This window comes from Luteimonas sp. TWI662, from assembly GCF_039673825.1.
In the GTDB taxonomy this organism is placed as follows: Bacteria; Pseudomonadota; Gammaproteobacteria; order Xanthomonadales; family Xanthomonadaceae; genus Luteimonas.
Genome location: NZ_JBDJMI010000010.1, coordinates 57,672 through 110,750, shown reverse-complemented (window position 1 = coordinate 110,750; position 53,079 = coordinate 57,672). Strand labels below are relative to the sequence as shown.

The window sequence follows — 53,079 nt, the reverse complement described above, 5'->3', positions numbered from 1 at the left end:
GGAGGTCTGCCCCGATTGCAGCGCCGCCTGCAGCCCTGTCACTCGCTCGGCCACTGCGCTGTTCGCCGCGGCGGCCGTATTCTCTGCGACGATGACCCTTGCCTCGTTGGCGAGTTTGTCACTGCCGGTGGGCATGCGCCCCTCGATCACGCTGGTGCGATTCGCCAGTGCGCTATTTGCGGTCGCAGCGGCCTGCTCGACAGAGACCACGCGCGCCTCAGACGCCGCCCGCCCGCCGTCGATCGGGGCCTTGGCTTCCAGCGCCGAGGTGCGGCTCACGAGCGACGTGATGTCGGCCCCCTGCTGGGTGACCTTGGCATCCGTGGCGGTCAGCGATTGAGCCAGCGTGTTGCTCTGCACCTGCAGATCGGAGATCGAGGTCAGCTGCGTGAGCCGGATCTCTTTGATCCAGATCCCAGCATCCGTGCCGGTCATGCCAGCATTTGCGATACGCATGTAGCCCTGCGCGGGTGCCGTTGCCGGGACAACCACTGTCCGGCTGATCGTCCGGTACTCAGCGGATGGCGTGAACTGGCTGGGAAGAATGGTGCCGCCCTGCCAATTCGTGCCGCTCAACGCAGTGACGATGCCTGCGCCACCCTGATTCCAGCCCGTGTAGCCCGGCGTGGTTTTGTAGGTGACGTCGATGCGCATGGTCTTCTCGCGCACCAGCGTGATCGGCACCGTGTTGCCCTTGCGGAGTGCACCGGCTGCGTAGAGCGCCTGCTCGGCGCTATCGAACACGCCCGTATCGGCCTGGCTCGACGGGGACGTCACCCAGTTGGTGAGCCCGTCGGCGAAATTCCCGTTCACCACCAGGTTGACGCTCGGGCCTTCGATGCCGGCCCGCACCTCCTCGATACGCTGCGCGTTCGCGGCGTTGGCGTCTGCCGCCGCCTGCGAGGCGTCGGTGACGCTGGCCGCGGTCGCGAGAGACCCGCTGCCGGAGGGCATGCGTGCCTCGATGACCGAGGCACGCTGAGCCAGGGCGTTGTCCCGCGACACACTCGCGGCCTCGTTTGCGGTCACGACCGCCTGCGTCGCAAGCGCGCCGGTACCTGCCGGCATCCGTGCCTCGATCACCGTGGCTCGCTGCCCCAGTGCATTGTCCCGGGTGACGCTGGCCGACTCGTTCGCCGCGACCGTGGCCTGCGTGGCCAGGGCGCCGGTGCCGGCAGGCATGCGGGTCTCGATGACTGTCGTGCGCTGGCCGAGCGCGTTGTCGCGAGACACGGACGCCGCCTCGTTCGCCGCCACGGTCGCCTGAGCCGCCAGCGCGCCGTTGCCGCTGGGCAGGCGGGCCACGACGGCATCCAGGCGGGTCACCTCGGCGCTCAGGTCGGTGGCGAGCTGCGTGGTCGCCGCCAGCGCCGCGGCCAGTGCCTCGCCGACGCTGTCGTAGTCGCCCAATTTCTCCCAGGCAGCCGGTGACGTCGCCGGGTTCTGACCGGTCGTCTGCACGCGGGCGCGGTACAGGCCGCCGTCGTAGCGGACGAGCCAGCCGGCGTTATACGTTGCGCCGGCCTCCCATTCGGGTGCGCCGACGATCTCTGCGATCTCGGCGGCCAGGGCCTCGGCCTGGGCCATGGCCGCATCCGCACGGGCGACAGCCTCGTCGCGCGCCGCGTTCGCCTTGGTTGTTGCGTCCGCGGCCGCAGTCGCGATCGCCGCGGTGCGCGCGTTGTTGGCCTTCGTGGTGGCGTCGCTGGATGCGGCCGCGATCGCCGCTTGACGGGCATCCGTCGCCTGTCGCGCCGCGTCGGCGGCGGCATCGGCCGCGACCTTTGCGTCTGCCTCGAACCGGTCGGAGATTTCCTGCGCGACCTTGTCGCCGATCGCGCCGAGGTCGTCGCCGATGCCGCCGATCTGCTCGCCGAGGTTGGCGCCGAGGGTCTTGGCGACCACGCGCATGCCCGTGGACAGGGTGCCGCTCGTGTTGCGCGAGCGCGCCGCGAACGTCCAGTCGCCGGACGCCGGCACAACGGCCTCAAACGGGGCCGTGTGGTAGCCGTCGGCGTTGCCGACCGGCTCCATGGCATCCCAGTCGGGCGTGGCGACCTTGCCGGCGGTCACGCGGATCTCGACGCCGGCGAAATCGGCCGAACGCGTGGTGCCCTCGAGCCAGCCCCATGTGTAGAGCCTCACCCCGCCGGACCGCTCCTGTACGTCGAACAGGTCAATCAGCACCGGCGGCGCGTCGGCGCCGATCGTGCTGTAGATCGTGCCGGTCGCGATGCCCGGCCGGCCGTCGGGCGCAAAGGGGCGCACGGCGATCTGGTACGTGCCGGCGCCCGGGATGCGCCACGCGGCGCTGCGCGTGGTGGTGCGCGCCACTTCCTGCAGCTGGCCATTGCCGTCGGCCATCTGCACCACCGTATCGCCGACCGGCCCGCTCACCTCCCACTGCGCGACCAGCTCGGTATAGACGGTGTCGCCCTGGACGACCTGCCGCTCCGACACCTGCAGGTCCGACGCGACCGGGCGCGTCTGCAGCAGCGACTGGTTCGGCGGCCGGATGTAGCGCCCGGTGCGCACGTACTCCCAGAACTCCGGCCCTTCAGGCACGACGGACACCCGCGCGCCGCTCAGGCCGCTTTCGGGCTCGAGCTTCACGACACGCACGCGGTAGCCGGGTGTCGGCTTGAAGTCGTAGCACCACAGGGTGTCGGCCGCCGGATTCGCCGCTGTGTTTCCCGGCAGCGCTGCGTCGCTGGGCCACGCGCCGACCAGTTGTAGACGTGCGGACTCGCCGTCGAACGGGCGCACCTCGAACACGCGATATGTGCGCTCACCGGGGATGCGCAGGCCCACGTACGCCTTGCCTGCGTCAGGCGCCCGTACCGGCTCATCCAGGTCGATCGAGACGATCCCGCCCTCGATGCGCGCGGCGACCACGCGGCCGCTGATGCCCCACTGCGTCAGGTCATGAGACAGCGACAGCATCGACAGGCGGCGGTACGAGAGATGCTCGAGGTCCGTCGCGTACGAGATGTCCTTGTACTGATACAGCGACTGGGCCAGGTGCCAGCGCGCCAGCATCGCCGCATGCGCCTCGCTCGTGATCCCCTCGCCCGTCACCTGGGTGGGGTTGAGCATCGTGGTCACGCCCGGCGCCGGGATGCGCAGCGTGCGGGTGGTCCAGTCCTCGGCGTCGTAATAGGTGAACTCGATGCCGTCGGCGGCGCTGGCCAGCGTGTAGTCCACCTGGAACTGGCCGCGTTTGATGGTGCCCATGCCGACCACGCCGCTCAGCGGCTGCTCGTCGGCGGCCCACACGGGTGAAAGACGACCCGGCGCCCAGCTCACTTGGCCGAAGCCAGCGAGAGCCAAGCTGTTAACCATGTCGTCGTGATTGCGGGGGTCCTTGACGACGTAGTCATAGCCGAAACCCTCGGCAGCGCAGTGCAGCATGAACGCCTGCAGGCCCGGCACATCAATCATGTCCTCGGGCAGGCCGATGCCGGCGATCCGGTCGCCGTTCTCGTCGTTGATGCCACGCGCGTAGGCCAGCAGGTGCGCACCCGGGTTGCTGGTCTCCTGCACCACCCATTCGGTGCCGGTCCACACAGGGACCGGCCTGCTGACGCACACGCAGCGGATCTCGTCGGGCGCGTTCTGCAGCTGGCCCGAGGCTTTCATGCGAATGCCGATGCGGGGAATGCCGGCGTAGTCGGCGGGGTCGGCCTGGACAGCGACCATCGTCTCCCACTGCCACTTCGACTGGCCGTTGGAGCCGCCGCCGTCTATGGCCCGGCCCTGGATCCGAACACGCACGTCGTACTGACCCTCGGGCACGTCGCGCGCGAGCGTCGCGCGATGGGGGTTGTAGTCGCTGTTGGCGAAGTTCCGCGAGACCAACGGCGTCCACGAGCCGGAGCCGACCGGGCGGTACTGGACATCGACCGTCTCGATGTTGGTATAGGGCCGGCCCTTTCTGTCCGCGTCGCCGAGGACGTACCCCAGGTTGATCAGGATGCGCACGGTTCGTGCCGGCGTCGTGCGCTGTACCCAGGTGCGGTCCTTGTTGAGTTCGCCGCCGTTGATCGTGTCCGCGTCGGTGTACACCGGGATCTGCTGCTCGGGCATGCCCGGGAAGCCGGCGTAGTAGACCTGCACGCCCTCGAACGACGACAGCAGCGCGTCACCGAGGTAGAGCTCCTCGACGCGCTGCACGTTGACGCCAGGCGTGAGGACCATCCCGACGTACTGGTCGTCGCCCTCGAACCAGGTGTACGGCAGGCTGAGGATGTCGGGCGCGTACTTCACTCGACCGAACGGCAGCCCGAGCGGCTGATAGGGCCGCGCCTGATTGCGTCCGGCCCCGATCGTGTAAACGGTGTTCTGGTCTGCCTGGCTGGCGCTGATGGGCTTAGGGCCCAGCACCTTGTTGATGAGCACCGACCCGGCAACGAACACCACAGAGGCGAATAGCGCGCCAGCCACGCCTCCGCCGAACGCGGTTGCAGCGGCGCCGGCGCCCCATGCACCAGCCGTGGCAGAGCCGAGACCGAACGTGAAATACGTCAAGGCGACCATCGCGACGATGTAGAGCGCCGTCTTCTTCGCCAGTCCGCGCGCCTCGATCAGCGTGCGATCCTTTGGGCGCACGCGCTCCATAACATCGACTGGAACCAGCACGCCGTTGATGCGGACTTCCCACGCGTCACCGGTCCAGTCCGGCACAGTGCGCCGGAGGAAGGCGCCCAGCGTCTCGCCGGGCAGCAACTGCGCGACGAGCTCCTTCTGCCCGTCTACCGTGACCGGGTGCGGCGTGGAAACCAACCGGCTGTGCCCAGGTGGGCACTCGAGCAGTCCCATCAGGCAATTCCCCCATGCCGAACAACGCAAGAAAAACGCCCCGTTTCCGGGGCGTGTGGGTCAAGCAGCTTCAGGGCGTGCCGGGTCAATCCCGCCATCGATAAAACCCCTCGATCGGTGCGCCCCAGTCGGGGAGCTCGCGCACGCGGTGGAAGATGGACACCCCGACCTTCTCGCAGCTGTGCAGGACCCAGCCCTCGTGGGCCAGGAAAAAATAGACGCCGACGTGGCCCAGCACGCCATCCTCGAACATCAGCACCAGGTCGCCGTCCTGTGGCTCGTCGGTGCGCGTTGCGTAGGCGCGGGACAGCTCGCCAAGCGCCAGTTGGCCGCGGAGACCGCGCGGGCGGCCGTTGGGCACGACCACGTCGCGACCGAACAGCTCCCGCTGGACGAGCATGACGAAGTCAGCGCAGTCCAGGGTGTCGGCGCAGTACGGCACGCCGACGAGACGCTCGACGTCAGCCAGCTGCATCGACCTCATCCGCGTGTGGGGCAATCTCGGGCTCTGGCTCGCCCTCGCCCGTCGGCGCATCCAATTCCGGCGCATCGTCAAGCGGTACAAGTTGCTTGCCGGTCAGATGCAGCGACTGAATCAGGCCGTCCTTGCTGTAGAAGGCCACCACGCCTTGCGGTGCACCTCCGGTGACGTGCACGATCAGCACGGGGTTCTGCGGATCGACCTCGAGCGCCGCAGCCAGACCGGGCTCGAAGCGCATGAACTCGCCGGCCGCATAGGGGAACGGTTCGCCGATCAGGCCGTCGCGGTTCCGGTCCGCCCAGGCGGATAGCTGCTCGCGGATCAGCTGCGGGGTCGCTTCGACCTCGATCATCACCAGGTTGGGTTTCGCATTCGACATCTCGGATCTCTCAAGAAAGGCCAGGGGCCGTGAATGGGTTGAACAGCAGGCGCACGGCCCGCTGTCGCATGAGGAAGTCCACGCCCAGCTGCGCCGTGACCTGCCCACCACCGGCAGAGACGTGCGTCATCGGGAGGTTCCAGATGCGCGCGTAGACGTTCGGGTTTGCGCGATCGCTGAGCATCAGGCGGGCGAGCATCACCTCGCCCGGTGGGAGCGCCTCGAGGTCCTGGGTGACACTGGAGCCGCCGGTGGCCATCACCAGCTGGCCCCGCGATGTCTGGCCTGCGACGTCGTCCGGCGCCTTGAATCCGAACGGCACGCCGATGAACTCGAGACCGTTGCTCGTCCAGTTCTGCGTGTCGTTGACGACGCGCAGCACTTCCGGCATCGACGTGGAACGGATCTCGAGGAACTCCAGCGCGCTTTGGCGATCCCGCGTCCGCTGGCGGCGTTCGAGGAATGTGCTCACCGGAGATACTCCACCGTGACCGCGCGCCGGCAGTCGTAACCGAGCTCGTCGATCAGCTCGGCGCGCCCGATGGCGCCCCCCACAAAGCTGACGCGCAGCGGGCGCCCGCTGATCGGGTGACGCATGTCGAACTCGCCGATGCGCCCGATCTCGTTGAGGTACCAGCCGAAGAAGTCCTCCTGCAGGTCCCACGTCTCGAAGTAGAGGCTGAAGCTCAGGCGGACCTTTATCTGAGAGTTGAGGACCTCGAGCTTGTCGGGACCTCGCTCCATCGCGGTGGTCCGAACAGCGGGGTCTTCCTCTTCGCCGAAGCCGGCGAGCATCACGTGCGCGTAGCCGGGGAGTTCGCTCATACCTGGTCCTTCCATCCAAACCGACCGCGCCCGGCTGCCGCGATGACGCCGCCGTTGGCCACGTCGTCCGCGACTGCGTGCAGTACGAGGCGGATCAGCTGCGTGCCGTCGGGCTGCTCGCTGACCGTCGTTTCTCCCGCCTTCACCGGCTGCGCGGTGTTGATCACCTCAATGCGGTAGCTGTCGGCACGCCCTCCACCCAGTCCGCCGTTCGCACGGTGGCGGCGATCGCTGCGGGTGAGGACCTCCTCATCGCGGCGAAGGATTGCTGGCACCTCGTCCGGCGCCAGACCAGCAATGCCGCCGTTGTGGTATCGAGGCGCGGCGCCGAACAGCAAAGGGCTGACCGAGCGCCGCACCGCGCCTTGGCCGACCACGCCACCGCTGTGGCGAACCTCTGTGCCTATCGCAACCGGGCCGTTCGGGGTCTGCTGGCCCGGGGAGCCGAAGAGGGAGCCGAACAGGCCACGTACGGCGCGCAGCGCAACCTCTTGCGCGATCATCCGCGCCACGCCGGCCACGAAGGACCGGACCATGTCTGAGAAGGCCTCTTTGAAGCCTTTGGCCCCAGTGATCAAGTCAGCGAGCGCGTCGCCCAGCGAGTTGGCCGCGAGGTCTTCGGTCTTCTGTCGCCACGTGTCCTGTGACGCGACGACGTTCGCGATTTCGGTGTCCAGTTCGCGCAGCCCAGCCAATGCCGCGGTGTGCTCCGGCGATCCTGGTGCATGTGCGCTCAGCGCGCTGACGGCAGCTGCGCGTAGCGCGCGATAGTCGGCCAGCGCCTTGGCGCGCGCGGCCTCCAGCTGGCGCTCGCCTTCACCCATGCCCATCGTGCCGGCGCCCACCTGAGCGCCCACGGCCGTCTCGATCGAGCGCAGGGCGGTACCGATCTTCGTGGCTGCCTCGCTCAGGGCGTCCTGCTGTGCACGCGCGACGAGGCGCGCCACGAGCGCCTGGCCCATCTGCTCGCCGGCGGCGCCGGATTCGGCCTCCAGGCGGCGGAAGAGCACCTCGTACTCGCGCAGCACGCGTGCGCGCTCGGCCTCGCCGACAGCGGCGATGTCGGACACGTCACCCAGCTGGCGCTTGAGATCGGCGACCTGGGCGGCGAGATCCTGCTCGGCCTTGGCCTGCTCGCGCGCCGACCGTACCCCGACCTCGGCCCGGTCCCGCTGCAGGCTGGCGATCTCCTCCTCGAGCTTGCGCCGAGGGCCGAGCTTGTCCGCCACGGCGAGCTCGGCACGGGCCTGCTCGATCGCGAGGTCGATGGCCCGAAGCTGCAAGCGTTCGCGCTCGGCGAAGTATTCCTTGATGCTGAGCCGGCCCTCGCCGTAGAGCCGCTCCAGTTCCTTCAGCGCGCGCTCGTTTGCATCGCGCAGCAGCGCGTTGGAGGCAGCCACACGGGCCCCGCCTGTTACCGCCGCATCGGCCGTATCTTCGATCAGGTCGGCGAGCACGCCACCTCGAAGATCGACGACGCGCTTGTTCCAGTCGTCGAGCATCGACTGCAGGTTCTCGACCGCCTGATCGGCCTCGAGAACAGCGGTGCCGGCGGCGGCAACGACCCCGCCGCGCATGTAGCTGCCTCGCCCTCCTCTGTAGCCGACTCGTCCTCCTCCTGCGCGCGCTTGCGCTTCCTTGGCCTGCTGCAGGCGTTGCTGCCTCTCGGCGGCAACCGCCTGCGCGGCGCGCAAGGTCTCAATGGCCTGCGCCCGCTTGGCTTGGGCATCCTCAAGAGCCGCTCGGCGGCTGTCGCGCGCCAGACGTGCGTTCTCGGACAGCGTTTCGTTGTGCAGTTCCTGGGCGCGGGTGGCTTGCGTCGACCGCTGGTACAGCAGATAGATGCCAGCCGTGAGCGCGGCAATCGCCAGGGTGACCGGTCCGCCGACCGTTGCAAGGGCGGCGCGCAGCCTCACCGTCGCCGCTGTGGCGAGATTCGTGGCCCCCGCGAGGAGCCCCATACCCGCCGTGGCCGACCTGATGGAGGCCACCAGGGCGCCGGCCGCGAGCGTCGCCACCGCAACCGTCAGGGCGCCGAGGCTGCGCACCAGCACGCCGACGGCCTGAGCCATCGCGCGGATGTAGGTGATGCCGTCCTGGGCAAGCCACTTTGCGAACGACGCGACCAAGCTCAGCACGTCGTTGGCCAGCCCCAGAAATGCCTCTTTGGTCTCAGGGCGGCGTAGTGCGTCGACCACTCCATTGATCGCACGCGTTACTGCGGGCGCTCCGCTGCCTCCGTTGCCATCCAGAAGCTCAACGAAGGCGTTGCGAAGTGCAGCCAGGGCGCCGGGCAGCGTGTTGCGGGCGGCCTCAGCCGCACCGCGGTAGGACTCCTCCATGACGCCCATCACGATGGCTTGCGCCTCGGCCAGGCGGCCGGTCTTCTCCAACTCCTTCAGGAGCTTCTTTTGCTCCTCGGTGAAGCGGAATCCCTGCTTCGTCAGTGCAGAGACACCCTCCGCTGGATACTCCAGGGCCTTGCCCACGGTCTCGGCGGACTGAGTCAGGCTCTCGCCCAATCGGATCGACTGGTCGATCGCCAGCTGCAGAGCGCGCGGAAACTCGTTGGCCGCGATGCCGCTATAGCTGAGCAGACGGGTCTGCGCGTCGATGATCTCGCCGGTACTGTGCGTCGTGGCGCTGGCGAGCCTGTCGGCCATGCCCACCAGCGCACCTTCGGTCAGGCCAGCTGCCTCGCCGGTCGATTTGAGGGCCGCGCGCAGCTGGGCAAGCTCGCCTTGGGCCTGCCCGGTTTCCTGAATCACGCCCTTGAACAGCGCGCCGGCGGTCACCCCTGCGAACAGTCCACCGATCAAGGTCTTGATGCGCCCCAGGCCGGCCTCGAAAGGCCGTGTATCTGGCAGCGTCTTCGCGGCGTCGCTCTTGACCTTGGCCAGCTCGCCGCGCAGCAACCCCAATCCCTGCTTGATGTCGGCCAGGTCAGCCGAGATCCTCACGCGGAGGTTTGCGGGCGTGTTCAAGGGTCAGGAATCCAGGTGGTGGAGGTACGTCTTCCACTCCTGCGCGTCGCAGTTCGCGGCGGCACGCAGGTTGAAGGCGTGATCACGGAGATCGCGGCGACGGGCGCGCTCGGCAGCCTCGGAGAAGGCCCTGAGTTGGCCGAACGTGTAGCCGCGGATCTCGGTCAGCGAGTGGCCGCGCTCGGCGAGGAGCTGGAGGGTGTCGGCCCAGTTCCATTCGGCCCGGCGGCCGGCTTTGCCTGGGCTCGTGCCCTCTGCTGCAGCAGGGGCGCCAGGCGGCGGACGAAAAAATCGCGGTTGACCTCGTAGAGCGCGCGGCACAGATCCACGAACTCGGCGATGTCGCCACCCTCGATCCATGCCGGCTCGCGCCCCACCGCCAGCGCGACCGCCTGGAAGACGGCTTCGCCGTGCTGGTCGATCAGATCGAGCGCCAAATCGATCAAGGCGCCCTCGTTGTCGTCCGGCAAAGCCTCGAGGTCCATCAGGGAGTTGATCACCGGTCGAGCCAGGCGGACGATCCGTGGTGTGGCGCCGACGGTCAGTGGCCGCAGTTCGAGCGTCGCGTCGCGGTAGGTCGCCGTCCTGACGGACGGCTCAATCACGTCCAGAGCGTTGTCGTCCATGGCGATCAGCGCTCCTGCTGCCAGTAGAAGTAGGCGCTGTGATTCGTCGAGATCCGCTTCGACGGATCGGCCAGGATCGAGCCCTGCACCTCACCGACGCCGTACTCCTCGCCCAGAAGGCCCAGTTGCTGGATCACGCCGCCGCTGACGCGGTGCGCGACGAGCTTGACCTTGCGACCACTGAGCGCTTCGTTCTCACCGTGGAATTGCATCTCGTACTGGCGAGCCGCGACCACTGCGGCCTCCACGTGGCCGAGAGCGCCGTGCGCGTACGTGACCCGGATGTTCGGCGCGCCGTTCACGCTGGCGGGGATATCGCTGTCGTCCGGGATGTAGAGCATCCCGCGATCGAAGATGTAGTCCTCGCCCGCGACGTAGGCCGGGCCGGTGCCCACCGGCTGGACCGAGGTGATGGACGAGGCGATCCGCGACAGCGGGACGTACACGCCGCGCGCCGCGGCGACTTCCTCGTTTGCGACGCTTCCTGCCGCGATGGTGCTGGCCAGGCCTCGCGTCGCCCGCGCGAAGTTCTCCGGGCTGAAGTCGTGGAACGAATAGCTCAGCTGCCAGTCGCTGATGCGGTCGACCCGGTTGCGGACGCCGCCGCCCGGACGGGTGTGGTCGGCCAGCGTGAGCTGGTTGGTCTGCGGCGCGACGCTGAAGGCGGAGCAGTTACCGACCTCGACGAGCGGGAGCGTGCTGCCCCACTCGCGGACCAGGATGATGCCGCTGCCCAGGTAGCTGTAATCGGGTGCGTGGGACATTGCGTGTTCCTCGTGCTGGAAATGAAAAAGCCCCGCGGATGCGGGGCTTCGGTGGACGGCGCGCCGGGTTAGCCGGCGGCGGGATGGATGGGGATGTGGCTGGAGTAGGCGACGACGACGCCTGTCCACCCCGTGCCGGGCTGCACCGGCGCTGGCTCCATGCTCTGGAACTCGGGGAATTGGTAGCCGCGGGGGAAGCGGAACTTCTGCGCCGGGTCGAGCGCACGGTCCAGATCGCTGAGGACGCGGTCCTGTTGCTCAACCGCGTCGTCGATGTCGGCGTGCAGCTTGAGGATGACGCCGACCGTGGTCAGGCGATGCGTCCTCGAGACGGCCCGATCGGTCGCGCGCTCCTGCTTGCCGATCACCAGTGCGACGACGAATCCCTGCGAGTCGGGCACCATGCCAGCCTCGGTGGTGACCCAATCACCGGCGTCCGTGTGGTAGCCGTCGGCTCGCCGGATCCTCTGGAGGCACTGGACGAACGACGCCAGCAGGATCGACCGCGGGCTCTCACTTGGCATGGATCACCACCCATCGGCTGCGGGACGCGTCATCGCGGATCAGCTTCTGCAGGCGGAACCGCTCACCGCTGGGCAGCAACTCGACGATGGCGCCCTTTGCCGGCGACACATCTCGAAGCTCGAACGAGATCAGCGTGTAGGCAGCCGGCACCGGTGCGAACTGCTCGCTATCGTCGAAATCGCGGACATCCCGGTCGACAAGCACGGTGCACGGGCGGCCCACAGCCGTGTCGGCGGTGTCGTAGTACAGGGCACTGTCGGCGAGGCCGGCGGCCTGAAAGGCTTGCCCGGCCGCTGCGTCGAAAGCCCGCATGAAGTCTCGCTGGTTCATCCTTTGCCCCTGAATTTCGAGGTCGCGACCGCCTTGTCCAGCTCCCGCGTGAAGTGAAACGGCAGTTGCTTGTCGAAGATCGCCTGTGCGGCGCCGAATACGTCGTACCGCGGCCGGTAGGTGACCGAGGTCACGAAGAACAGGACGCTGCGCACGCCGCTCCCGAACCCGGTATCGATGCGCTCGTACACGCCGGGCCTGAGATTCCCGCGCTGCCGGCCCAGGGCGAAATACTCCCCGCCGCGCCGCTTCTTCTTCGCCCGACGCCGACCGCGGCTTGCATCGGTGGCGTTCTGGTACTGATCGCTCTGGGCGCGAACGGCCGAGAGGATCGCGGTGATCTGTTTGCCGGGGACGTTCCCGAAGGCGTCCAGCTGCGCCCCGCGCCCAGGCACGGTGAACATGCCGGCCGGCAGCACGCCGGCAGCGCGCAGCGCGGCTTCGGAGCGCTTCATCCGCCGCCCGCCGCCGCCCACTTGGGCCAGCAGGTACTTCGCCGGCGGCGTGCCCTTGTGCGCCTCGTCTCGCAGGAAGACCTCGGCGTAGGGCCGTTGCTTGGTCGCCTTACGGTAGAGCGGCGCACGCAGGGTGAGCGCCGTCGGCCGGTCGAAGACGCGCGGCATCAGTTCCGCCCACCGCTCGCGGGTGGCGAAGGCGGTCGCGTTGACCGCCTGCACCGTCGCGAACAGCAAATTCTTCTGCTCGAGCTCTGTAAAGGCCCGTCCGAACACGTCGCCGGGATCGACTTCGGTCTTGATCATGTTGGCCTCGTAGGGGCCGGCGCGCGGCCGGCCCCCATCCGAGTCAGAACGTCAGCTTGATGACGACGTCGGGGCGCGTGTTGAGGTTGAGCACGTTCGACTGCGATTCGATGTCGATGCCTTTCCCGAAGGGCTGGACCTCCGACTTGGAGTAGTACGGCAGGCCCACCGTGTTGACGGTCTCGATGTAGTCCGCCGGCGCGAAGCGCGTAATGAACATGTCGGGCACGCCCAGGGGGAACGCGATCGCCTCGCCCTCGGGGATATACCGGTCCTCGCCGACGGCGGAGCTGACTTCCTCGAACGTGACGCCGCCGAACGAGAAGCCGCGACGCAGATCGTCACGCAGCGCTGCGCCCTCCTGCCAGCGGTCGAACGCCTTCTCGACCTTGTCGTGGCCGGTCAGCTTGTCGAAGAACTCCGGGCTGCAGAACACGTGGATGCCGCGGTGCGGCACGCCACCCAGCGCCTTCTCGACCAGGCGTTTGATCTCCACCACCTTGTTGCGCACGTTCGTGGTGGCAGTGTTCAGGCCCAGCGACGCGGTCTTCTGCGTGATGCCGAACTCGCGGTAGATATCGATCAGCACCGAGCCGTCGGCGTCGAGCACTTGGCCGCGGATGGCGCCCATGCGGTGATACTCGATGGTGTAGTCGTTGTCCCGCTTGTGCACCGCCTGCAGCGCGGTGACCTTCTGCGTGACCGCGGTGATGGCGCTGTTGAGCTGCAGACTCTCGCCCGATTCCGGCGGCGCAGCGAGCGAGAACGCCCGGGCGTTCTGAACCTCGTCTGCCTTCACCGTCGAACGCTGAGGCAGGTGCGGGACCATGAACGGCTTGGCCTTGCTGCCGTGCAGTGCCTTGGGCTGAGACGGTGCACCGCGTGGGACGGACGGCACCAGCGACAGCTTGTAATCCTTGATGCCCACCAGCACGAAGGTGGTCGAGACCCCGTCCTCGGTGAACAGACCCATTTCACCGATGCGGCTAGGAGTGTCGGGAAGGTTGTTGATGGTGGCGGTCAGCGACTGCGTGCTGAGCGCGGCGGAATCGACCAACTGCTGGAGATCCATGGTTCTGCGTCCTCTGAAAAGCAAAAGCCCCGCTTTCGCGGGGCTTGGGGGTGGATGGAGCGGTGGCGCGCGGGCGCAGCGGGTTTAGCCGCCGCCACCCCCGGACGGGGGTTCGTCCTCGACCTCGACCTGGTCGGTCTCCAGGCCAGCAGGGCGCTGGGTCCAGCGGACGCGGATACCGATATCACCGAGCGATGCCGCGAACGCGGTCTTCATGGCGTCGGTGTCGGTCTCGGCCCACTGCAGCAGCTCGCCGTGCACCTCGGCATCGCGGTCGATCACGGTCGCCTTGACCGCTGGCGCCGAGGTATCGCTGCCCGTGTCCACACCGCCATACAGCAGGCCGGCGACATCGGTGTTGGTGGTGGCGACCACGCCGGCGGCCGTCAGAAACGTGCCGGGACGCAGGTACCCCTGGCCGGCGGCCAGGGTGAACAGCGCGCGCGAACGCTCGCCGTGGGCCTCGCTCAGGAGGAATTCGGCAGTGTTGCCGGTGGCAGTGATCATTTCTTTGCTCCTCGGGGATTGTTGCGGCGTGCGTAGACGCGGTTGGGGTCGAGAGACTCGGCTTGCTTTGCCGCGGCAGCGATCACGGCGGTACTCTGGGTCGGCTGCGCGGTCACCAGCTCGTCGCCCACGCTGGCGGTGGCTCCGTCCAGTTGTGCGCGCGCTTGCTCGAGCGAGGCGCCGGATTTGATGAGGTCGGCCGCCAAGCTGCGCAGGTTGGCGGCACGGCACAGGTCGGCGATGCCGTGCGCCCGCTCGACCTCACGCGCGACGTGGGCCACGTCCTGGACGTGCTCCAGCAGAGCGACGGCGAGGTCGGGCGCCAGGCCGGCGGCGGTGACCGCCCTGGCGATCGCGCCGGTGGCCGCCAGCTTTGCGGCCTCGTCGGGCACGGGGGCGTCGACGTCCGTGTTGCTGGGGTCGAGCGGCGCGTCGGCGGCGTCGGCTACTTCCTCCACGTCGCTCTCGGATTCCGCACCAACGGCCATCGGCGTGGCGCCCAGTTCGCTGTCAGCCCCACCATCGTCGTCACCCGCCTGCCCGGGCGCATCGACTCCTGGCGCACCCAGATGGGAAACGAGGTCGTCCCACGTGCCCAGGCGCGTGGCGAGGCCAGCTGCCACGGCGCGGTCGCCGTAGTAGACGTCCGCCTGCGTGCTACGCACGATCGCCTCGTCGATGCCGCGGTACTTGGCCACCGACTTGACGAACAAGCCGTAGGTCGCGTCCACGCTTTCCAGGGCGCGCGCGTGGGCTTCCTCGGACAGCGGGAAGTGCGGGTTGAAGTCAATCTTGCGGTCGCCTGCGTAGATCGGCGTCACCTTGAGCCCGATCTGGGCATCGTTGCCGCTCCAGTCGTAGTGGAAGGCGCACACGCCCACAGATCCGGCGCCACCGGTGCGGCTGACCCAGATCTCGTCGCAGGCGGCCGCCAGGCCATAGGCAGCGCTGTAGGCGTAGTCGTCCACAAGCGCGTGAATCGGCTTCTGGCCACGGCTGGCGTAGATGTGGTCGGTCAGGTCGAACAGGCCGGATGCCATACCGCCAGGCGACTCGATGCGCAGCACGATCGCGCTGATGCCGTCGTCGTGAAGCAGCTCGTCGAACGCGTCGCGCAGCGCGGTGTAGCTCACCGGCCCGCCGCCGCTCGGCCCCGGCATCGGGCGGTTGACCAATCCACCGCTGATGTTGATCACGCCGATCATCCCGGCGGTATCTGCCTCCGGCGCAGGCGCGGCGCCTGGCACGCGCTCGGTGCTGAGCTGGGTGTCGAGGCTGGTCACCTCCCCGCTGAGGTAGGCGTTGACCAGTTGCTCGGCCATGGCACGGTCTGCCAGCAGTGGCCGGTTGAGCACGGCCGTGGCCAGCGACGAGACGACCGGCGCAGGCTTGGCGCGGCCGAACAGGCGTGCGAGCACGCCGGGCGAGTTTTTCATGGGGTGGCTCCGGTATCGGATTCGGTGTCCTCGCCGCCGGTGCTGCCGGCGGGCTTGGACTGGGCGCTGCCCGTGCGCGCTACGCGGCGCGGGTCGGTGTCGAGAATCAGGCCGCGCGCATCGGCGTCGGCGTTGTCCAGTTGCTGCTGCTCGGCGACCTCCTCCGGATCCTCGCCCTTCCGGAGGATCGTCGCGCTGCGCGAGTCGAGCCCACCGCGGATCGCCTTGATGTCCGCGTCGACATCCTGCACCGGGTGGCTGTACGGCCAGCCCTGCGGCACCCAGAGGGTTTCGGCCACATCTTCGCGCAGCTCGTCATAGCCCGGCACTGCCAAAGCACCGGCCAGCACCGCGCGGTCCAGGTACGCCTCGCGGATCGGCTGCAGGCAACGCGGGATCAGCATGAGCCACTGCCGCATTTCGATGAAGCGGCGGAACTCGTTGAGGATCAGGCGCAGCGCGCGGTCGCTGACGTTGCGCAGGTCGCCGGTGAGCACCTCGTACGGAACGCCCCAGCGCGCGGCGATGGCCAGCAGGCCGGTTCGCAGGTAGTCGGGGTAGTTGCTTCCGGCGTCCGGCGGCTTCGTTTGATTGAACTTGCGGCCTGTGCCACCGAGGTCGATCGTAGAACCCGGCTCCATGGAGACATCGAGCGCTCCCTCATCCTCTGGCCTCACCGCGCCAGGGGCTGTGCCGTCGCCGGTGAACTGGTCCGCGAGCGGGTCTCGCGGTTCATTGCTGTTGTCAGCATCTTCGAAGATGCCAACCAGCAGATTGCCGATCTTCTGCCGCTCGAGGACGGCATCGTCCATCGTGTCAAGGTTGAACATGCGCACCAGCACCGACGCCGAGCGCGGAATGCCGCGTAGTTGCCCGGCGCGCAATGGCTCGTAGACGTGGATCACCTCATCTGCCGGCACGCGCCGGAGTGTGGTGGCGTCGATGTCGGTGCCGGCGTGATAGTCGCCAGGGTGGCGCGGGTACATCCAGTAGGCGACGCGGCGGCCGATCAGATCGAACTCGATACCGGCCCGAATCTGGTTGCCGTTGCTGGCCGTGCCGTAGAAGTGCGGCGGGCACTGCTCGGCCTCGATCACCTGCAGTTGCAGCGGCACCGGCAGGCCGTCGCTGAGGCGGCGGTTTCGCAGGCGCACAAAGCACTCGCCGGCCTCCTCGCACTCGCGCCAGATCAGGGCCTGGATTCCGTCGAAGTTGAGCACGCCGTCGGCGTCGCAGTGCTTACTGAAGCGCTTCCACAGCCTGCGTTCGCGCGCCTGCCAGTCCTTTGTACCCCACAGTGGCTTGGCCTGGATGCCGGTGCCGATGCCGTTGGCGACGCTCTTGTCGGCCGCGGCGCCGGCCCACGGATCGTTGCGGGCAGCATTGCGTGCTCGCGCGACGATCTCGCCCAAGCTGTAGAGCGTGACGACGTTAGGGCCGAGGCTGGCCGCCCGCATCATCTGCAACCGCCGGCCGCTCCCGCCCGCCTTGTAGCCGCCCCCGTGTGTCGTCTCGTTAGGTGCGGTGTAGCCGGACATCAGAAGTACCCCTGACCGGTCTGCGTCATGCGGATGACCCGCCGCGTGCGGCGGGGCCGCTCGGCACGCTCGACCTCGGCGAGGATCTCGCGGCGCGCGGCGCGCAGCTCGCCGAGGCTCTGATACTGGACGCGGCGATCCGCGTACTGGACCGACAGCGTGCCGCTCTTAATCGCGGCCTCCAGCTGCTCGAGGTCCGTGCGGGTGTATGCCATGTCATCGCCTCAGGTACTTGCTCTGCACCACGCGCGGTCGGCGCGTGCGCGGGGGAGTGGGTGGCGGTGGGGGCGGCTCGTCGCCCTTCACCACGTCGGGGTTCGTGTCCCAGCCGGCCGCCCAAGCGGGCGGGTTCGACCAGTTGATCGCCGGCGCCTTAATCCACTGCGCCAGCGTCTCGTTGTAGACGGCGAGGTCGAACTCTTCGTTTCGGCGCTTGCCGAGGTTCTCCCAGCCCTTCGAGGTGCGCGTTTCCGCGTTCAGTTCTTCGTAGAAGACCGTCGGCAGCCAGTCGGCGAAGTGGTAGAAGCCCGGGCCCGGCTCGGTGCGCGCGACGTTTGCCGCCACCAGGTCCTTCATGCGGTCCACGTTGATCAGCAGCTGCGGCACGTCGCCGCGGCTGCCGGTCTTGCGGTCCTTTCGCTTGCTGGAATCCGGGGTGTTCTCCTTCCAGAGGTAGTCCCGGTTCCCGCCGCCCTTCACCAGCCGCACGCGCCAATGCAGGCCGCGCGCTTTCAACGATCGCCAGAACTCCAACGCGCGCGGTGCGTGGCCCTTCGTGCCGCCCCAGTCGATGCCGACCGCACGGACCGGCATGGTGCGGCCGCTGGCATCGTCCAACGGGTAGCGGCGCTGGATGACCTTGTCGACCAGGCGCTCCCAGTCTTCGAGGTACTTGGCCGGTTCCAGTCCGAGGAAGCCGCCAGCGCCGTCGGGGCGCTCCGAAGTCCGCAGCGAGTATCGATCCACGATCCAGCGCTCGAGGTTGCCACTCTCGCCCGGCCCCCACCCCATGACCTGGACGACGAACCGGTTTTTCTGGCCGTCGACCGTCGCGGTCAGGAAGTGGACGCCGGCCGGGACTGCACCGTTCGTCCACGTCTCCGCGCGATCCTGCATCGCCGTCGGGTTGCTCTCCGACCGCGCCGCCATCGGCACGTAGTTCAATGCCGCGTCGACGTTGTACGTCGTCTTCAGCGGCTTTTCCTCGCCGGTCTTGGCGTAGACCTTCAGCGCCTGCAGGTATCGCTCGACCAGCGATTCCCACGACTGAAACGCGGCCGCCACGCCGCCGAGGTAATAGCTGCGCGTGCGCGACTCGATGGTGTCGCCATCGATCGAGCCGTCGGGGTGGATTACCTGTCCCTCGCCGACCCAGTCCCCGCGCTGGTTCATCGCGTCCTTCCAGCGATCCTCCAACCCGACGTGGCAGTGCGGGCAATAGACGATCGACAGGCGCCGCGACATCGACAGCATGTCGTCGACCTGGACGCGCTCCAGCAGCTCATGCTCGGGCGGCAAGCGGAACAGGTCGTAGCCGGGCGCGGCCTGGAAGTATTCGCCGCACTCCATGCACGGCCAGTACCAACGGTGCCGATCGCCGCGGTTGTAGAGCGCGGCGATACCAGTGGCGGGGGGCGCTTCATGCGGCCTATCCGGATTGACCCGCCATTGGCCATCTTCGTAGTCGGCCTCCGGACTGGACTCGGCGACGACCATGCCGCCGCTCATGAAAGTCTGCGTCCGCTTCAGCGCCAGACCGAAGGCCTCATCGATTCCTAGGTCGCCGGTGAAGTTGTCGACATCGGTCATCAGGACCGTCTTGAGGTCCTTGCCGGATAGCACCGATATCGATGGATGGCCCAGTCGCAGCGACATGCCTGACCTGAAGAACTTCATCAGCACGTTGTCGTCGTGTGCACGCGGGCTCAGCTGCTTCAACAGCTCCGGACTGCCGCGTAGCGCACGTGTGATCCGGGTCTTGCTGAAGTCGGCCGCGGCATCCTGCGTCGACTGGATCACCATCACGTCCGATGGGTCGCACGTTATCGTGTAGGCCAAACGGCCCTCGATCAATGCGAGCGTCTTGCCCGATCGCGCCGGCCCCATGAACACGACCGCCTCGTGCACGCGACTCTTCGTCGCGTTGAGCGGCTTGACCATGTACGGCGTGGTGGCCGCGTCCCATGGCTCGCCGGAACCGGTGCCGGCGTTGACACGTAGCGCCCGAGCACCGTCGGCCACCTGGATCCGGCGCGGCGGCCGGAGCATCTGGCACACGTCATTCCGGATGCTACGCGCTGTCGCGTGCGTCGCCATCGCTATCCGCCGCCATCACATTTTCGTACAGCTGCTGCCGGACGGCGTCGCAGCGCTCCTGCACCTTCACCACCTGCTCCGGCTTCAACGCCAGCTTTCGCTCGAGCACGTCGGGCAGAGTGTCCAGGAAGTGCACGATCTGCTTGACCAGGTCCGCCATGTCGGCCTCGACTTCCGCAGCGGGCACCAGCGTGCCCATGGTCACCTCGACCTTCAGCCGCTCGTTCTCGGACTGGTAGTAGTCCTTGCGGTCCTTGGGCGGCAGGTCGCGGGGGTCGATGACGCCGCCCTCGCCCCCTGCCCCTGGCTCGGCGAAGCCGAGCACCGCGGCGGCAACATCCGCCAGCCGGTACACGTCGTAGCCGCTGCGCTTGCCCATCGGCGGTACGCCGGCCTCGCGGATTCGGTTGGAGACCGTCTTCCGGTCCATTCCGAATTCCTCAGCGAGGCGCGAGATCGACCAGCCCGGCCGGAACTCGCGCACCTCACCCATCACACCCTCGCGATTCCTTGATTTGAAGCCTCAACCGGCAACTGCTGGTGAGGCCATGAAGGCCCGGAAATCTGTCGAAAACCGGGGTCCGAATCCCCCGCGGTAGGAGCCGCACGGCCGCAGGGACCCCGGCTCATTGACGTGAAGATAGAATTTAACATTATGTTCAGTTTCACGCGGGGTCATTCACGCTCGTGAAGGATCGATCTAACATCTGAGCCGGCGTCGGACAGATACCGTCATCGCCGGACCACGCGCACCCGCAGCGCCCGGCCCGCCCAGTAGCCCACCTCGTCCATGTCTGCCGGTAGGCCGGTCAGGGCCGACATCAGCACCACGCTGGCGATGTACCAGCGCAGCCACCAGGCGACGTAGATCCGGCACGTGACCGAGCGCCCGGGCGTGTTTACTGCACCAGCTCTCGGGCTGTCGCTCGAAGCTGATCGCGGATCGCCTCTACGAGCTGAGGGTTCTCCGCACGCCACGCCTTCCAGCTGGCGTCATCCAGCTTGTGCCGCATCCAGCGCGGGTGATCCGCGGTGGCTGCGTGGGTGCTCGGCTTGCCGTAACGGCAGCGTGTGCAGAGCTGTACGCCATTCCGAGCGTCGCCAGCCATGCGCCGATGCGCGCTGCAGAAGAACAGGCCGCATCCGTGTTCACCGCCGTAGGGCGCGCCTCCGCACACGTAGCTGAGGCCGCGGTCGATCACCTCACCGCAGCCTGGGTGATCGCAGTAGGCGGGAACGCCGTAGCCGATGTCCCGGTTCCAGTTGCTGTCGTAGCCGACCGACCAGCCCATCAGCGCGTCCCCGCCCAGTCCGGCATCGCGTCGGCGTCTATGTCTTGCGTCCGTGCCCTTGCCCGGGTCCTGATCGCGCGCCGGTACGATCGATACGTGCTGGGCTTCTTCGCCCACGCAGGCGGAACCTGTCGGCATGTCTCAGAGAGGGTCTCCTCGAGCATCGCCTGAACGACGTTCTGCGCCAATCTCCGCGCCACACGCCGCACCAGCTCCTGCACCGCGGTGATGCCATGTCCGTCCACGACCACGAGCCGGCTCATAGATCGCTCCACTTCCAGCCGAACACCAGACGCATCGCCCACCGCTGCCACCAGTTCGGCTTGCTGTGCGCCTGCACTTGGAAGCCATCCACCAGCACGAGCAGGCCAACCGGCTCGGGTGCCTTGAACTCGCGCAGGCCGGCGATGCGCTGACCCGGGCCAAGCGTCAGAGAGACGCGCGCGTCGCTGCTCACGGTGCCTGTTCCTGGGGCATGGGCCGGCCCTGCACGCCCTTGATAGCCCGGAACTGCGACTCGTACCGCACCAGGCAGCGGCGCCGGCCCTCGGCCACGTCGAACACCTCCGAGGGCGGAGCCTCGCGCGTCCACCGGCACGCCGCCGTCATCTCGTCGGGGATCGGCACGTAAGTCGCGACCGGCACGCGGATGACCTCGGGCGCCGGCGCGGGCTCGCGCACGTCGTCGCGGCGGCAACCGGCGATCAGCACCAGCAGCAGGATCGGGAGCAGCGCGCGCATCAGTAGCCTCCCAGGCTGGGGCATGCGGAGTCGAGCAGCTCGAGCGCGGCCTGGCAGGTGTCCGGCCGCGACTCGTAGCGCTGGTGCCAGACAGCAGCGTCACGCTCTGCCGCATCCAGTTCGTCGGCCAACTGGCCCAGCGCCGCAGCCGACTCGGCGCGCAGCAGCTCGAGCTTGTCAGCCTCCTCGCGCAGCGCGGTCGCGATCTCGGCCAGTCGTGCGTCGCGCTCGTCGATGTCGCCCTGCAGCGCGCCGACCCGCGTCTCGCACTCGCCTTGGATCACGACGATGCGCTGCTGCAGGCTGGCGATCCGCACGCCGCGCGTGTAGCTGTTGATTGCCGAGAACAGCGCGAACGCTGCCAGGACCGCGCACACCGCCTTCAGCTTGCTCCCCGGCCTGCGCAGCCAGTTGGCCAAGTCGGCGGCCGCGCCGACGATCAGGTTCCAGACGGCGGCGATCAGCCGCACCAGGGTGGTCATGGCTTCGGTGCTCCGGGCTTGGTGCCGCGCTCCACGAACTGCAGGTAGAACGGCAGCAGACGCCGCACGACGACGCCTGAGATACCGGCCAGCGGCAGCTGCGGGGCGCCTGCGAGCGACGGCATCAGGTACGGCAGCAGGGACACGACCCACGCGGCCACAAACGCATACGCCAGCAGCAGCACGCCGAGCGCGATCAAGCGCAGCGCCATCTGGCGCGCGCGAGCGACGGAGCCATTGAGGCTGGCATCCGGCGTGACGCGGTCGGCTTCGCGCTCGGGCAGCAGCAGCACGCCGACGAGCACCCCGACGATCGCGCACAGCAGCACGGACTCAGGCACGCCCGCGATGATCCTCTCAGCGCGATGCGCGGCCTCCATCGCCGCGGGCATGGCGCCGACCGCGGCTGCGCCGCCGACCGCAGCTTTCAGCAGTTGCAGGCCGGAGTCGTTCACACGCCGAGCGCCTCGCGCGCAGTCCGGTGGTATCCCGCCCATTTCTCGCGCAACCGCTTGCGCTCGGCCGGCGTGCCGCCCGTGTACGCGCCCGGGCGCCACGTGCGCAGGTACAGCTCCCACGCCGCCTGCACGTCGCTCACGGCTGGCAGCGCGCGCGGATCGCTCCACAGCAGCAGGCGCGCCAGGCCGGCGGCGAGCACGTCGTCGACCTCGATCGCGTTCCAGATCGCATCCAGCGTCGGCTCCACGCCGCGCGCCCGGTAAAGGGCGGCCGCATACGCCTGGGTCGCGACGTGCCCCCGCACGCCATGCACCATCCCGCCGCCGCGTTCGCCTTGCCACAAGCTCTTGGCCGGGCCCGGCGCCCCGCCGGCGAGGATCTGCCTGCGGTGCCGAAAGTCGGCCTCCTGCCCGCAGATGGCGAGAAGCATCACACGCGCCGCCGGCGAATCCATCCGCACGGACAGCAGCGCAAGCGCTGGCGTCACCGCGTTGTCGTTGATCTGGCGGGCGCGGTCGATGCTCATCCTGGGGCCTCAAATGCAAACGCCCGGCCGCTGGCCAGGGCGTACCAATGTGGTGGATCGCCACCCTCGCCCACTGCCGCGCGCTGGACCTGCTCAGCCAGCGCGCACGCCGGCGAGCGCTGCGGCAGCGTCTCGTCGACGGGGCCGATGCAGCGCGCGGTGGGGGTGCCGCGATCCGTGGAAACAAAAAGGCCCGGCAGCGTGAACTGCCGGGCCTAGCCCTCTATGCTCTACCGAACGGCCGAGTGCCGCCGCTGGATTCCCGGTTGCCCGGGGCAGGCTTCATCGTGGGGTGTGTGGTAGCAGCGGCCCGATTCGAACGGGCGACCTCGTGGTTATGAGCCACGCGAGATTGGCCGGCTTCTCTACGCTGCTGGAGCTGCTGGAGCTGCTGGCGGCGCGTTATCGAAACTCGCCGCCACGATAGCAATTAGGCGGGCAAGATCGGTCCCATGCAACTGAGGCGCGACTGAGGTGGGTTTTCCCTTCCTCAGTTGCACCTCAGTCGCCTTTATGCTTGCAGCCTAAGGAATGGGGGAGAGGTCTTGCTCCACGGCCGCACACGCGAGCAGAAGCGCCCGGGGCGTGCGGATTGGTTGGCCGGTTGCGCGGTTCGTTCCGCGCTCCTGGTCCTGATAGCTCGTGAGGGCTAAGCCCAGAGCGACGGCCGCTGCGCGCTGCGACAGCCCCATGCGGGCGCGCCAGCGGGAGATGGGGGTCTCAATCGTCTCGTTGCTTGCCATCTTGCATCCATCGGTTTGCGCGCTCGCCCCACCCGGGCGGCTTGGGCGCCTTGGCGGCACGTAGGAGCCCGGCGCGCGTCTGTGGCGGCACCGGGTTGCCGCGCTTGGCATCCGCCATCCTTGCCCGCGCGCCAGGCTCTGCGGCGCGCGAACGCCCCTTGGCGGCGCCCTCGGGCGGCACGCCTCGCCGAGCGATGCGCTGACTGCCATCGGTCGTGTCGACGCCGAGTGCCTTGCGCCACTGCCAGACTTTGGTCGCGCCCACTCCCCACCAGTGGCAGACCGCAGCCACCGACTCCGTGCGCACCGCGCGCGCCAGCTCCGCAGTCAGGATCAGCGACGGACGACCGGCCTTGCGCCTGCGTGGCCAAGGGAGCGGCGCATCCGTCCAACCGCCGACCTCGGTGCGGCCCTCGATCTCGTCGTCAAGCCAATCGCCCACGTGACACGCAGGCGGCTGGTATGGGCCGGCGATCAGGTCATTCGGCAGCATCGATCGCCGCCTGGACCTTGCGCTGTACCAACGAGCGGATCGCGCCCGCGTTGTACCGGCAGTAGACGCCGGTCGACTTGTTGCGGATCAGCGCGCCCGTGCCATCCGCGTCAGTGACCGTGCCGATGACCTCCCAGCGCGACGGCGCGCCTGACGGCAGCATGTAGATGTCGGGGTTGCCCGGCGCCTCCACGGTCAGTCGGCTGCGGCCTGCGCGGCTCACTGTCCATCTCGCCAGTCGACGTACTCGGCCTTGCGGTCCTCGTTGAGCCAGTGGCCAGTCATCGGCCTCTCGACCCAGACATCGCCACCTGCATCGACCGATGCGGTGGTGCAGTTGAGCCACTCGCGGATGCCGGCTTCGTCGGCGGTCGTGATCGTCTTGGTCGTCATGGCTCAGGCCTCCAGCATCTTGCGGTAGTGGGCAATCGACTGCTCGACCAGCTTGCGGGCAAACGCGTCGGTGATGAAGGGAAAGCGGTCCTCGGCCTCGGCGATCAGTGCAACCGGGTCGATCTGCATGCCGCGGCTGTCGCGGTACACCTTGCCTGCGGGGGCGGTCGCGCCGAGGGCGACGGCTGCCGGGGCGACGGCGATGTGCTTGGGGTGCGGGTTGTAGCTGTCCGCGTAACCCTCGTTGAAGAGGTTGTTGTAGCGGACCCACTCCGGGTTGATCTTGCTCATGGTGGATCTCCTTGGCGATTGGCACCTGATTCGGCGGTGCGCCCGGCGGTCATTGCCTGACCGTGGAGATACTATCCCATGACTGCGCTACGCTGTCAATACAACGAGCTACCGTTCGTCGGGAAACCCAGCCTGATCGAACAGCCGACGTCGGAAGTCCCGGCGTGCACCATCCAGCGCCTGCTGCAGCACGTGCGTGGCGCACCGGTAGACCTCGACGTAGCTCGTGCGCCGCATCTTCGCCTGGCGCGCCTGCGCGGTGAAGGAGCCGCGCCGCTCCGGCCAGACCAGGTCCTGCACGGCGTCATAGGTCACCAGGCGCAGGCGCCAGCGGTCGGCCGGCGCCTGCAGGTCCAGCGGCGCTGGGCGCTGCATTAGTACCTCTCGCACGACAGCACGGTACGCACGGGCCATGACCCGGAACAGGTCGCCCCGCTCCGCTCGAGTCGCCACGGCGATCGCGGCCTCGCGTTGCAGCGGGTCGCGCATCAGCGCCACCGCGGCGGCAACGTCGCCGGGCTGAAGGGTCGGCCGTGAGCTCCGCCCCTCCACCGGCACGCGGTAGCCGCCCGGGACCAGCATGCGGGCCACCAGCTCGAGCGGATCGCGCTCGTCCGTGTGCGGTGCCAGCACGCGCTGCATCGCTGGCGACGTCATCGGGATAGCTCCTGTGGCGCCTCGTCCGTGAACCAGCCGCCCCACGCCCACTTTCCGTAGTCGATCCACCCCTTTGAGGTCCACTTCATAAGCAGGTAATAGCCCCGTTTCTCGTTGATTCCCAGCCCATGCAGCAGGCCCGTAACGACGGCGGCGCCGCCCCAGTAGCCATTCCCCCGGTTACCGTCGGCGTCGCGGTAGTCCGCCGCGGCGAGCCGCAGAGCGGCGTACAGCTCGACCTCGTCCTGCCGCTCGCGGCTCGTGCCGGCACCGTAATCGCACGCCCGCAAGCGCTTCGCCTCGCCCACGTAGCCGAGACCACGCATGACCCTGCAAAAACGGCGCCAGGTCCGTCCCTCGCGCCGCTTGTCCGGGATCAGGTACTGATTCTGCACCGGTACCCGCTCGCCGCGGTCGGCCACACGGTTGACCATGCGCGTGCCGCCGGTGACGGGATCGACCTCCGGGACGAGGTCCAGGGTCACGACACGACCGGTCTCGCTGCAGCGCTTGGCGACCAGCGGGCCCCACTTCTGGATCTGGTGCACGTTTTCCAGGCTGATGATGCGCGGCCGAACGGTACCCGCCCACTTCGGCACAACCCAGGACAAGGCGCGCACCTTGCCGTTCCGCGGCTGGCCACCCTTGGCCTGGCTGAAATGCGTGCAATCCGGAGAGGCATGCAACCAGCCGACCGGCCGGCCTGCCGTCTCGCGGCGCGGGTCCGCTTCCCAAACGTCCTCGCACATGTGGCGGGTCATCGGGTGATTCGCGGCGTGCAGGCTGACCGCCCACGGGTTGTGGTTGATCGCGATGTCGACCGGTCGGCCGAGCGCCTGCTCCAGCGCGGTGCTGGCGCCGCCGCCGCCGGCGAACAGGTCCACCACGATCTCGCCATTCCGGAGCGCGGAGACCGCCATGGTGCGCGGGATGTTGAATTCGATCTGGCGGCTTCCGTCAGCCATGGTGTGCCCCTGAGCAGGTGAGGCGCGGTCCGAGGACCGCGGTGGTGTGGATGGCCGGCCATGCGGGGTGCAGAGCCGGCGGCGGGATGCGATTGCGCGGGATGTCGCGCGGCATGGGCGGCCGGTACGGCCCGACCTCGATTTGCCGCGGGACGACTCTGTTGGCGCTCGCGACGGGGGCTGCCGGCGGCGCGACTGGCGTCGCATGGGGCGGTGCCACACGCAGGACGCGGCGCTCCCGAGGACCGGAACCAGGGACGACCTCAACGCGCTGGTCGTCGAGCAGCTTGCGCAGCGCGCGGCGCACCTCGCGCGCGGCGCTCAAGTCGCCCTGCGCGAGGAAGCGCACCACCGCAGACACCCTGATCGGCTGGCACCGACGGATGGCCTCGAGCACGCGGCGCGGCATGGATGTGTGCACGTCAGCCACGGCCGCGCCCTCCCCTCGCCTTATTGAGCGGCACGCCCAGCGACGCCGCACCGGCGTCGATCGAGACGCACAGCACGCCATCGACGACAGTCTCGTAGGGCGGCTGGTACTCGTAGCCAGGGTTCGGACGCAGCTCGACCGGGTACCGATCCTGCAGCTCCCGGGCGCGCTTGGCGTCGGCCGGCGACATCGGCTCGAAGAGCTCCCGGATCATTCGAGCTCGATCCTGATCGGGTAGTGGTGCTCGACCTCGCGCCGCTTGAGCCGGAACACGGGCGTCTCGCGCCCCTTGACGTCGACATAGCGCACGCGGCCATCGGCCAGGAACTCCACGAAGTCCACAACCAACTTGGTGCCGCCCGGCAGATGCACCGGCGTCTGGCGCAGGAAGTAGATGACCTCGCCGGACTGCACGCGCAGCTTGAGCCGCTGGTAGTAGGTCGCCTCGCGCTTGCTATCGAACCGGATCCCGTCGACCACGGTGGGCACGGCGCCGTACTTGTTCCTCGGCTCGCGCGTGGCCGCCGCCGGCACGGCCGGTCGGTAGCCATGCTGACGATCGTGCAGCGCGCGCATGCCGGCGGGCATCGTGGCGGTGCTCGAGTACCGGAGGGATCGGGGCGCCTTGCTCATGCGGTGGGCACCTCAACGCCGGCCCGCACCAGCGTGTCGCGGGCGCGCGCGGTGAACTCCATGTGCTTGCGCAGTTGCTCCCGCTCAAAGGCCTCACGCTCGGCGCGCTGCTGGGCGTAGAACGCGGCCGTCATGTCACCGACCGCCAGCATCGCCTCGGTGCGGTCGTCGAGCGCCCCGGCCGCCGGCGATGGTGCCCGCGATGCCGCCGGCTCGTCATCGGGCGGCAGCGGCATCGGGGATCGCTCTTGGCCGTCGGCCTTGAGCCACACCGGCACCTCCCGCCCCTGAGCCGACGAGTGCACCGCGCCCGCGCTGCGGACGTGGCCGGTGTTACGCAGCGCGCGCAGGATGCCGGCGACCTCGACGCCGTCGAGACGCGCGAAGCACGCCTTGGGGTGGCCCTCGCGCATCGCCAGGGTGCCCATCGTCTCAGCCAGGTCGGCCGCGCTGACCGGCCTGGTCTCCCGGGTGATGCAGTACAGCGCCAGCTCGCGCCGGTACTCGCGCAGATCGTCGCTCATGGTGCGCTCCGGAACTTACGGGCGGCCGAATAGGTCGCGCAGCCCAGGCGGCGCGCGTGGGCGCGGACACTACGGCGCGCGGCATCGTCGCGTTCCGCAATGCGCCGTTCCAGCGCCGCGATCGTCGTGGCCCCGTCGCGAATGAGTTCGGTGCAGCCTCGGCTTCGGTAGGCAGGAAAGGCCTCGCCGATGTCCTGCAGCGTGCGGAACTCGCGCCCCTCGAACAGGTAGCTCATGCATGCGCTCCCGTCGGGAAAAGCTCGGCGCGCAGTCGCTCGAGGTGCGCGCGCGCTCGGTCTGTCGCGTTGGGGGATGGCTCCACGCGACCGGCCAGCAACGCGACGGCGTCGAACGCTGGCGCCGGCGCCGCGAGTTGCAGATGCTCGGCGACCTGCTCGTGCGCCAGTTGCCCACGTTCGACGGCTTGCTGCAGCACTGCAGTGCGGTCAGCGGGGTCGTGGCCCAGGGAGACGGCGCAGACGCCCATCCGCCGGGCCGCGCGCGCATCCTTGAGCAGCCGGGTGTAGACCTCGAGGAATGCCATCCGCGCGGCTATCCGGTCGCCGGCGTCGACCAGCGGCCGGCAAGCCGCCCAGGCGCTGCTGATCTCGGTCGTCCAGACCACGGTCTTGCGCTCGTCGGCCGCTCGCAGGGCCAGGGCCCACGCCTCGTTCGGCGCCGGGTGACCGTCCTCGATGCGCTCGAGGATCGCCGCCAGCGAAAGCCGGCCCTTGAGCTCGCGACGGCATGCGGCCAGCGCGCGCTCGACCACCGGCAGCGGGTAAACCGACAGATCCTCGACCATCAACGCCGCGACGTGCGGCCGCATTTCATCGCCGATGACTTCCGCCGTCACGACCAGCGCCTGGACCGCGCGGCGCATCTCGTCAGCCTGCATGTGCCGACCTCCTGGCCATCAGAATCTCGACCGCCTGGTCGGCTGCGCTGGCGTTGGACTGGGTCCGGTCGGCCTGGCGCGCCTGGGTCTCGGTCATGGTCCGGCCGGTCGCCCATAGGGTCCGGTAGCCCTCAGCGCGCGCCAGCAGCAGGCCGAGGTCGTGCATGCCCTGCACCACCTGCCGCTCGGTGACGTGCGCCAGGAACCATGCGGCAACCGGCGCGGCCTCATGCCGGCCCAGCCGCTTGACCAGGTCGCGGACGTGCCGGTTGACCTTGGCGTTACGGACTGGCGCTGCGCCGTAGCGCCGCTGGTACGCCGAGGCGTAGCTGGCCCAGGTGGCGCGGCACGCTGCCTGAATCTCGTCTTCCGTCGGCGCCGCGGCGGCCGGCAGGCCCGTCGCAAATGACGGTTCTCCTGACGGTTCAGTGATGGTTATCTGACGGTTTGGGTGCGCCATCTGCACCCCTGGAGGTGCGCCATCTGCACCACCCGGTGCGCCATCTGCGGGGGGTGGTGCGTCATCTGCACCGGGTGCGCCATCTGCGGGGGGTGCGCCATCTGCACCGGTCGCCTTGCTGGCCTTGGCACCTGCACTCCTGCGGGCGCGCGGCGCGGGCGCCTTCGAAATGTCGAACGCGTCCGGGGTGACGGTGTAGCTGGTGCTGGCGTTGGCCCGATACCGCTTGGTGATCAGACCGACCGCCTCGAGCCACACCAGCGCTTCCTGCACGGCGCGCTCGGACAGCGCGGCGCGCTTGCCGATCGACTTGATTCCAGGCCAGCAGACACCGTCGTCGTTCGCTTGGTCCGCGAGCGAGATCAGCACCATCTTCTGGGCAACGCTCATGCCCTGCAGCGGCCAGCAGGCCGACATCACGATCGTGCTCATAGCCGAAGCTCGTAATGGGTGACAGGGCCGGCCACCGCCAGTTGCCATACGATCCCGCGCCGGCGCGGCCCCGCGCGCAGCCCGGTGTCGCCGAGCAACTTGAGCTCGGTCAGCGCCGTGAGATCGTTGTGGACCTTGCCGACGCTCTGCTCAGTGACCTGGGCCAGGTATGCAGCGCCGGGATAGCAGCGGTTCTCCTTGTTAAGCAGCTGCGCCATGGCGACGAGCACGAGCTTTGTGCCCGGATCGCCGACCTGCTGCTGGAGCGCCCATTTCGTTGCAGCGATGCTCATGAAGACCTCCCGCGGCGCGCTGCCGGCGCGAAACGGCGCACGCTCTCGCCGAGTTCCTCAAGGAGCGCAACGAGGCGGAAAGCCGTTGCTCGGCTGCAATCCAGCCGCGCGACTAGGTGGGCCGGGCTGACCGGCGTGCGCAGTTGACGGACCGTGTCGATGACACGGCACGCTGGCACGCGCGCGCACAGTTCCGGGCGGGCGTGCTCCGGCACCACGTCGTAGAGCCAGCGCGCCACCTCAAGCAGCTCGCGGGATGCACTGGCCTTGTCCGCGTGCAGCCTCATGCGACGACTCCAAGCGGGCCCCGCCGGATCTCGGCCTCAAGTCGGTCGAGCTCGGCCTGCAGCGTCGCCTTTTGGGTGACCACCTCAGCGCCCAGGGCACGGTACTCAGCCAGTGCGCGTCGGATTCGCGGGAGGTCCTGCGCATCGACCACGCCGTCCGAGTTGATCTCGGCGATCGCCTGCAGCGCCTGGCCGAACTCGATCGCGACGCGGGCCGTGCACAGAAGCTGGCCGGCAATCCCTGTGTCCGGGGCACGGGCGCCGATGAACCCGTAGCGGCGCGCCAGCGCGCGCGCGCAGTCCAGCCGCCAGGGTTCCGGGAGAGACTCCACCCACGCCTCTTCGAGGTCGGCGGGCAACTTGACTGTCCCGTTGCGGAACCGCTCGATCAGCTTCGCGTTGGCTTTTTCCGCCTTGGCGATGCTGTCGGCGTCAGTCCCCACGTGGAACTGGGTGGTCCGCTCCTCGGGCGCGACCTGGGCCATGTATGTCTCGGCCACAGCGCTCGCGAACGAGGCGTCGGTGTGCCGACTGTTGCGGACCGCGTCGGTCGTGTAGCGGAAGATCGCCGCGGCGCGTGGCTCGCGGTACTGACGTTCGTGCGTCATTGGCATGATGCCTCGGATGCGTGATCGTGGGCGCCATGGACGCTTTGCCCGAGATCGAAGGACTGACCCTCACCGCCCTGCGGCGCTACAGCGCGCGCGGGGGCGCCGGCGACGTTGTCGCTCTGCTCTGGCTGCCGATGATCGGGTGCCGGCCCGGTGTAGGCTCGGAGGTGCGACCCAACCTCACCTGCACCGGAGACCGGCATGGACATGGAAGACCGGGTGGAACGACTCACAGCGACATTGCTCGAGCTGAGCGGACGGGCGTTCGTCGTGGATGTGCTTCTCGACACACTCATCGCGACGCACCCGATGCCGGAGCTGGTCGCCGATCTCTTCGAGCACATGCTGAGCACACAGACGCATCAGCTGATGGGCGAGGGCTTCGATCAGAATGCGAGCATCGAGGGCAGCCAGGCTGTGCATCGCGCAGTGACGAGGTTTTCGGAACACTACCTCCGACGAGTTTGGCTAGCCGCCGGAAAGACTCCACGATCGGACTCATAGCGCACGCCGGGGCGCCGGCGACGTGGTGGCGGTGCTGATGGCCGGAGCCGAGCCCCAGGTCTGCCAGGCGCTGCAGGGCGTCGGCCGGCACGCGGCCGCAAAAAGGGGAGAGAAATAGATGGCCGAGCTTTTGAACCGAGACGTGCAGCGCGCGCTGCTGGAGCGCCTGCAAGCGAGCTATCCGGCGCCTTTGTCGCCTATGGCATTTCGCGACTTCACCGATGACCGCACAGCTGCGGTGAACCTTTGCTACTTGGCCGAGCACCGTTTGGTCGATTGTGAAGTGCGCGTTTTTGACGGCATTCCCCGCGTCGCTCACCCGAAGATCAGCGCGAAAGGAATCGACTTCCTCGCTGACGACGGTGGACTCGGCGCGATCCTCGGCACCGTCACCGTCAAGCTGCACTCCGACACCGTGCGGGATCTGCTGATCGCCCGGGTGCGCGAATCTGACGAGCCGGACACAGTGAAGACCCGCCTGATCGACCAGCTGAAGGCGACGCCAGCGGTCGCGCTGGGCCAGCTCACGGAGCGCGCGCTGGACGCCGGGCTGCAAGCAATGCCCCGCTTCGCGGAATGGCTGCAGGGCCAGTTCTGATGCGGCCCGCATCAGGCCACCTCCACGGGCGGCCCGATGCGGTTGGCATCCGGGTCGTCGCTGATCTCGCCGAAGATGTCGGGACGCAGTTCGTGGCGCGATACGGCGCCGTCGCTTTGCTCATCCAGGCGGCGCGCGAGCGCACCGTCGAACCGCTGCCCCTTGCTCAGGGCTTTGCGGAGGTAGCCGATCGTGGTGCCTGCACGCTGCGCGTAGGCGGCTTGGCCGTCCGGGGGCATGGTGGCGAGGAAGTTGCGGAGGGTATCCATGCGAGGAGGATACCTTTTGGTAACTGACAGTCAATACCTTTTGGTAACCGGCATGCGCGCGGGCGACCATTCCGCGATGTCCGCATCCGACACCCCTCTCGTTGCAGCTCGCCGCGCCCGGCTCAAAGCCTGGATCCGCGACCAGCATGCCGGCAGTCGGAAAGACTTCGTCGCCGCCGCCGCGGCCCGCGGTGTCCAGCTGAATCCCACTGAGGTGAGCAACCTCCAAACCGGCCAGAAATCGTTCGGTGAGAAGAAGGCTGCAGAACTCGAAAGCGCGGCGGGCATGCCTACTGGTTACCTCGTTGCCGCCTTGGACGATCCTGCGATGATGTCTCACGCCGCGAGACTTGATGCCGAGATCATCCGTGCCGCCATCTTGCTGGCGAAGCGGGCCCTCCGGCTCGCCCATGATCAGGACCTGGTTATCGAGCGCGATCCTGAAGTGTTCGCCCAGGCCTTGCTCACAGCGATGGCTCAACGGGAACGGATGGAGGCAACGAGACGGGATGAACCTGGATCAGGAGATGGAAAAGCTCGCCCAGTTGGTAGCGCTGCGCGCGCACCGAAAGATGGGACTGTCACCGAATCTGCAGCTCGTAGGCCGCGAAAGCGCGCCTGAGCCGCGGAGCGAACCACGACACGAGCCGCGACCCGAAGACCTCACAAACTGGACATCGGTCGGAGAGGTGGATTTTTCTCCACGTGCCAGGAAGGTGCACGAGATCATGCACATCGCGAACGCGCACAACTGGCAGATCGCGGTTCGCCATTTCCTGATGACCAAGGGCGTTGGCTACTTGTCCGACCTCTCGGATCCACAACTCGACGACCTCCTCGACCGCATGCACGGCTATGTGGACGCGGCGGAAACCGGTGCGAGCCTGCCAGACTGTCTGCCTGCCTCCTGATCCATGCTCAAGGGAATGCCATGAAGACCTACGCCGCGATCCTGTGCGCGCTTGCCCTGCCCGGTTGCGTGATGCAATCCACGTACAGCCAGATCATGGCGAAACCACCAGTGCAGGCGTTCGACACAACCCGCAGCGTGGACGAGTTCCTCGGCTGCATCTCGCCGAAGATCGCTACCGTGTGGCCACGGGTCAACACTATCCAAGACGGCGACGCCTCAGTGCTGACTGTTGTGGGCGCACAGGTGCTCGTTACAGTGCGCGTGTCTCAGACGAGCACCGGCGCGCATGTGGAAGTGCGCCAGATCTATGACGGCCGCGGCTACCAACGTGCGAGCGAGGCGGCGCTGGCCTGTAGATAGCCGCGCCTGGCCGCAAGTGGGCCGAGACTGAAGCCCTGACGGCCCCTCTGGCAGCCGCTTGCGGCACTGCCCGGGACACACCGCGAAATCCGGTTACCTTTTGGTATTGACAGACGGTTACCTTTTGGTAACTCTATGCCTCGACGCCCCACGACAACGGCAGCAGCCGGGGGCCAGCGAAGGCGACCGGCGGTTCACCTCCCCCCCTGTGGTGAGCCGCCGGCGCCCTCCTGATACGGAGGCCGTCCATGTCTCAACCGACCGCATACCGCCGCAGCCAGCGCCGCACCGCGCTGGCCTTCGCCGCCGTCTACTGCGCCATCGCGGCGGCCATCGTCGCGTGCGCCCCTGGCGAGGCCGCGCCCCCCGTCGCCGAGGTGATCGACGACACCGGCGCGCCGGCGACCCTGGTCCTCGCTGAGCGCCGGATCTGTGCGGCGGTCGTCGTCTACGGCGCTGTGCGCACCGACGACTACGCCCAGGCCGCGGTCGCAGCGCGCGCCGCGCTCAACCACTTCAACGAGCTCGGCCACACGCCCGACTGCGGCGTCGCTTTGACGCGCACGGTCTCCGCCGGCATCGACCCGACTCGCTGGCAGCGCGCGCTGGATGCCGTGGACGCGATCGAGAACGGCAGCTACCCGGTCCCCCTCGCCTGCGTCCGCGCCTCCGTGATCCTCCCCGCGTCCGCGGCGGCGCGGGCGCAGTGCGTCCTGGGCGACCTCGCGTTCGTGGAGTCGGGTCGATGAGCGCCGCGCTGCAGATGGGGCCGATCCACCAGCCGGGCGTCTACAACATCGAGGCGTGGGATGGCGCGCGCTGGCGCGGCGGAATGAACCGCTCGAATCGCTCTGATGCCATCGCGACCGCCGAGCGCTGGAGTGTGGAAACGGTCCATCGCCATCGGGTGTTTGGGCTGGACGGCGCGGTCATCTTCGACACCGCTTGGGCGGAGGCCGCCACTGCTGACCATCACAATGCCGAGCTGATTGCCGCGGCGCGGGACATGCGCAACGCCCTGTCCTCTACCCGCGGCGTATTGGCAAGCGCGCTCCGCGCGGCAGCCCCCGACATGTTCGAGTCGGATGCCGACATCGCCGAGCACCTGACGATCCGAATGATCGACGCCGCCCTGGAGCGGGCCAGCGGAGCGCAGTTATGAGCCGCCGTGCTGTGTTTTGGCTGGGCATCATCACGGGCGCCGCGCTCTGGGCGCTCCTGGGCGCCGTCGACGCCACGGAGTGCCGGCCATGAGGATTCTCGACGTATCCGGGGTGCTCGAGCGCGCCGGCGCCGACATTGAGGCCGCTGAGGGCTCCCAGGCTCACGCACTGGCCGAGGTCGACGCCACGTTCGTGCTGCTGCGCCGGACGCTGGCGGCATCCATGCATGCGCTGCGCTCCTACCAGCACGGAAACTGCGAAGCGGCACTGGCTGAGGAGGTCGCGGACGCGGCCGAGGCTGCGCTGCGCCGCGTCGGCGGTGCGCCATGACGGACCCCATCGTCGTCCTCGGCCTGACCGGGCTGGGCCTGCTGGCCTGGATCGTGCTGTCTGCGGCCCTGTCCATCGTGTTCGGCGACTGGCTGCTCGCCCGCGGCGCATCGATGCTCGTCGCCGAGCGTGCAGAGCAGATCACGTGGACGCTCGCCACACTGGCCGGTGTCGTCGTCGCGGTGCTGGTGGCATCCGCATGACACGGCCCGACTACCACGAGTTCCTGCAAGGCAAGGTCCGGGTTGCGCCGCAGCTGGGTTTCGACGTCGATCCGTCGGACATCAATCCGATCCTGAGCCGCCACCAGCCGGACGCGGTCCGCTGGGCCTGCGCCGGCGGCCGGCGCGCGCTGTTCGAGGCCTTCGGCCTGGGCAAGTCGGTGCAGCAGATCGAGATCCTGAGGCTGGCGCGCGCGCACGCCGGCGGCGCCGTCGGCTTGGTCCTGCCGCTGGGCGTGCGCCAGGAGTTCGCCGCAGATGCCGAGCTGCTGCGCACCGGCATCAACCCCCGCATCACCGATGTCCAGCGCGCGCAGCTGGGCGCCTGGCTCGAGCAGGATCCTCGGCGCGCGCCGGCGGTCCGCTTCGTCCGCTCGACGTCCGACGTCGATCCGTCGTTCGAGGGCATCCACCTGACGAACTACGAGTCGGTCCGGGACGGCAAGCTCGATCCGTCCGTGTTCACCGCCGCAAGCCTCGATGAGGCCTCGGTGTTGCGCTCGTTTGGCTCGAAGACCTACCAAGAGTTCCTGCCGCTGTTCGAGCCGGTCCGGTACCGCTTCGTCGCCACCGCGACGCCCTCGCCGAACCGCTACAAGGAGCTGATCCACTACGCCGGCTACCTGGGCGTCATGGACACTGGCCAGGCGCTCACGCGCTGGTTCAAGCGCGACAGCAGCAAGGCCGGCAACCTCCAGCTGTACCCGCACAAGGAGCGCGAGTTCTGGCTCTGGGTGGCCTCCTGGGCACTGTTCCTGCAGCGGCCGTCCGACCTGGGCTACAGCGACGACGGCTATGACCTGCCCGAGCTCAAGGTGCACCGCGTCGAGGTGCCGGTGGACCACGGCGGCGCCGGAGTCGAGCGCGACGGCCAGCACAAGCTGTTCCGCGACGCGGCGACCGGTGTTGTGGATGCTGCCCGCGAGAAGCGCGACACGCTCCCGTCGCGCGTCGCCGCGGTGCGCGGGATCCTCGATCAGCATCCCGAATCGCACTGGCTGATCTGGCACGACCTCGAGGCGGAGCGCCACGCGATCCAGGCGGCCGTGCCTGAGGCGGTCAGCATCTACGGCGAACAGGACCTCGACGAGCGCGAGCAGGCGGTCGTCGATTTCAGCCAGGGCCGCATCCGGATCCTCTCGGCCAAGCCGGTCATCGCCGGCAGCGGTTGCAACTTCCAGCGGCACTGCCACCGCGCGGTGTTCGCCGGCATCGGCCACAAGTTCAACGACTTCATCCAGGCCATCTACCGCATCCAGCGGTTCCTACAGCCCCACCCTGTCGAGATCTGGATCGTCTACGCCGAATCCGAACGCGAGGTGCTGGCCAGCCTTGAGGAGAAATGGGCCCGAGACACGGAGATGCGAGCACGCATGAGCGACATCATCAAGGAGTACGGCCTCAGCGAGGCCGCCATGGCGCAGGTCCTGCAGCGCTCGATCGGCGTCGAGCGGATCGAGGCGCGCGGCGATGGATGGGTGGTCGCCAACAACGACTGCGTCGCCGAGACGAAGGCGATGCCGGAGAACAGCGTCGGGTTGATCGTGACCTCGATCCCATTCGCGAACCACTATGAGTACAGCCCCTCCTATAACGACTTCGGGCATACCGACGACAACGCCCATTTCTGGGCGCAGATGGATTACCTGACGCCGGAGCTCCTCCGGATCCTGCAGCCCGGCCGGATCGCAGCCATCCACGTCAAGGACCGCATCCAGTTCGGTAACGTCACCGGTGCCGGCGTGCCGACGGTGAGCCCCTTCCACTGCGAAGCGATCCAGCACTACCGCGCGCACGGCTTCGATTACATGGGCTTGATCACGATCGTCACCGACGTTGTGCGCGAGAACAACCAGACCTACCGCCTGGGCTGGTCTGAGCAGTGCAAGGACGCCACGAAGATGGGCGTTGGCTCGCCCGAGTACGTCGTGCTGCTGCACAAGCCGCAGACCGACCGCAGCCGCGGCTACGCGGACATGCCCGTCCGCAAGGAGAAGGCCGACTACACGCGCGCGCAGTGGCAGGTCGACGCGCACGCGTTCTGGCGTAGCAGCGGACGCCGGCAGCTGACCGCCGACGAACTCGCCCAGCTGGGGCCCGATCAGCTCGCCAAGCTCTACACGGCCTACAGCCTGGGAGAGGTCTACGACTACGAGACGCACGTCCGGATCGGCAAAGCGCTCGAGGCGCGCGGCGCACTGCCGTCGACCTTCATGTCGCTCGCACCCGGCAGCCACCACCCCGACGTATGGCACGACGTCAACCGGATGCTGACGCTCAACGGCGAGCAGACGCGGCGCGGGCTCGAGAACCACATCTGCCCCCTGCAGTTCGACATCGTCGACCGCCTGATCGTCCGCTACTCGAACGAGGGCGACGAAGTGTTCGACCCATTCGGCGGCCTGTTCACCGTCCCGGTTCGCGCGCTGAAGCTCGGGCGCCGCGGCCGCGCCTCGGAGCTCAACACCTCCTACTTCATGGACGGAATCCGCTACCTGCAGGCCGCAGAGCGCGAGAAGGCCATGCCCGACCTGTTCGACACCCTGGAGAAGACCGCAGCATGAAAGAGCCCTTGATCAACGTCGCCTTCCGCCCGTTCACGCTGGCCCTGCGCCGCACGAACGCCGCAGGCGAGTTCGTCGCCACGCTGTCGCTGACCGGCGCGCCGACCGCGCTGGTGCACAGCACCGCGAGCGCCGATACGCGCGTGCGCACCGACACCCCCACGCCTTGCCTGCAGGTCGGCAGCGCGCAGTTCGCCGTGCCCACGCGCCAGCTCGCCCGCATCGGCGACTGGCTGGCAGGCCAGCACGAGCCGGGCGTGGCAGATGCCCAGCCGGCGAGCGAGCCCGAGCCGCAGCACGAGCCCAGCGATGCCGCCGAACCTTTCCACACCCCCGACTGAACCACAACCGCCGGCACGCCGGCAAAGGATTTCCCGTGTCCGACTCCACCCCGAACCCCATCGCCGACCAGCCGGTCAAGATCCTCGCCGACGGCAGCGAAGTCCCCGCGACCGATCCGCGCATCGACCACGTCGCCGTCCTGTTTCCCGACGGCTGGATGGTGGCCTGCCGGCCGCTGACCGATGAGGACGGCGAGTCGCTGCCGAACGCCGACGCTGTTGACGCCGCCGCTGCCGCGCCCGCCCCGGCGGCCGGTGAGGCTGCCTCGCTCCCGAGCATCGTGCGCGAGGTGCTGGAGTGGTACGCGAGCGACCCGTCGCTGTGTGTCGCCTGGAACGAAGAAGGCTGGTCCGCAGAGAAAGCGGCGAAGGCGTCCGGCCACTACACTTTCGTCGGGGAAGACCGCTACGGGCACAGCGAGTACGTGCCGAACAGCGTGCGCGCTGAAGAAGCATTGGCCGCCCTCGACGAATGGCTCGCGCAAGACCGCGCATCGCATGGTGCGGCGGCTGGGGTGCCCGAGGGGATCGTCGGCGAGATGCGGAACTTCGCAGATGTCGCGGACCAGTGCCAGCTCACTGAGGGCAACGCCTGCGTGGTGATTCGCGCATGGGCGGACCGGCTCGCCGCCGCGAAGCTGGCATCGCAGACCGCGCCGGTGGTGCCGGAGGAGCCCGACCAAGCACTGCTGGTCAGCATGGCTACATGCCTCAATCACGGGTTTGGGCTTCTTGACCCTTCGCGCCAAGCTTCGATGCTCCATGACATGCGGAAGCTGTGGGCAGAGGTCACGGGCCGCGGGTATTACACGCCTGAGAATCGCGACCGATACGCCGCCATGCTCGCCGCCGCGCCCCAGCCGCCGGCGCCCGACGCGCAGGAGGTGCGGTGATGTCACTGAAATCCGAACTCCTGGCTGTGATGCAGGTCGTCGCAGATGCCAGCCCCCGTAGCCCACATGACGTGACGCAAGCCGGCGTGCAGTGCTTGGACTTCATCGCGGCGCGAGGCAAGTCGATGCTGGCGACCATCGAGGCATTCGATCGTCTACACCGCGAGCACTACCGGGGCCGGGCCGCCGCATTACCTCTCGGCCGCGATGCAGGAGCTTACGCCGACCAATAAGAGACAGCGCGAGTACGCCGACCGCATCGCAACAGCGGTCATCGCCGCGCTGCTCGCTGATGGGGAGGGCTGCTGATGCGCACCGTCATCTTGCTCGCCGCTGCCCTGGCGCTTTCTGGCTGCGACACCAACTCAGGGCTCCACAACAGGATCGTGTGGGATGCCGAGGGGTGTGCCTTTTCGGTTCGTGACGGTGTGGGCGGGAACAGCTTCCTGCAGCGCATGACGGATGCGGACAAGCCCGATTGCAAACGCACCAATGCGGAGGGCCGCTGATGGCTATCGAAGCCTACCCACTCACCTGGCCGGTTTACCGGCCGCGCACGCCTCGCGCCGAGCGCAAGGTCGCCGACTTCGGCAAGCGCGACAACAATCCGAGCGGCGGCTTCCGCTACAAGCGGGCGCTGACGATCGCCGATGCGATCAGCCGCGTGCACAGCGAGATCTCGGCGTTCACGCGCACCGGCCGTCCTTGGCGCATCAATCCCAACGACGTGGTGATCAGCACGAACGTACCGACCACGCGCGCCGGCTTGCCGTACAGCACAGCGAAGGCGCCCCAGGACAGCGGCGTCGCCGTCTACTTCACCCTGGACGGCGAGGACTACTGCCTGGCATGCGACCGCTGGACTCGCGTCGCCGACAACCTCGCAGCGATAGCGGCCCATCTGGGCGCGATGCGCGGCATGGAGCGCTGGGGCGTCGGCGACCTGCGCCAGGCGTTCGCCGGGTACGCGCAGTTGCAGGGACCGGTCGCGCTGTCGTGGCGTGACGTGCTCGATCCCGCCGATCCGGTGGGCAGCTACCGGCGCTTGCGCTCGAAGGCGCACCCCGACCGCGGCGGCAGCGATGCCGAGTTCGCGAAGGTAGAGGCGGCCTGGGCCGAGTACGAGAAGGAGGCCGGGAACCATGGCTGAGACCTCCGCGATCGAGTGGTGCGACTCCACCTTCAACCCCTGGATCGGCTGCACGCGTGTGTCGCCGGCCTGCGACCACTGCTACGCCGCGGTCAGCACCCCCACGCGCACGATGGGCATCGCCTGGGGCGCTGGCCAGGCGCGTCGGCGCACCAGCCCATCCAACTGGAGACAGCCGCTGACGTGGAACGCGCGGCACGCGGTATTCTTCGCCGAACACGGCCGCCGCCGCCGCGTGTTCTGTGCTTCGCTCGCCGACGTGTTCGACAACGAGGTCGCGCCGCACTGGCTGGCGGATTTGCTGTCGCTCATCGCGCTGACACCCAACCTCGATTGGCTGCTGCTCACCAAGCGCGTCGGAAACGTGCAACGCGCCTTGCGCATGGCCGGCGCTCACATGGCTGCAACTGCCGCAACGACACCCGCGCATCGCCTGCTAGCGGACTGGTTGCGCGGCACACCGCCCGCGAACGTCTGGATCGGCGCCACCATCTGCAATCAGAGCGAGGCCGACCGGGATATCCCGAAGCTGCTGCTGGTTCCGGCCGCTGTTCGCTTCCTGTCCATGGAACCGTTGCTCGGCCCCGTCAATCTGTACGGCTTCGTCAGTGCGAACCGGCGCTGCATCAACGCCGCAGGGGTCACTGATTCGCTCGACTGGGTAATAGTCGGCGGCGAGAGCGGCCCCAACGCCCGGCCGATGAACCCTCAGTGGGTGCGCGACGTGCGCGACAAGTGCGCGGCTGCAGGCGTGCCGTTCCTGTTCAAGCAATGGGGTGAATGGGTCTCAGTTTCCGAGGTCGGCGGCGAGGGGCCGCATCACACGTTCGACGACGGCCGGACTGTGCGGCGCGCAGGCAAGAAGGCCGCCGGCCGCACATTGGAAGGCGCCACGCACAGTGCTTGGCCAGCGGAGAACGGACGTCACGCATGATCGGCCCGATTCTCCAATTCGAGGACCTGCAGCGCCTATGCCAGCCCGATCCGGCGAAGCCTGCGCCGCGGCGTGGAACCGTCGAGGCGTGGGCGCGCCGAATCGGCCTGTCGTACACCTACGACGGGCACGGGGGCATTATCACCACGATTACCGCGCTCAACTCGGCTCTCGGCGTTGGTCAGGCAGCTGCAAACGACGGCGTCCTCGGGCCCGACGACCTATGACAGCCAGGAAGCCGCGCGGCAGACCTCGCGCGCACTCGCCCACTATACCCAGCCACATCGACCAGGCGCGTTTGCCCGCGGGCATCTTCTGGGACCGCACTGGTTCGGGCCGCTGGTTCGTGCGCGAGCTCGGTCCTGACGGGCGAGTGCGATCGAAGACGGTCGCCGGCCGTGAAGCGCGCCTGTCCGACCTGCACGCGATCGCGGAAGATCGCGCCGGCGCGGCGGCTCAGGGGTCGATAGCGCATGTGATCGACCGGTTCCACGACCATCGCGAGTTCAAGGACCTCGCCGCGTCCACACGCGATCGCTACTCGGAACACGCGAGGGGCATCAAGGCATTCGAGACCAAGCGCGGCCCGCTTGGCACCGTGCGCATCGACGCGCTATCTCAGCCATACCTGCGAGCACTGGTCGATCTGATTGCGGAGGGCCGTCCGGCGCGTGGCGCTGAGCCGGCGGTCCCAGGCTATCCATCGAAGGCGAACCAGTGGCTTCGCTATCTTCGGCGCGTGTTCTCGTTCGGGGTGGAATACGGCCTATGTCGCACGAACCCAGCGCGCGGCGTGCGCCAGGTCAAAGAGGTCCGCAATCACCGCATGCCCACGCGGCAGGCCTTCCGGCGAGTCTACGAGTACGCGCGCGCATGTGGTGCACTGGGGCCCCGCGAGAAGGGCCGCCAGCCGCCGTACATCTGGTGCGCCATGGAGCTCGCCTTCCAGGCCCGGCTGCGCCGGGTGGAAGTGCTCACGCTCACCGACGCGCAGATCATCGAGGCCCTGGCCGATGCCGATGCCGATGCCGCGCAACTGCTCGAGGCGCGCCGGCGGAAAGGCAGCCGCGCCAACCACGTGCGGATCGGCGAGCGCATGCGTGAAGCTGTTGCGGCTCTGCAAGCGCGCCGGGAGGCCATCTGGACGTCACGCGACATCCCAACGCCCATTCGGCCAGAACAGCGCCCGCTGTTCGTGACCGAGGACGGCACGCCGCTGTCGGTCGAGGGCTGGAAGACGGCCTGGGGCAAGATGATGCGCGCAGCAGTCGCTGACGGCGTGATCACCACCGAGGAACGTTTCGGCCTGCACGGGTTGAAGCACCGCGGCATCACCGATACGAAAGGCACGAGGGCCGACAAGAAGGAGGCGAGCGGCCACGTGACCGACTCGATGTCCAGTCTCTACGACCACGGTCTGCCTACCGTCGAGCCGGCGGACGACGATCGAAATGCGCGATAGGGCGCGCCGAATTGTATGGAGATTTGTATGGAGCGCGCCGCCGACGAATCGTAAGCCATTGATCCAATGGCGCGCCCGACAGGAATCGAACCTGTAACCCCCGACTTAGAAGGTCGGTGCTCTATCCGGTTGAGCTACGGGCGCCCGCGGGACACGCTGCGACCGGGCTCGCCGGGTGGTCGGGGTAGAGGGATTCGAACCCCCGACATCCTGCTCCCAAAGCAGGCGCGCTACCAGACTGCGCTATACCCCGCCGGACATCGAGCGGTCGAATCGCCCGCCGGTGGGCCGGAGGACCTCGGCATTGTCGGAAGGCGCAGCCGCGCTGTCAACGCGCCGCCCAGACGCCGCGGTGTATCCTGCCCGGCGATCCGAACATGAACCATCAGGGGCTTACTCGATGCGCAGCGGCAATCCCACGCTTCAGGAATCCACGTTCCTCGACCTCGCCAGCGGCAGCGTCGTCACCCGCGACGGGGAGGCGATGACGCTCAACGGCACGGTCAACAAGACCGGCCTGCTGCTCCTGCTCGCGGTCCTGACAGCCGCGTTCGCGTGGACGCAGTCGGTCAACGCGGACGGCACGCCGACGGAAAGCTTCGGGCTGTATGCCTGGGGCGGCGCGATCGGCGGCCTGATCCTGGCGCTGGTCACGGTATTCAAGAAGACCTGGGCGCCGGTCACCGCCCCGATGTACGCCCTGGTCGAAGGGTGCTTTCTCGGCGCGATCTCGGCGATGTTCGAGGCACGCTTCCCGGGCATCGTGATGCAGGCGGTGATGCTGACCTTCGGCACGCTGTTCGCGTTGCTGGCGGTGTATCGCAGTGGCCTGATCAAGGCGACCGAGAACTTCAAGCTCGGTGTGGCCGCGGCCACTGGCGGTATCGCGCTGGTCTACCTGGCGACGATCGTGCTGAGGCTGTTCAACATCGAGGTGCCGCTGATCCACGAATCGGGCCTGATCGGCATCGGTTTCAGTCTGTTCGTGGTCGTGGTCGCCGCGCTGAACCTGGTGCTGGATTTCGACTTCATCGAGACCGGCGTCGAGCACGGCGCACCGAAGTACATGGAGTGGTACGGCGCGTTCGGCCTGATGGTCACGCTGGTGTGGCTGTACGTTGAGTTCCTCCGCCTGCTGGCGAAGTTGCAGTCGCGCGACTGAGCCGCCATGCGCCGGGGTCATCCCCAGCAACGCCGGACACGACAAGGGCGCCGAACGGCGCCCTTGTCGTGTGTGCTGCCGATGGCCTCAGAGCCGCGAGGCGATCGCCTGCGCGAAGCCCATCGTGGTGCCGGTGCCGCCCAGGTCCGGGGTCACGCCGTCCTTGGCATCGAGCGTGGCGACGATCGCGGCGCGCAACCGCTGCGCCTGCTCGGGCAGCGCCAGATGGTCGAGCATCTGCGCGGCCGCCAGCAGCAGCGCGCAGGGATTGGCCACGCCCTTGCCGGCGATGTCCGGTGCCGAGCCGTGCACGGCTTCGAAGATCGCCGCGTCCTTGCCGATGTTGGCGCCCGGGGCCAGGCCCAGCCCGCCGACCAAACCGGCGCACAGGTCGGAGATGATGTCGCCGAACAGGTTCGTGGTCACGATGATGTCGAACTGCTCGGGGCGCATCACCAGCTGCATGCAGGTGTTGTCGACGATCATCTCGTTGGCCTCGATCTCCGGATACTCGGCCGCGACCTCGCGGGCGATCTTCAGGAACAGGCCCGAGGTGCTCTTGAGGATGTTGGCCTTGTGGACAATCGTGACTTTCTTGCGGCCGGTCTTGCGCGCCAGCTCGAATGCGTAGCGCACGATGCGCTCCGAGCCCTTGCGGGTGATACGGGTGATCGACACCGCGGTCTCGCCGTCGGCCGACACCTCCTGGCCTTCGCTGATGTACGAACCTTCGGTGTTCTCGCGGATCGTGATCAGATCGACGCCGCTGGAAAAGCGCGAGCGGGTGTTCGGGAACGAGGTCGCCGGGCGGACATTGGCGTAGAGATCGAACTGGCGACGCAGTTCGACGTTGATCGAGCTGAAGCCGCCGCCCACCGGCGTGGTCAGCGGGCTCTTGAGCGCAACGGCGTTGCGGCGGATCGATTCGAGTGTCGCGGCCGGCAGCAGCTCGCCGTGCTTGTCGAGCGCCATCAGGCCGGCGTCGGCGTCTTCGTACTTGAGGCCCAGCTGCATCGCGTCGAGCACGTGCAGCGTGGCGTCCATGATCTCCGGGCCGATACCGTCGCCGCGGATAACCGTAATCGTGTGCGTCATGTCGGGGGGAGGTCCCTGCGCAGGGGCACCGCGCTGCGCGCGGCGCCAGGGTGAAATGAAGGAAGAAAACCGCCGTATTATGCCCGATGCGCGCAGATGGCCCCAAACCGGGCAACCGGGCGCACAGGGCGCGCGGCTGGGTCAGCCGTGGTCGTGGCCGGCCGGCGCGGCGGCCTCGCCCTGCTCCAGCCGGTCGAGGAAATCGACCGCGCGGCGCAGGTGCGGGATGACGATGCTGCCGCCCACGACCAAGCCCACCGAGAACGTTTCGAACAGTTCCTCGCGGCTCGCACCGGCGTCCTTGCACTGGGCGACGTGGTAGCTGATGCAGTCGTCGCAGCGCAGGACCAGCGAGGCCACCAGCCCCAGCAACTCCTTGGTCTTCACGTCGAGCGCGCCGGCCTGGTAGGTCTGGGTGTCGAGCGCGAAGAAGCGCCGCACCACCTGATTGGGTTCGGCGAGGATGCGCTCGTTCATGCGCTTGCGGAATGCGGTGAATTCGGCGAGTCGGTCGCCCTCGCCTTCGGTCCGGTCGCCGCTCACGACGCCGCGCCCTCGACCAGCGGCAGGAAGCCACCCTGGCGGTGCAGCGCCATCATGTCGTCGTAGCCGCCGACGTGGGTCTGGCCGACGAAGATCTGCGGCACGCTGGTGCGGCGCGCACGCTCGACCATACGCTGGCGCTCGTCGGCATCCAGGTCCACGCGCACCTCGCGCCACGACAGGCCCTGGCTCTTGAGGAAGTTCTTGGCGGCCGCGCAGTATCCGCAGATCGCGCTGGTGTACATGACGATCTCCGGCGCCGCCGGGTCGGGGGATTGGCTGGTCAAGTCGGTCTCCGGGGAAACTTGTGCGGCCATTGTCGGTCAAAGCCGGGTCGCGGGGCGATGATGTCGCGATCACGACGCACCGCCCGCTTAACATGGGATTCACGCCCGTGCCCGAGCGCGCCGGCATGCTGGTTGCGCGGCCCCGCCCCTTCGATACCGAGCCGATGCCCACGATCCGACCTCGCCGTTTTCCCTTCCGCGTCCGCCTGCTGCCCTCGGCGATCGCGCTGACGCTGGTCGTCGCGTCGCTCGGCGTGCCGGCCCAGGACACCCGGCTGCCCGATATCGGCTCGTCGGCCGGCACCGTGCTCAGCCCCGCCAAGCAATCCGAGTACGGGCAGATGCTGCTGGCGCAGCTGCGGCACTACAACTATGTGCTGGAAGATCCCCTGGTCGAAAACTGGCTGCGCACCACCGGCACACGGCTGGCGGCCTCGAGCGACCGGCCGCAGCAACCCTTCACCTTCTTCATGATGCGCGACCGCAGCATCAACGCGTTCGCCACGCTCGGCGGCTACATCGGCATGAACGCCGGCCTGGTGCTGGCGGCCGAAAGCGAGGACGAGGTCGCCGCGGTCCTCGCGCACGAGGTCGCGCATGTGACCCAGTCGCATGTGTTGCGCGGCGTCGAGCGTGCCCAGCGCGACCAGATCCCGATGCTGCTGGCGATGCTCGGCGCGATCGCGGTGGCCTCGCAGAGCAGCAGCAGTTCCTCCGACGATGCGGCGATGGCGGTGCTGGCCGGCGCCCAGGGCCTGGCCCTGCAGCGCCAGATCGACTACACCCGCTCCAACGAGTCGGAGGCCGACCGGCTCGGCATCCGCACACTGGCGCGCAGCGGCTACGACCCCGATGCGATGGCCTCGATGTTCGAGCGCATGCAGGCGGTCTCGCGCACCAACCAGGGCGGCGAACGCGAGCGCCTGCCCGACTATCTCAAGACCCATCCGGTCACCACGACCCGCATCAGCGAGGCGCGCGATCGCGCCGAGCGCATGACCCGCGAGACCGTGCAGGTCACGACCACGACCCCGCAGGGCTCGCGTGTGGAGCGTGTGCCGGTGGACGGCGCGCCCGAGGCGCCGCTGCGCGCGCTCGACAACCCGCTGTTGCCGGCCGCGTTGCGCCTGCCGCCCGGCGCCACCGGCGGCACCGATCCGGTCCAGTTCGGCTGGGCGCGCGAGCGGCTGCGCGTGCTCAGCGCCAATACGCCGGCGCAGGCGATCCGCGAGTACGAGGCGATGCGCCGCAGCGGCACCCTGACCGATGCCCAGCGCTACGGGCTGGCCTTTGCCCGCCTGCGCGCCAACGAGGCCGAGGTCGCCGCGCGTGAGCTCTCGGCCCTGCTCGACACCTACCCCGGCGATGTCTGGCTGTCGCTGGGCATGGCCGAGGCCGATGCGCGTGCCGGCCGGTCCGCGTCCGCGGACCGGCGCCTGGAGGCGCTGGTCGAACGGATGCCGCGCAATCCGGCGGTCGTGCTGAGCTACGCGACATTGCTGCTCGAGCGCGACTCGGCCGAATCCGGGCGCCGCGCCCAGGCGCTGCTGCGGCCGCTGCTCAACGGCTCGAGCGGCGACCCGGCCTTCCAGCGTGCATTCGCCCGCGCCAGCGAGATGGCCGGCGACCCGGTGCGGGCGGGCGAAGCCTGGGCCGAGGCGGCATTCCTGGGAGGCCGCGCGGAACAGGCGCTGATCCAGCTCAATACGCTCAAGAAGCGCGAGGACCTGGACTACTACGCCCGCGCGCGGATCGATGCGCGGATCGCCGCGATCACCCCGATGGTGCTGGAACTGCACCGCCAGGGTGTCCGCGACGAGGACCTGCGCCGGCGCTGACGGGCTGGTCACGGGCGCCGGGACGCGCCCGGCCGGCGGATCGTCGGCGCCGGCGCCGCTGCGCCGCCGCAGCGCCGACACGCCTTGCCGCCCCCCTGTCACCGGACCGTCATAAAACTGTCGTGTAATGGGGACTCCCCGGTCCTACGGAAAGCTCCATGCACAAGCGCATCCTCATCGTCGACGACGAACCGGCGATCCGCGATATGGTCGCGTTCGCGCTGCGCAAGGGCGAATTCGAACCGATGCACGCCGGCGACGCGCGCGAGGCCCAGTCTGCGATCGTCGACCGCGTGCCCGACCTGATCCTGCTCGACTGGATGCTGCCCGGGACCAGCGGCCTGGAACTGGCCAGGCGCTGGCGCAAGGATGCGCTGACCCGCGATATCCCGATCATCATGCTCACCGCGCGCGGTGAGGAAAACGATCGCGTCGGCGGGCTGGAAGCCGGCGTCGACGACTATGTGGTCAAGCCGTTCTCGGCCCGCGAGTTGCTGGCGCGCATCCGCGCGGTGATGCGCCGGGCACGCGACGACGACGAGGACGGCAGCGTGACAGTGGGGACGCTGCGCATCGACGGCGCGGCGCACCGGGTGTTCGCCGGCAACGAACCGGTCCAGATCGGCCCGACGGAGTACCGGTTGCTGCATTTCTTCATGACCCATCCCGAGCGCGTCTACAGCCGCTCGCAACTGCTCGATCATGTCTGGGGCGGCAGTGTCTACGTCGAGGAGCGCACGGTCGATGTGCACATCCGCCGGCTGCGCAAGACGCTCGAGCCGAGCGGACTGGACGGCATGGTGCAGACGGTTCGCGGCGCCGGCTACCGATTCTCGGCGTCGGTGTGAGCGCCGCGCCACCTGGCACGCACCTGCGCGCTTCCCTCGCCCTGCCCCGCGGCGACGCCGCACAGCGCCGCACGCCGCAGGCGCACGACGCTGCGCTCGCCCACGCAGACCTGTCCGCCCACATTGCCTAGACTTGCCGTCATGCCACCTCGTCTCCACGCCGCCTGGACCCGTACGCTGCTGCAGCTCGGGACCGTGCTCGCGGCCGCGACGATCGCCGGCGCCCTCGCCGGCCACGCGTGGATGGCGCTGGCGCTTGCCGCGCTGGGCGTGATCGCCTGGCATTACTGGAAGCTCTACGACCTGCTGCGGCGGCTGACCTCGCGCAGCCGGGTGCCGCCACCACAGGGCGACGGGGTCTGGCAGGAGGCCGACCGGCTGCTGCACCGGGGCCAGCAGGACATGCGCAATCGCAAGCGGCGCCTGATCGCGATGCTGCGTGCCTATCGCGCGGTCGCCGCGGCGCTGCCCGATGCGGTCGTGGTGGTCGAGCGCAACAGCCAGCGGGTGCAGTGGGTCAACCGCGCGGCGACGACGCTGCTCGGCCTGCAGATGCCGCGCGATGTCGGCCGCCCGGTCGGCGCGGCGCTGCAGCCGCTGCCGCTGGCGCACTGGCTGGCCCAGGGCCGGCGCGCCGAGCCGTTGCTGGACGTGCCCTCGCCATTCTCGTCGGGCACCCGGCTGGAGCTGCGGCTGATTCCCTATTCCGACGATCTGTGGCTGCTGCTGGTGCGCGATGTCACCCGCCTGGTCCGGTTGGAGCAAATGCGCCGCGATTTCGTCGCCAACGTCTCGCACGAATTGCGCACGCCGCTGACCGTGGTCCACGGGTATCTGGACATGCTCGACCCCGAGGAGCAGCCCGAATGGGCGCCGATGCTGCAGGAGATGCAACGCCAGTCGCAGCGCATGACCCAGTTGGTCGAGGACCTGCTGACGCTGTCGCGGCTGGAGGCGCAGGAGGGCGTGGGCGACGAGATCGTGTCGATGGCCTCGATGCTGGCCTCGCTCCGCCGGGAGTTGGAGATGCTCAGCCAGGGCCGGCATAGGATCGACGTCGAGGATGCCTCGGACACCGATCTGGTCGGCTCGACCCGCGAGTTGCACAGCGCGTTCTCCAACCTGGTCAGCAACGCGGTGCGCTACACGCCGCCGGGTGGGCGCATCGCGATCCGCTATGCCCCCACGCGCGACGGCGGGGTCGCGCTGTCTGTGGACGATTCGGGCTACGGCATCCCGGCCGCGCACCTGCCGCGCATCACCGAGCGCTTCTACCGGGTCTCGACCAGCCGCTCGCGCGAGTCGGGCGGGACCGGGCTGGGGCTGGCGATCGTCAAGCACGTGCTGCATCTGCACCAGGCGCGGCTGGAGATCGACAGCGAGGTCGGGCGCGGCAGCCGCTTCGCCTGCCATTTCACCGCCGAGCGCGTCCGCGCGCGCGACCCCCACGTCACAGGAGCCTTCGGATGAGCCATCCCCCCGCCCCCGGCAAGCCGCCGCGTCCGCGCCGGCCGGCGCGCACCACCGGACGCGACGCCGCGCCGCCGCCGACCGCAGGCGATCCGTTGCTCGATCCTGCGCTGTATCTCAACCGCGAACTGTCGCAGCTCGATTTCAACTTCCGGGTCCTGGCCCAGGCGCTCGACGAATCGGTGCCGCTGCTCGAGCGGGTGAAGTACCTGTGCATCTCGTGCACCAATCTCGACGAGTTCTTCGAGATCCGGGCCGCGACCGTCCGCCACGCACAGGACTTCGGCATGCCGTTGCCCCCCGATGGCCTGCCGCCGGCGACGGTGCTCAAGCGCATCCATGAGCGGGCCGCCGCCCTGGTCGAGGCGCAGTACGCGTGCTGGAACCAGATCCTGCGCCCGGCGCTGGGCACAGCCGGGGTGCGGATCCTCGGCCGCGACACCTGGACGGCGCGGCAGAAGCGCTGGCTGCGGGCGTACTTCCGCGAAGAAGTGATGCCGGTGCTCTCGCCGCTCGGGCTGGACCCCGCACACCCGTTTCCGAAGATCCTCAACAAGTCGCTCAACATCGTCGTGGTGCTCAAGGGCAAGGACGCATTCGGCCGGATCGGCAATCTGGCGATCGTGCGCGCACCGCGCTCGCTGCCGCGCATCATCCAGTTGCCCGAGCGCGTATCGGGTGGCGAGTACGACTTCGTATTCCTGTCGGCCGTGCTGTCGGAATTCGTGCACGAGCTGTTCCCCGGCATGGACGTGCGCGGGGCGTACCAGTTCCGGGTCACCCGCAATTCGGAACTGATCGTCGACGAGGAGGAGGTCGAGAACCTGGCGCTGGCGCTGCGCGACGAACTCGCCGGCCGCGGCTACCTGCGCGCGGTGCGGCTGGAGATCGCGGCCAATTGTCCCAAGGCGATCGTGCGCACGCTGCTGCAGAACTTCGACCTGCCCGAGAACGCGGTCTACCGGATCGACGGGCCGGTCAACCTCAACCGTGTCAGCCAGATCTTCGACCTGGTGCAGCGCCCGGATCTGAAGTTCCCGACCTTCCAGCAGCGCCAGCTGCCTGGCAACGATGCGATGTTCGAGATCGTCGCCGATGGCGACGTGCTGTTGCATCATCCCTTCGATTCCTTCGCGCCGGTGCTCGAGCTGATCAAGCAGGCGGCGGAAGACCCGAATGTGCTGGCGATCAAGCAGACGCTCTACCGCACCGGCAAGGATTCGGCGATCGTCGAGCACCTGGTCACCGCGGCGCGCAACGGCAAGGACGTCACGGTCGTCGTGGAGCTGCGCGCGCGGTTCGACGAGGAGGCCAACCTCGGCCTCGCCGACCGGCTGCAGGAGGCCGGCGTGCAGGTGGTCTACGGCGTAGTCGGCTTCAAGACCCACGCCAAGATGCTGCTGATCGTGCGCCGCGAGGGACGCAAGCTGCGCCGCTACGTGCACCTGGGCACCGGCAACTACCACGCCGGCACTGCGCGCGCCTACACCGACTTCGGGCTGATCACCGCCGACCCGCAGATCGGCAATGATGTCCACCTGATCTTCCAGCAGCTTTCGGGGCTGGCGCCGGCGATCGAGCTCGAACGCCTGCTGCAATCGCCGTTCACGCTGCAGCCCGGCATCATCGCGCGGATCGAGCGCGAAACCCGGCATGCGGCGCAGGGCCGCCCGGCGCGGATCGTGGCCAAGATGAACGCCCTCAACGAGCCGCAGGTCATGCGCGCGCTGTACGCGGCCTCGCAGGCCGGAGTGAAGATCGAACTGATTGTGCGCGGCGCCTGCGCGTTGCGACCGGGCGTGCCGGGCATCTCGGAGAACATCCGGGTGCGTTCGATCGTCGGACGGTTCCTGGAGCACCATCGCGTCTACTGGTTCGCCAACGATGGCGATCCTGAGCTGTTCTGCGCCAGTGCCGATTGGCTGGAGCGCAATCTGCTGCGGCGCGTGGAGACGTGCTTCCCGATCCTCGATCCCCAGGTCGCGACCCGGGTGCGCACCGAGTCCCTGGACAACTATCTGGCCGACAACATCAACGCCTGGGAACTGCGCGAGGACGGCAGCTACGAGCGGCTTGTGCCCGAGGGCGATGCGATGCCGCACTCGGCGCAGGGCTGGCTGCTCGCGCGCCTGTGCGGCTGACGCGACGACGGTCGGCGGGCGCGCGCTGCGCCGGGATGCACGGCATCGCGCACGCCATCACGGTTTGCGCGCCCACCGCATGCTTTACCATGCGCACTTCCCACCGCCACGTGGCGCCGCGCGCGTCGCGCCACGCAGGACCGTGATGACCGGACAGGACACGCTCGCACTCGCCGATGCGCTGACGCCGCCGATCGAGGACGGCGACATGCTCGCCGCAATCGACCTGGGATCCAACAGCTTCCACATGATCGTCGCCCGCTACACGCTGGGCCAGTTGCGCGTGGTCGACCGGTTGCGCGAGACCGTGCGCCTGGCCGAAGGCCTGGACGCACGCGGCGGCCTGGACGCGGCTGTGCGCCAGCGTGCGTTGCAGTGCCTGTCGCGTTTCGGAGAGCGCATCCGCGACATCCCGCCGCAGCACGTGCGGGCGCTGGCCACGCACGCCGTGCGCCGGTTGGCCGCGCCGCAGGCCTTCCTGGTGCCGGCCGAGACCGCGCTGGGCCATGCGATCGAAATCATCGCAGGCCGCGAGGAGGCCCGCCTGATCTATTTGGGCGTCGCCCACGCGCAGCCGCCCAAGCCGGGCCACCGCCGGCTGGTGATCGACATCGGCGGCGGCTCGACCGAATGCATCATCGGCAGCGGCTTCAATGCGCTCGAGCGCGAGAGCCTGCAGGTGGGCTGCATCGCCAGCACGCGGCGCTTCTTCGCCAACGGCAAGCTGACCCGGCGCCGCTGGCGCGAGGCGCTGGCCGAAGTCGCCGCCGAGTTCCAGCAATTCGCCAGCACCTACCGCGCACTCGGCTGGCAGGAAGTCGTCGGCGCCTCGGGCACCAACAAGGCGATCGGCGAAATCTGCGCGGCGATGAAGCTGACCAAAGGCGCGGTGACCGCCAACGCGCTGCCGGTCGTGCGCGACCGGCTGCTGCAGGCCGGCCAGATCGATGCCATCGACCTGCCCGGGCTGTCGGAGGACCGTCGGCCGATCATCGCTGGCGGCGTGCTGGTGCTCGAGGCC

The 53,079-nt window shown here is 68.5% G+C and carries 68 protein-coding genes and 3 tRNA genes (2 of these 71 running past the window's edge); 24 read left to right on the top strand and 47 right to left on the bottom strand.

Going from position 1 to position 53,079, the window contains the following annotated elements:
* The 41 genes from ABE488_RS09295 to ABE488_RS09095 all read right to left on the bottom strand — a co-directional run.
* Positions 1-4,818, bottom strand: the 5' portion of a protein-coding gene (locus tag ABE488_RS09295; RefSeq protein WP_346448021.1) for a host specificity factor TipJ family phage tail protein. 1,764 nt of this gene lie to the left of the window's left edge; only the first 4,818 of its 6,582 coding nucleotides appear in the window; the start codon lies at positions 4,816-4,818; the stop codon falls past the left edge of the window.
* A gap of 85 nt (positions 4,819-4,903) precedes the next feature.
* Positions 4,904-5,293 carry a peptidoglycan endopeptidase gene (locus ABE488_RS09290; protein WP_346448020.1) on the bottom strand — a complete coding sequence of 130 codons (390 nt, stop codon included), beginning with the start codon at positions 5,291-5,293 and terminating at the stop codon, positions 4,904-4,906.
* Positions 5,280-5,678 carry a hypothetical protein gene (locus ABE488_RS09285; RefSeq protein ID WP_346448018.1) on the bottom strand — a complete coding sequence of 133 codons (399 nt, stop codon included), beginning with the start codon at positions 5,676-5,678 and terminating at the stop codon, positions 5,280-5,282. Before ABE488_RS09285 ends, ABE488_RS09290 begins: the two co-directional genes overlap by 14 nt.
* A 10-nt stretch (positions 5,679-5,688) precedes the next feature.
* Entirely contained in the window at positions 5,689-6,150 is a 462-nt protein-coding gene (locus ABE488_RS09280; protein WP_346448016.1) for a DUF1833 family protein, read from the bottom strand.
* Positions 6,147-6,503 carry a hypothetical protein gene (locus ABE488_RS09275; protein WP_346448015.1) on the bottom strand — a complete coding sequence of 119 codons (357 nt, stop codon included), beginning with the start codon at positions 6,501-6,503 and terminating at the stop codon, positions 6,147-6,149. Before ABE488_RS09275 ends, ABE488_RS09280 begins: the two co-directional genes overlap by 4 nt.
* Positions 6,500-9,487, bottom strand: coding sequence for a phage tail length tape measure family protein (locus ABE488_RS09270; RefSeq protein WP_346448013.1), 2,988 nt, complete (start codon positions 9,485-9,487; stop codon positions 6,500-6,502). The genes ABE488_RS09275 and ABE488_RS09270 overlap by 4 nt, the downstream gene beginning before the upstream one ends.
* 164 nt (positions 9,488-9,651) lie before the next feature.
* Entirely contained in the window at positions 9,652-10,113 is a 462-nt protein-coding gene (locus tag ABE488_RS09265) for a hypothetical protein (RefSeq protein WP_346448012.1), read from the bottom strand.
* A gap of 5 nt (positions 10,114-10,118) precedes the next feature.
* Positions 10,119-10,877 carry a hypothetical protein gene (locus ABE488_RS09260; RefSeq protein WP_346448010.1) on the bottom strand — a complete coding sequence of 253 codons (759 nt, stop codon included), beginning with the start codon at positions 10,875-10,877 and terminating at the stop codon, positions 10,119-10,121.
* Positions 10,878-10,945: 68 nt separating this feature from the next.
* Positions 10,946-11,281, bottom strand: a complete 336-nt coding sequence (locus ABE488_RS09255) for a hypothetical protein (protein WP_346448008.1) — start codon at positions 11,279-11,281, stop codon at positions 10,946-10,948.
* Between the two features lie 109 nt (positions 11,282-11,390).
* Entirely contained in the window at positions 11,391-11,732 is a 342-nt protein-coding gene (locus ABE488_RS09250) for a hypothetical protein (RefSeq protein WP_346448007.1), read from the bottom strand.
* The gene (locus ABE488_RS09245) at positions 11,729-12,493 is read right to left on the bottom strand and encodes a hypothetical protein (protein ID WP_346448005.1); all 765 of its coding nucleotides are present in this window, start codon (positions 12,491-12,493) and stop codon (positions 11,729-11,731) included. The genes ABE488_RS09250 and ABE488_RS09245 overlap by 4 nt, the downstream gene beginning before the upstream one ends.
* A gap of 43 nt (positions 12,494-12,536) precedes the next feature.
* Entirely contained in the window at positions 12,537-13,565 is a 1,029-nt protein-coding gene (locus ABE488_RS09240) for a major capsid protein (RefSeq protein WP_346448003.1), read from the bottom strand.
* Positions 13,566-13,649: 84 nt separating this feature from the next.
* Positions 13,650-14,072, bottom strand: a complete 423-nt coding sequence (locus tag ABE488_RS09235; RefSeq protein WP_346448001.1) for a head decoration protein — start codon at positions 14,070-14,072, stop codon at positions 13,650-13,652.
* Complete coding sequence (locus tag ABE488_RS09230) at positions 14,069-15,394, bottom strand: S49 family peptidase (protein WP_346448000.1); 1,326 nt, start codon at positions 15,392-15,394, stop codon at positions 14,069-14,071. Before ABE488_RS09230 ends, ABE488_RS09235 begins: the two co-directional genes overlap by 4 nt.
* A gap of 110 nt (positions 15,395-15,504) precedes the next feature.
* Entirely contained in the window at positions 15,505-17,046 is a 1,542-nt protein-coding gene (locus ABE488_RS09225; RefSeq protein ID WP_346447998.1) for a phage portal protein, read from the bottom strand.
* A complete protein-coding gene (locus tag ABE488_RS09220) occupies positions 17,046-17,261 on the bottom strand; it encodes a hypothetical protein (protein ID WP_346447997.1) in 216 nt (71 codons plus the stop codon). Before ABE488_RS09220 ends, ABE488_RS09225 begins: the two co-directional genes overlap by 1 nt.
* A gap of 1 nt (position 17,262) precedes the next feature.
* Positions 17,263-19,314 carry a terminase gpA endonuclease subunit gene (locus tag ABE488_RS09215; protein WP_346447995.1) on the bottom strand — a complete coding sequence of 684 codons (2,052 nt, stop codon included), beginning with the start codon at positions 19,312-19,314 and terminating at the stop codon, positions 17,263-17,265.
* A gap of 22 nt (positions 19,315-19,336) precedes the next feature.
* Complete coding sequence (locus ABE488_RS09210; RefSeq protein ID WP_346447993.1) at positions 19,337-19,855, bottom strand: DUF1441 family protein; 519 nt, start codon at positions 19,853-19,855, stop codon at positions 19,337-19,339.
* A gap of 406 nt (positions 19,856-20,261) precedes the next feature.
* Positions 20,262-20,792: a hypothetical protein gene (locus ABE488_RS09205; protein ID WP_346447991.1), complete on the bottom strand. Its 531-nt coding sequence runs from the start codon at positions 20,790-20,792 to the stop codon at positions 20,262-20,264.
* 121 nt (positions 20,793-20,913) lie between these two features.
* On the bottom strand, positions 20,914-21,111 hold the full coding sequence (locus ABE488_RS09200) for a hypothetical protein (RefSeq protein ID WP_346447990.1): 198 nt from the start codon (positions 21,109-21,111) through the stop codon (positions 20,914-20,916).
* On the bottom strand, positions 21,108-21,395 hold the full coding sequence (locus ABE488_RS09195) for a hypothetical protein (protein ID WP_346447988.1): 288 nt from the start codon (positions 21,393-21,395) through the stop codon (positions 21,108-21,110). The genes ABE488_RS09200 and ABE488_RS09195 overlap by 4 nt, the downstream gene beginning before the upstream one ends.
* Positions 21,395-21,877 carry a hypothetical protein gene (locus tag ABE488_RS09190; protein ID WP_346447987.1) on the bottom strand — a complete coding sequence of 161 codons (483 nt, stop codon included), beginning with the start codon at positions 21,875-21,877 and terminating at the stop codon, positions 21,395-21,397. Before ABE488_RS09190 ends, ABE488_RS09195 begins: the two co-directional genes overlap by 1 nt.
* Positions 21,874-22,332 (bottom strand): hypothetical protein, encoded by a 459-nt coding sequence (locus ABE488_RS09185; protein WP_346447985.1) that lies wholly within the window; start codon positions 22,330-22,332, stop codon positions 21,874-21,876. Before ABE488_RS09185 ends, ABE488_RS09190 begins: the two co-directional genes overlap by 4 nt.
* Positions 22,329-22,862: a hypothetical protein gene (locus ABE488_RS09180; RefSeq protein WP_346447983.1), complete on the bottom strand. Its 534-nt coding sequence runs from the start codon at positions 22,860-22,862 to the stop codon at positions 22,329-22,331. Before ABE488_RS09180 ends, ABE488_RS09185 begins: the two co-directional genes overlap by 4 nt.
* Before the next feature lie 297 nt (positions 22,863-23,159).
* A tRNA-Met gene (locus tag ABE488_RS09175) sits at positions 23,160-23,237 on the bottom strand.
* 345 nt (positions 23,238-23,582) lie between these two features.
* Positions 23,583-24,098, bottom strand: coding sequence for a hypothetical protein (locus ABE488_RS09170; RefSeq protein ID WP_346447982.1), 516 nt, complete (start codon positions 24,096-24,098; stop codon positions 23,583-23,585).
* The gene (locus ABE488_RS09165) at positions 24,085-24,321 is read right to left on the bottom strand and encodes a hypothetical protein (protein ID WP_346447980.1); all 237 of its coding nucleotides are present in this window, start codon (positions 24,319-24,321) and stop codon (positions 24,085-24,087) included. Before ABE488_RS09165 ends, ABE488_RS09170 begins: the two co-directional genes overlap by 14 nt.
* The gene (locus tag ABE488_RS09160) at positions 24,318-24,491 is read right to left on the bottom strand and encodes a hypothetical protein (protein WP_346447978.1); all 174 of its coding nucleotides are present in this window, start codon (positions 24,489-24,491) and stop codon (positions 24,318-24,320) included. Before ABE488_RS09160 ends, ABE488_RS09165 begins: the two co-directional genes overlap by 4 nt.
* A 3-nt stretch (positions 24,492-24,494) precedes the next feature.
* The gene (locus ABE488_RS09155; RefSeq protein ID WP_346447977.1) at positions 24,495-24,782 is read right to left on the bottom strand and encodes a hypothetical protein; all 288 of its coding nucleotides are present in this window, start codon (positions 24,780-24,782) and stop codon (positions 24,495-24,497) included.
* Between the two features lie 108 nt (positions 24,783-24,890).
* Entirely contained in the window at positions 24,891-25,439 is a 549-nt protein-coding gene (locus ABE488_RS09150; protein WP_346447975.1) for a hypothetical protein, read from the bottom strand.
* The gene (locus ABE488_RS09145) at positions 25,436-26,404 is read right to left on the bottom strand and encodes a DNA cytosine methyltransferase (RefSeq protein ID WP_346447973.1); all 969 of its coding nucleotides are present in this window, start codon (positions 26,402-26,404) and stop codon (positions 25,436-25,438) included. Before ABE488_RS09145 ends, ABE488_RS09150 begins: the two co-directional genes overlap by 4 nt.
* Positions 26,397-26,834, bottom strand: coding sequence for a hypothetical protein (locus tag ABE488_RS09140; protein WP_346447972.1), 438 nt, complete (start codon positions 26,832-26,834; stop codon positions 26,397-26,399). The genes ABE488_RS09145 and ABE488_RS09140 overlap by 8 nt, the downstream gene beginning before the upstream one ends.
* Positions 26,827-27,048 carry a hypothetical protein gene (locus ABE488_RS09135; RefSeq protein WP_346447971.1) on the bottom strand — a complete coding sequence of 74 codons (222 nt, stop codon included), beginning with the start codon at positions 27,046-27,048 and terminating at the stop codon, positions 26,827-26,829. Before ABE488_RS09135 ends, ABE488_RS09140 begins: the two co-directional genes overlap by 8 nt.
* Positions 27,045-27,467 carry a DUF1064 domain-containing protein gene (locus tag ABE488_RS09130; protein WP_346447969.1) on the bottom strand — a complete coding sequence of 141 codons (423 nt, stop codon included), beginning with the start codon at positions 27,465-27,467 and terminating at the stop codon, positions 27,045-27,047. The genes ABE488_RS09135 and ABE488_RS09130 overlap by 4 nt, the downstream gene beginning before the upstream one ends.
* Entirely contained in the window at positions 27,464-27,991 is a 528-nt protein-coding gene (locus ABE488_RS09125) for a hypothetical protein (RefSeq protein ID WP_346447968.1), read from the bottom strand. The genes ABE488_RS09130 and ABE488_RS09125 overlap by 4 nt, the downstream gene beginning before the upstream one ends.
* The gene (locus ABE488_RS09120; RefSeq protein WP_346447967.1) at positions 27,988-28,227 is read right to left on the bottom strand and encodes a hypothetical protein; all 240 of its coding nucleotides are present in this window, start codon (positions 28,225-28,227) and stop codon (positions 27,988-27,990) included. Before ABE488_RS09120 ends, ABE488_RS09125 begins: the two co-directional genes overlap by 4 nt.
* Positions 28,224-28,889, bottom strand: coding sequence for a hypothetical protein (locus tag ABE488_RS09115; protein WP_346447965.1), 666 nt, complete (start codon positions 28,887-28,889; stop codon positions 28,224-28,226). Before ABE488_RS09115 ends, ABE488_RS09120 begins: the two co-directional genes overlap by 4 nt.
* On the bottom strand, positions 28,879-29,781 hold the full coding sequence (locus tag ABE488_RS09110; RefSeq protein ID WP_346447964.1) for a helix-turn-helix domain-containing protein: 903 nt from the start codon (positions 29,779-29,781) through the stop codon (positions 28,879-28,881). The genes ABE488_RS09115 and ABE488_RS09110 overlap by 11 nt, the downstream gene beginning before the upstream one ends.
* Positions 29,778-30,074 carry a helix-turn-helix domain-containing protein gene (locus tag ABE488_RS09105; RefSeq protein WP_346447962.1) on the bottom strand — a complete coding sequence of 99 codons (297 nt, stop codon included), beginning with the start codon at positions 30,072-30,074 and terminating at the stop codon, positions 29,778-29,780. The genes ABE488_RS09110 and ABE488_RS09105 overlap by 4 nt, the downstream gene beginning before the upstream one ends.
* The gene (locus tag ABE488_RS09100) at positions 30,071-30,361 is read right to left on the bottom strand and encodes a helix-turn-helix domain-containing protein (RefSeq protein ID WP_346447960.1); all 291 of its coding nucleotides are present in this window, start codon (positions 30,359-30,361) and stop codon (positions 30,071-30,073) included. Before ABE488_RS09100 ends, ABE488_RS09105 begins: the two co-directional genes overlap by 4 nt.
* Positions 30,358-30,969 carry a hypothetical protein gene (locus ABE488_RS09095; RefSeq protein WP_346447958.1) on the bottom strand — a complete coding sequence of 204 codons (612 nt, stop codon included), beginning with the start codon at positions 30,967-30,969 and terminating at the stop codon, positions 30,358-30,360. Before ABE488_RS09095 ends, ABE488_RS09100 begins: the two co-directional genes overlap by 4 nt.
* A gap of 204 nt (positions 30,970-31,173) precedes the next feature.
* On the opposite strand from ABE488_RS09095, the gene ABE488_RS09090 reads away from it, so the two are divergent.
* Together ABE488_RS09090 and ABE488_RS09085 are read left to right on the top strand one after the other, a co-directional pair.
* Positions 31,174-31,476 carry a hypothetical protein gene (locus ABE488_RS09090; RefSeq protein ID WP_346447957.1) on the top strand — a complete coding sequence of 101 codons (303 nt, stop codon included), beginning with the start codon at positions 31,174-31,176 and terminating at the stop codon, positions 31,474-31,476.
* A gap of 118 nt (positions 31,477-31,594) precedes the next feature.
* Entirely contained in the window at positions 31,595-32,074 is a 480-nt protein-coding gene (locus ABE488_RS09085) for a hypothetical protein (RefSeq protein ID WP_346447956.1), read from the top strand.
* Between the two features lie 11 nt (positions 32,075-32,085).
* Here the strand turns inward: ABE488_RS09085 and ABE488_RS09080 are convergent, their stop codons facing one another.
* A complete protein-coding gene (locus ABE488_RS09080; protein WP_346447955.1) occupies positions 32,086-32,343 on the bottom strand; it encodes a hypothetical protein in 258 nt (85 codons plus the stop codon).
* Positions 32,344-32,419: 76 nt separating this feature from the next.
* Here ABE488_RS09080 and ABE488_RS09075 point away from each other — a divergent pair, with 76 nt between their 5' ends.
* From ABE488_RS09075 to ABE488_RS09000, 16 genes are all read left to right on the top strand, one after another.
* Entirely contained in the window at positions 32,420-32,965 is a 546-nt protein-coding gene (locus ABE488_RS09075) for a hypothetical protein (protein ID WP_346447954.1), read from the top strand.
* 106 nt (positions 32,966-33,071) lie between these two features.
* On the top strand, positions 33,072-33,254 hold the full coding sequence (locus ABE488_RS09070) for a hypothetical protein (protein WP_346447953.1): 183 nt from the start codon (positions 33,072-33,074) through the stop codon (positions 33,252-33,254).
* 20 nt (positions 33,255-33,274) lie between these two features.
* Positions 33,275-33,616: a hypothetical protein gene (locus ABE488_RS09065; RefSeq protein ID WP_346447952.1), complete on the top strand. Its 342-nt coding sequence runs from the start codon at positions 33,275-33,277 to the stop codon at positions 33,614-33,616.
* Between the two features lie 248 nt (positions 33,617-33,864).
* Positions 33,865-34,365 (top strand): hypothetical protein, encoded by a 501-nt coding sequence (locus ABE488_RS09060; protein ID WP_346447951.1) that lies wholly within the window; start codon positions 33,865-33,867, stop codon positions 34,363-34,365.
* Positions 34,362-34,778 (top strand): hypothetical protein, encoded by a 417-nt coding sequence (locus ABE488_RS09055; protein WP_346447950.1) that lies wholly within the window; start codon positions 34,362-34,364, stop codon positions 34,776-34,778. Before ABE488_RS09060 ends, ABE488_RS09055 begins: the two co-directional genes overlap by 4 nt.
* Positions 34,779-34,866: 88 nt before the next feature.
* Entirely contained in the window at positions 34,867-35,109 is a 243-nt protein-coding gene (locus tag ABE488_RS09050; protein ID WP_346447948.1) for a hypothetical protein, read from the top strand.
* A complete protein-coding gene (locus tag ABE488_RS09045) occupies positions 35,106-35,312 on the top strand; it encodes a hypothetical protein (RefSeq protein ID WP_346447946.1) in 207 nt (68 codons plus the stop codon). The genes ABE488_RS09050 and ABE488_RS09045 overlap by 4 nt, the downstream gene beginning before the upstream one ends.
* On the top strand, positions 35,309-37,894 hold the full coding sequence (locus tag ABE488_RS09040) for a DNA methyltransferase (RefSeq protein WP_346447945.1): 2,586 nt from the start codon (positions 35,309-35,311) through the stop codon (positions 37,892-37,894). The genes ABE488_RS09045 and ABE488_RS09040 overlap by 4 nt, the downstream gene beginning before the upstream one ends.
* The gene (locus ABE488_RS09035; RefSeq protein ID WP_346447944.1) at positions 37,891-38,235 is read left to right on the top strand and encodes a hypothetical protein; all 345 of its coding nucleotides are present in this window, start codon (positions 37,891-37,893) and stop codon (positions 38,233-38,235) included. Before ABE488_RS09040 ends, ABE488_RS09035 begins: the two co-directional genes overlap by 4 nt.
* 35 nt (positions 38,236-38,270) lie before the next feature.
* Complete coding sequence (locus ABE488_RS09030) at positions 38,271-39,128, top strand: hypothetical protein (RefSeq protein WP_346447942.1); 858 nt, start codon at positions 38,271-38,273, stop codon at positions 39,126-39,128.
* A complete protein-coding gene (locus ABE488_RS09025; RefSeq protein ID WP_346447941.1) occupies positions 39,128-39,361 on the top strand; it encodes a hypothetical protein in 234 nt (77 codons plus the stop codon). The genes ABE488_RS09030 and ABE488_RS09025 overlap by 1 nt, the downstream gene beginning before the upstream one ends.
* Positions 39,362-39,436: 75 nt before the next feature.
* Positions 39,437-39,637, top strand: coding sequence for a hypothetical protein (locus ABE488_RS09020; RefSeq protein WP_346447939.1), 201 nt, complete (start codon positions 39,437-39,439; stop codon positions 39,635-39,637).
* The gene (locus tag ABE488_RS09015) at positions 39,637-40,278 is read left to right on the top strand and encodes a J domain-containing protein (protein ID WP_346447937.1); all 642 of its coding nucleotides are present in this window, start codon (positions 39,637-39,639) and stop codon (positions 40,276-40,278) included. Before ABE488_RS09020 ends, ABE488_RS09015 begins: the two co-directional genes overlap by 1 nt.
* On the top strand, positions 40,271-41,212 hold the full coding sequence (locus ABE488_RS09010) for a phage Gp37/Gp68 family protein (protein ID WP_346447935.1): 942 nt from the start codon (positions 40,271-40,273) through the stop codon (positions 41,210-41,212). The genes ABE488_RS09015 and ABE488_RS09010 overlap by 8 nt, the downstream gene beginning before the upstream one ends.
* Positions 41,209-41,439 (top strand): hypothetical protein, encoded by a 231-nt coding sequence (locus ABE488_RS09005; RefSeq protein WP_346447934.1) that lies wholly within the window; start codon positions 41,209-41,211, stop codon positions 41,437-41,439. The genes ABE488_RS09010 and ABE488_RS09005 overlap by 4 nt, the downstream gene beginning before the upstream one ends.
* A gap of 71 nt (positions 41,440-41,510) precedes the next feature.
* Complete coding sequence (locus ABE488_RS09000) at positions 41,511-42,674, top strand: integrase (RefSeq protein ID WP_346447933.1); 1,164 nt, start codon at positions 41,511-41,513, stop codon at positions 42,672-42,674.
* Between the two features lie 67 nt (positions 42,675-42,741).
* Here the strand turns inward: ABE488_RS09000 and ABE488_RS08995 are convergent.
* Both ABE488_RS08995 and ABE488_RS08990 read right to left on the bottom strand, forming a co-directional pair.
* Positions 42,742-42,818: transfer RNA gene (locus ABE488_RS08995), tRNA-Arg, on the bottom strand.
* A 32-nt stretch (positions 42,819-42,850) separates the two neighbouring features.
* Positions 42,851-42,927, bottom strand: a tRNA-Pro gene (locus ABE488_RS08990).
* Between the two features lie 147 nt (positions 42,928-43,074).
* Here ABE488_RS08990 and ABE488_RS08985 point away from each other — a divergent pair.
* A complete protein-coding gene (locus ABE488_RS08985) occupies positions 43,075-43,836 on the top strand; it encodes a Bax inhibitor-1/YccA family protein (protein ID WP_346447931.1) in 762 nt (253 codons plus the stop codon).
* Positions 43,837-43,923: 87 nt separating this feature from the next.
* On the opposite strand, the gene ABE488_RS08980 is transcribed toward ABE488_RS08985, so the two are convergent.
* The 3 genes from ABE488_RS08980 to grxC all read right to left on the bottom strand — a co-directional run bounded on the left by ABE488_RS08980 (position 43,924) and on the right by grxC (position 45,719).
* Positions 43,924-44,931, bottom strand: a complete 1,008-nt coding sequence (locus ABE488_RS08980; RefSeq protein ID WP_346442183.1) for an isocitrate dehydrogenase — start codon at positions 44,929-44,931, stop codon at positions 43,924-43,926.
* A gap of 141 nt (positions 44,932-45,072) precedes the next feature.
* Positions 45,073-45,474 (bottom strand): carboxymuconolactone decarboxylase family protein, encoded by a 402-nt coding sequence (locus tag ABE488_RS08975; protein ID WP_346447930.1) that lies wholly within the window; start codon positions 45,472-45,474, stop codon positions 45,073-45,075.
* A complete protein-coding gene (gene grxC / locus ABE488_RS08970) occupies positions 45,471-45,719 on the bottom strand; it encodes a glutaredoxin 3 (RefSeq protein WP_183425979.1) in 249 nt (82 codons plus the stop codon). Before grxC ends, ABE488_RS08975 begins: the two co-directional genes overlap by 4 nt.
* A 206-nt stretch (positions 45,720-45,925) precedes the next feature.
* On the opposite strand from grxC, the gene ABE488_RS08965 reads away from it, so the two are divergent.
* The 5 genes from ABE488_RS08965 to ppx form a co-directional block, all read left to right on the top strand.
* On the top strand, positions 45,926-47,599 hold the full coding sequence (locus ABE488_RS08965; protein ID WP_346448028.1) for a M48 family metalloprotease: 1,674 nt from the start codon (positions 45,926-45,928) through the stop codon (positions 47,597-47,599).
* 158 nt (positions 47,600-47,757) lie between these two features.
* Complete coding sequence (gene phoB / locus ABE488_RS08960; RefSeq protein ID WP_346442186.1) at positions 47,758-48,447, top strand: phosphate regulon transcriptional regulator PhoB; 690 nt, start codon at positions 47,758-47,760, stop codon at positions 48,445-48,447.
* 141 nt (positions 48,448-48,588) lie between these two features.
* Complete coding sequence (gene phoR, locus ABE488_RS08955) at positions 48,589-49,917, top strand: phosphate regulon sensor histidine kinase PhoR (protein ID WP_346447928.1); 1,329 nt, start codon at positions 48,589-48,591, stop codon at positions 49,915-49,917.
* The gene (gene ppk1 / locus ABE488_RS08950; RefSeq protein WP_346447927.1) at positions 49,914-52,058 is read left to right on the top strand and encodes a polyphosphate kinase 1; all 2,145 of its coding nucleotides are present in this window, start codon (positions 49,914-49,916) and stop codon (positions 52,056-52,058) included. The genes phoR and ppk1 overlap by 4 nt, the downstream gene beginning before the upstream one ends.
* A gap of 145 nt (positions 52,059-52,203) precedes the next feature.
* A protein-coding gene (gene ppx / locus ABE488_RS08945; RefSeq protein ID WP_346447926.1) for an exopolyphosphatase crosses the window boundary here: on the top strand, positions 52,204-53,079 show its 5' portion. Its footprint extends 669 nt past the window's final position; the window shows 876 of its 1,545 coding nt (coding positions 1-876); it begins with the start codon at positions 52,204-52,206; its stop codon lies beyond the right edge, outside the window.

Bases quoted from the DNA above. Each gene is read 5' to 3' on its own strand.
- ABE488_RS09125 (WP_346447968.1), bottom strand. From the start codon at position 27,991: ATGAGCGACGATCTGCGCGAGTACCGGCGCGAGCTGGCGCTGTACTGC.
- ABE488_RS09025 (WP_346447941.1), top strand. From the start codon at position 39,128: ATGTCACTGAAATCCGAACTCCTGGCTGTGATGCAGGTCGTCGCAGAT.
- ABE488_RS09090 (WP_346447957.1), top strand. From the start codon at position 31,174: ATGGACATGGAAGACCGGGTGGAACGACTCACAGCGACATTGCTCGAG.
- ABE488_RS09115 (WP_346447965.1), bottom strand. From the start codon at position 28,889: ATGCAGGCTGACGAGATGCGCCGCGCGGTCCAGGCGCTGGTCGTGACG.
- ABE488_RS09105 (WP_346447962.1), bottom strand. From the start codon at position 30,074: ATGAGCATCGCTGCAACGAAATGGGCGCTCCAGCAGCAGGTCGGCGAT.
- ABE488_RS09155 (WP_346447977.1), bottom strand. From the start codon at position 24,782: ATGAGCAAGATCAACCCGGAGTGGGTCCGCTACAACAACCTCTTCAAC.
- ABE488_RS09195 (WP_346447988.1), bottom strand. From the start codon at position 21,395: ATGCGCGCGCTGCTCCCGATCCTGCTGCTGGTGCTGATCGCCGGTTGC.
- ABE488_RS09250 (WP_346448007.1), bottom strand. From the start codon at position 11,732: ATGAACCAGCGAGACTTCATGCGGGCTTTCGACGCAGCGGCCGGGCAA.
- ABE488_RS09135 (WP_346447971.1), bottom strand. From the start codon at position 27,048: ATGATCCGGGAGCTCTTCGAGCCGATGTCGCCGGCCGACGCCAAGCGC.
- grxC (WP_183425979.1), bottom strand. From the start codon at position 45,719: ATGTACACCAGCGCGATCTGCGGATACTGCGCGGCCGCCAAGAACTTC.
- ABE488_RS09245 (WP_346448005.1), bottom strand. From the start codon at position 12,493: ATGATCAAGACCGAAGTCGATCCCGGCGACGTGTTCGGACGGGCCTTT.
- ABE488_RS09150 (WP_346447975.1), bottom strand. From the start codon at position 25,439: ATGACGTCGCCAGCGATGCAGCGCGTGCTGGCACCGCACACGGACGAG.
- ABE488_RS09290 (WP_346448020.1), bottom strand. From the start codon at position 5,293: ATGCAGCTGGCTGACGTCGAGCGTCTCGTCGGCGTGCCGTACTGCGCC.
- ABE488_RS09010 (WP_346447935.1), top strand. From the start codon at position 40,271: ATGGCTGAGACCTCCGCGATCGAGTGGTGCGACTCCACCTTCAACCCC.
- ABE488_RS09160 (WP_346447978.1), bottom strand. From the start codon at position 24,491: ATGACGACCAAGACGATCACGACCGCCGACGAAGCCGGCATCCGCGAG.
- ABE488_RS09215 (WP_346447995.1), bottom strand. From the start codon at position 19,314: ATGCTCCGGCCGCCGCGCCGGATCCAGGTGGCCGACGGTGCTCGGGCG.
- ABE488_RS09015 (WP_346447937.1), top strand. From the start codon at position 39,637: ATGGCTATCGAAGCCTACCCACTCACCTGGCCGGTTTACCGGCCGCGC.
- ABE488_RS09050 (WP_346447948.1), top strand. From the start codon at position 34,867: ATGAGGATTCTCGACGTATCCGGGGTGCTCGAGCGCGCCGGCGCCGAC.
- ABE488_RS09275 (WP_346448015.1), bottom strand. From the start codon at position 6,503: ATGAGCGAACTCCCCGGCTACGCGCACGTGATGCTCGCCGGCTTCGGC.
- ABE488_RS09035 (WP_346447944.1), top strand. From the start codon at position 37,891: ATGAAAGAGCCCTTGATCAACGTCGCCTTCCGCCCGTTCACGCTGGCC.
- ABE488_RS09065 (WP_346447952.1), top strand. From the start codon at position 33,275: ATGAAGACCTACGCCGCGATCCTGTGCGCGCTTGCCCTGCCCGGTTGC.
- ABE488_RS09060 (WP_346447951.1), top strand. From the start codon at position 33,865: ATGTCTCAACCGACCGCATACCGCCGCAGCCAGCGCCGCACCGCGCTG.
- ABE488_RS09285 (WP_346448018.1), bottom strand. From the start codon at position 5,678: ATGTCGAATGCGAAACCCAACCTGGTGATGATCGAGGTCGAAGCGACC.
- ABE488_RS09180 (WP_346447983.1), bottom strand. From the start codon at position 22,862: ATGAGCATCGACCGCGCCCGCCAGATCAACGACAACGCGGTGACGCCA.
- ppk1 (WP_346447927.1), top strand. From the start codon at position 49,914: ATGAGCCATCCCCCCGCCCCCGGCAAGCCGCCGCGTCCGCGCCGGCCG.
- ABE488_RS09170 (WP_346447982.1), bottom strand. From the start codon at position 24,098: ATGCTGCCGAATGACCTGATCGCCGGCCCATACCAGCCGCCTGCGTGT.
- ABE488_RS09075 (WP_346447954.1), top strand. From the start codon at position 32,420: ATGTCCGCATCCGACACCCCTCTCGTTGCAGCTCGCCGCGCCCGGCTC.
- ABE488_RS09005 (WP_346447934.1), top strand. From the start codon at position 41,209: ATGATCGGCCCGATTCTCCAATTCGAGGACCTGCAGCGCCTATGCCAG.
- phoB (WP_346442186.1), top strand. From the start codon at position 47,758: ATGCACAAGCGCATCCTCATCGTCGACGACGAACCGGCGATCCGCGAT.
- ABE488_RS09100 (WP_346447960.1), bottom strand. From the start codon at position 30,361: ATGAGGCTGCACGCGGACAAGGCCAGTGCATCCCGCGAGCTGCTTGAG.
- ABE488_RS09230 (WP_346448000.1), bottom strand. From the start codon at position 15,394: ATGGCCGAGCAACTGGTCAACGCCTACCTCAGCGGGGAGGTGACCAGC.
- ABE488_RS09110 (WP_346447964.1), bottom strand. From the start codon at position 29,781: ATGAGCACGATCGTGATGTCGGCCTGCTGGCCGCTGCAGGGCATGAGC.
- ABE488_RS09130 (WP_346447969.1), bottom strand. From the start codon at position 27,467: ATGAGCAAGGCGCCCCGATCCCTCCGGTACTCGAGCACCGCCACGATG.
- ABE488_RS08985 (WP_346447931.1), top strand. From the start codon at position 43,075: ATGCGCAGCGGCAATCCCACGCTTCAGGAATCCACGTTCCTCGACCTC.
- phoR (WP_346447928.1), top strand. From the start codon at position 48,589: ATGCCACCTCGTCTCCACGCCGCCTGGACCCGTACGCTGCTGCAGCTC.
- ABE488_RS09120 (WP_346447967.1), bottom strand. From the start codon at position 28,227: ATGAGCTACCTGTTCGAGGGGCGCGAGTTCCGCACGCTGCAGGACATC.
- ABE488_RS08965 (WP_346448028.1), top strand. From the start codon at position 45,926: ATGCCCACGATCCGACCTCGCCGTTTTCCCTTCCGCGTCCGCCTGCTG.
- ABE488_RS09240 (WP_346448003.1), bottom strand. From the start codon at position 13,565: ATGGATCTCCAGCAGTTGGTCGATTCCGCCGCGCTCAGCACGCAGTCG.
- ABE488_RS09070 (WP_346447953.1), top strand. From the start codon at position 33,072: ATGCACATCGCGAACGCGCACAACTGGCAGATCGCGGTTCGCCATTTC.
- ABE488_RS09260 (WP_346448010.1), bottom strand. From the start codon at position 10,877: ATGTCCCACGCACCCGATTACAGCTACCTGGGCAGCGGCATCATCCTG.
- ABE488_RS09190 (WP_346447987.1), bottom strand. From the start codon at position 21,877: ATGACCACCCTGGTGCGGCTGATCGCCGCCGTCTGGAACCTGATCGTC.
- ABE488_RS09205 (WP_346447991.1), bottom strand. From the start codon at position 20,792: ATGCCGACAGGTTCCGCCTGCGTGGGCGAAGAAGCCCAGCACGTATCG.
- ABE488_RS09085 (WP_346447956.1), top strand. From the start codon at position 31,595: ATGGCCGAGCTTTTGAACCGAGACGTGCAGCGCGCGCTGCTGGAGCGC.
- ABE488_RS09220 (WP_346447997.1), bottom strand. From the start codon at position 17,261: ATGGCATACACCCGCACGGACCTCGAGCAGCTGGAGGCCGCGATTAAG.
- ABE488_RS09265 (WP_346448012.1), bottom strand. From the start codon at position 10,113: ATGGACGACAACGCTCTGGACGTGATTGAGCCGTCCGTCAGGACGGCG.
- ABE488_RS09225 (WP_346447998.1), bottom strand. From the start codon at position 17,046: ATGTCCGGCTACACCGCACCTAACGAGACGACACACGGGGGCGGCTAC.
- ABE488_RS08980 (WP_346442183.1), bottom strand. From the start codon at position 44,931: ATGACGCACACGATTACGGTTATCCGCGGCGACGGTATCGGCCCGGAG.
- ABE488_RS09020 (WP_346447939.1), top strand. From the start codon at position 39,437: ATGCGCACCGTCATCTTGCTCGCCGCTGCCCTGGCGCTTTCTGGCTGC.
- ABE488_RS09145 (WP_346447973.1), bottom strand. From the start codon at position 26,404: ATGGCTGACGGAAGCCGCCAGATCGAATTCAACATCCCGCGCACCATG.
- ABE488_RS09045 (WP_346447946.1), top strand. From the start codon at position 35,106: ATGACGGACCCCATCGTCGTCCTCGGCCTGACCGGGCTGGGCCTGCTG.
- ABE488_RS09055 (WP_346447950.1), top strand. From the start codon at position 34,362: ATGAGCGCCGCGCTGCAGATGGGGCCGATCCACCAGCCGGGCGTCTAC.
- ABE488_RS09255 (WP_346448008.1), bottom strand. From the start codon at position 11,281: ATGGTGCCCGACTCGCAGGGATTCGTCGTCGCACTGGTGATCGGCAAG.
- ABE488_RS09210 (WP_346447993.1), bottom strand. From the start codon at position 19,855: ATGGGTGAGGTGCGCGAGTTCCGGCCGGGCTGGTCGATCTCGCGCCTC.
- ABE488_RS09235 (WP_346448001.1), bottom strand. From the start codon at position 14,072: ATGATCACTGCCACCGGCAACACTGCCGAATTCCTCCTGAGCGAGGCC.
- ABE488_RS09080 (WP_346447955.1), bottom strand. From the start codon at position 32,343: ATGGATACCCTCCGCAACTTCCTCGCCACCATGCCCCCGGACGGCCAA.
- ABE488_RS09095 (WP_346447958.1), bottom strand. From the start codon at position 30,969: ATGACGCACGAACGTCAGTACCGCGAGCCACGCGCCGCGGCGATCTTC.
- ABE488_RS09040 (WP_346447945.1), top strand. From the start codon at position 35,309: ATGACACGGCCCGACTACCACGAGTTCCTGCAAGGCAAGGTCCGGGTT.